Genomic DNA, 57,375 nt, shown 5'->3' with positions numbered 1-57,375 from the left:
AGCCCGGCGATCAGCCGCAGCAGCGTCGACTTTCCGCAGCCCGAGGGGCCCACAAGCGCGGTCATCTGCCCGCCCGCGAGGGTGATATCGACCGGCGCCACAGCCTCCACAGGGCGGCCCGCCGCCGTAAAGCGCTTGGCCACCCCGGCAAGCACGATATCGGGGCGCGCGGTCATCCCCCCGCACGCGCCCGCAAGCTGGCGCGGCGCGGCCTAGCCATGGACCTCTTCCAAGATCGAACGGTCCCAGAGATCAGGCGAGACCGGCTTGCCCAAAAGCTCCAGCGTTTCCACATTGGCGGCGACGGTCTCTTCGGTGAACCAGCCAAAGCCCTCGGCCTCGGTCAGGTCAGAGAACATCAGCGGCACCTGCCGCTCGGCCTGCAGCTTCTGTGTTGCAAGATCGAGCCCCGCGTCGGGGAACATCTCGACGGTCAGTGCCGCTGCGGCCTCGGGGTCGGCAAGGTAATCCTGCCAGCCCATGACCTCGCCCTTCATCAGCGCCACAAGCTGGTCGCGGCGGTTGGCAAGGCTGTCCTCGGTGGCGATATAGGTCTGCGAATGCACCGCATAGCCGTGATCGGCGAGCAGCATGGTGACGCTCTCGACGCCCTGCATCTCCATCGCCACGGGCAGGTCGGTGGCCCAGCACAGCAGGCAATCCACCTGCCCCTGCACCAGCGGCGCGGCGTCATATTGCGTCGGCACCACTTCGATCCCGGCGATATCCACGCCGTTGATCGTGCAGAGCGCCTCGAGCACCGGGGTATTGGCCAGCGCCATGCCGATCTTTTTGCCGACCAGATCGGCGGGGCTGTTCACCGGGTTGTCGGGCAGCGAGGCGATGGCGAACGGGTTCTTCTGCATGGCGACGCCGATGATCTTGAAGGGCGCGCCTTGGTTCACCGCAGCGACGGTGTAGTCGGCCGCCGAGATGCCGACCAGCGCCGTGCCCGCCACCACCGGCGGCTCGACCGGCGCATTGGGCCCGCCCGGCAGCAGCGAGACCTCGAGCCCCGCGTCGCTCCAATAGCCGTTCTTCTGCGCGATGTAGCTGCCGCCGAATTGCACCGAATGCAGCCACGACAATTGCAGGGCGACGGCGTCCTGAGCCCGCGCCCGCTGCGGCGTCAGCAGTGCGGCCCCGGCGGTGGACAGGGCGCCTCCAAGAAACAGGCGGCGTGTGGGTGTCAGAAATTGCATGGGACCCTCCCGGTTTGAAATGAGACTAGGCTAATCATGGGGTGAGGCAATGCCGGCGGTGCCTTGCGCTTGTGCCTGCGGGCTGCGGCGCAGGAAGAATGCCCCCGGCAGGGCGGCGAGCAGGCTGATCAGGCCAAAGGCGATGCTCGCCGCCAGCCCGGCCTCGGCGCTCAGACCGGCTAATGGAAACAGCGCCGCCGCCGCGCCCTCGCGCCAGCCCCAGCCGGCGACAGAGGCGGGCAGCAGCATCGCCGTCAGGATCAGCGGCACGATCAGCGCGGCTTGGCCCGCGGGCAGCAGGCTGCCGCTGGCCCGCGCGGCGGTGACAAAGGCGGCGACGGTCAGAGCGGCGATCGCCAGCGACAGCGCCACTTGCGTGCGCCATTGGCCAAGCAGCGCGATGCGGGCGGCGGCGCGCCAGCCCTGCGCGCGGCCCCGCCTCCGGCTGGCCAGCAGCACAAGCGCGCCCAGCATCAAGACCAGCACCGCGCCGGGCAGCCAAAGGCTTGGCGCAAACCCGAGGGCCGAGGGGGCTCCAGCGCCCGCCAGCATCAGGACCAGCCCGGTGAGGGCGACGAACCCCATGCCCGCCTGCCCCGCCGCGCGCTCCAGCACCACCGCCTGCGCGGCGCGGCTCAGCGGGCCGTTCTGGCGGCTGCGCGCGGCCCGTGCCGCATCGCCAAGCACGCCTCCGGGCAGGGTCTGATTGACGAATTGCGCCATGTAATACTCGCGCGCGGCCTCGCCCCGCGGCATCTGCAGCCCCAAGGCCGCGGCGGTCCGCCGCCAGCGCAGCGCCGACAGCAGCGTCACCGCGTTGAGCAGCGCCAGCGTGGCCAGCCCCCAGCCCGGCGAAAGCTCTGCCAGCCGCCGCAGCGCCTCGCGCCCGTCGGCGAGCCACAGGCAGAGCCCGATCAGCCCAAGCGGCAGCAGAAGACGCAGCGCGCTCATGACCCGTCCGCCCGCATCTGCGGCCCCGCCGCGCTGGTGGCGCGCAGGAACATGTCGCGGACGTCGCGCATGGGCAGGGCGTCCTGCGCCGGGTCGGGCTGCAGCCCTGCGGCCCATCCCCAACCGTCGAAGAGGCGCAGCGCCTCGGGCGGGCCAATGAGATGCAGGGGCACGTCCTTGCCCCCCGCCTGCGCCACGAACTCGGCGGGCTGGTGATCGCCCAGCACGAGGATCAGCGGCGGCTCGGCGCGCGGCAGCGCCGCCCATGACAGCACATTGCGCAGCGCATAATCGAGCGAGCGGCCAAAGTGATCGCGGATGCGGTCCGGATCGGCCCAGACCTCCTTTGGGCTCGGGCCAGAGGTGGCCTCGGCGTCAAAGATGCTGCCATCGCCCACCGCCTGCCAAGGCACCATCTGCGGCACCGGCGTCCAGGGCGCATGGCTGGAGATCAGCGCAATCTCGGCCATCAGCGGGGCGCCTTGATCGGCGGCGATCCGGTCGAACTCCGCCAGCGTGTATTGATCGGGCATGGTCACCCAGTTGAACGGCAGCCCGCGATAGCCAAGCTCGGCGGCGGCGCGGATCTCCTGAAACCCCATGGCCGGACCTTCGGGCCAATCCATGACAATCGCCGGGGCCACGGCCATGGTGTGATACCCGGCGCGGCTGGCGAGGGTGAAAAGGCTCTGCCGGGCGCTTGCCAGCAGGGCGCGGTAGCGGCGCTGGTCGCTGACCTCCACGCCCGCCGCCAGCGTCGCATGGGCCAGCCAGCTTTGCCCGCCCTGCACCGGCGAGCGCAGCCAGCCCGAGCGCATCGCCAGCCCCGCCTGCGCCAGCGTCGCCTCTCCGGCCTGCAGCGTCGCCGTATGGCGCGGCGCATAGAGCGGGTTGTCGAAGGCCGCGCGCCCGTAGCTTTCGACAAAGACGATGACCACCGGGCGGCCCTCGAGTTTCGACAGCAGGCCATCGCGTCCGGCCCATGGATCGGTGGCGGCGGCGCGCTCGAACTCGGCCAGCGCGGTGCGGGCGCGGGCAAAATCGCGGATGTGCTCGGCCCCGAGCCGCGCGGTGAAGGCGCTGCCGGGCGGACGCCAGCCCTGCCAGCCGTTGAGCGCGGTGCGGATCTCGGCGGCGCAGAGCAGCGCGAAAACCAGCGCGATGCCGCCCGCCGTCACCCGCAAGGCGCGCGGCAGGCGGCTGCCGCAGCGCGCCCAGAGACGCAGCGCGCGGTAGAGCAAAACCATCGCCCCGCCCAGCAGCAGCGCCAGCGCCGCGCCGACCACAAGCGCGCCCGCAAGCCCGGCGCTGCCGCGCAGCAGATGCGCCGCCGCGGGCAGAAGATGCATGTCCGCCAGCGGATCGAAGCCGCGGCCAAAGGCGGTATAGGCGGAAAGATCGGCCAGTTTGAGCGCCGTCATCAGGGTGAGCGCCACGCTCGCGAGGATCGCCAGCGGACGGGCGCGCGGCCCAAGCGCCAGCATCCCCAGCAGCAGCACCGGCAGCTCCAGCGGCACCATCCTCAGCGCGGGCCAGCGCAGCGCGCCGGGGTGGTTGGGCAGGATCAGCAGCAGATCGACCAGCACCGCCGAGACGAGCAGCGCCAGCCAGAGCCGCAGCGGTCTTCCCGCCCCGGCCCCGCTCACCGCCGCCTCGCCAGCCAGAGCACATCCAGCGCGAAGGACCACGCCAGCAGCCCCAGCGCCAGCAGCGCCGCGAGTTCGGACCAAGGCGGCACCGCGACGGGCGCGAGCAATCCCGCCAGCACCGCGATCTGCACCACGCAGACCAGCTTGCGCCGGAAGCGTTGCGGCAAGGGCGCGTCGAGCCACGGCCAGAGCAGGCTGGCGCTGACGAAGAGATAGCGCAGCCCGCCCAGCAGCAGCACCCAGCCGCCCGCCGCGCCGCTGCGCCATGCCACCGCCGCCAGCAGCAGGGCAAAGACGCTGTCGACCTCCATGTCGAACCGCGCGCCCCAAGGTCCGGCCAGCCCGCTGCGCCGCGCCAGCGGGCCATCGACCCCATCGAGCGCCAGCGTGATCAGCGCGAGGCAGAAGAACCCCCAGCCAGAGGCGCCCTCGGTCAGCGCGGGTTGCACCAAGGGCAGCAGCATCAACGCCGCCAGCGCCAGCCGCCCGAGGGTGAACGCATTGGCATAGCCGAGGCGCGGCGCGGGCCAGTGGCGCAGCAGGAAATGGCCCGAGACCCCCGCCCCCAGCCCGAAGCCCAGCACCGGCAGCAGCATCAAAGCCCCGGCCAGCCACCACGACAGCCCGCAAAGCGCCAGCGCAAACCCCGAGGCCAGCAGCGCGAGGGACGCAAATGGCGTCCTTGCAGCGGCGAGAGCCGTGGCGCGTTGCACAGGGGGCGGCGGCAGATCCATCCCAAATGAAGTGCTGCCGCGCCCGCGCCTGTCAAGCACCGCGCTTTACGTAAGGGCATGTTGTCACTAGGCTGTGAGAGCACAGAACCGGGAGGTCGGCGCATGGCCAGCGTGGCTCAGACAGAGGTTTTCCCCCGTTATTCCCGCGCGGCGCGGCTGCTGCACTGGCTGACGGTGCTGCTTGTGCTCACCACCATCCCCGCGGGGCTGGTCATGGTGCAGGAGGGGCTGCCGCGGGCGCTGCAGAATACGCTCTTTCTCTATCACAAGAACATTGGCCCGATCATTCTGGCTCTGGTCGTGCTGCGGCTGGTGGTGCGGCTGATCTCAAGGCCGCCGCCGCTTCCGGCCAGCGTCCCGGCGCTGCAGGCGCTGGTGGCGAGCGTGGTGCATTGGCTGCTTTATCTGACGCTGGTGGCGCTGGTGATCTCTGGCATCGTGCGGGTGCAGGCGGGCGGCTTTCCGATGGAGGTTTGGGACCCGCTGCTTGGCGGCATGGTCGGCAAGGATGAGGCGCTGGCCAAATCCGCCAGCGGCTTTCACGATCTGGCCAAGACGGTGCTGATCGGGCTGATCGCGGTGCACGCCGGGGCTGCCGCGCTGCATGGGCTGGTGAAGCGGGACGGGGTGTTCAGCCGCATGTGGCCGCCCGCCTGAGGCCCTGCGCATCACCAGAAAAAAGGACCGCCACAAAAAAGGACCGGCGCGCACGCCGGTCCCATTTCGCAATCCTACGGCACTTACTCCGCGGGCTTATACGCGGCATCCGGCTGCGGTGGCGGCGTCGGATCGGCGCCGTACAGCTCGCCCGGCAGTTCCGAAGGCATGGCGTGATCCGCCTCTTCGTCGTCGCGGTAGCGCTGGTTGTGGCGATAGACCATCAGCGTGTCCCAGCGCAGCGCCTTGAACAGGCCGATCAGGATGAACAGGCACACCACCGCAAACGGAAAGCCCGCCACCACCGCCGCCGCCTGCAGCGCGTTGAGCCCGCCCGCCAGCAGCAGCACCGAGGCCACGGCGCCTTCGGTGATCGCCCAGAACACCCGCTGCACCCGCGGCGGATCGGTGTCACCGCCCGCGGTCAGCATGTCGATCACGAAAGAGCCGGAGTCCGAGGAGGTCACGAACCACAGCACGATCAGGATCATCGCAAAGCCCGACATCAGCCCCGAGGCGGGGAAGTAATCGAGCAGCGCGAACATCGCGTCGCCATAGGCGTTCTTGGTGGCCTCGACCAGCGCCGGATCGCCGCCCAGCGAGATGTTCAGCGCGGTGCCGCCAAAGGCGCAGAACCAGAAGAACATGATCGAGGTCGGCAGCAGCATCACCCCCAGCACGAACTCGCGGATGGTGCGGCCCTTGGAGATGCGCGCCACGAAGACGCCAACGAACGGCGACCACGAAATCCACCACGCCCAATAGAAGATGGTCCAGGAATTCTGCCACGAGCCATCGGCCTGCCATGCCTCGGTCCAGCTGGCCCAACTGACGAAGCGGGCGACGTAATCGCCGTAGCTCTGCACGAAGAGATCAAAGATGAACACCGTCGGGCCGACGATCAGCATGAAGATCAGGAAGACGAAGCTGAGGCCGATGTTGAGGTTCGACAATCGCTTGATGCCGCCGTCGAGGCCCGCCACCACCGAGATCGTCGCCGCGAGGGTGATCAGCGCGATGATGATGATCTGAGTGACCACGCTGTCGCCGATGCCAAAGACCTCGCCAAGGCCCGAGTTGATCTGCATCGCGCCAAGACCCAGCGAGGTGACGATGCCGAACATCGTGCCAAACACCGCAAGGATATCGACTGCGCTGCCCCAGGGGCCAAAGATCTTCTCGCCGAGGATCGGATAGAGCGCCGAGCGGATGGTCAGCGGCAGCCCTTTGCGGAAGTGGAAATAGGCCAGCGCCAGCGCGATCACCGCGTAGATCGCCCAGCCGTGGAAGCCCCAGTGCAGGAATGAGATCACCATCGCCTGCCGCGCGGCCTCTTGGGTTTCCGCATCGCCGGTGGGCGGCGCGAAGTAATGATAGAGCGGCTCGGCCACGCCCCAGTAGATCAGGCCGATGCCGATGCCCGCCGAGAACAGCATCGACGTCCATGAGATCAGCCCGTAGGCGGGTTTGTCGTTCATCCGGCCAAGGCGGATGTCGGCGAAGGGGCCGAAGGCGAGGTAGATCGTGGCGAGCACGAAGATATTGACCTCGATGATCAGCGCCCAGCCCAGCGTGTCGGCAAACCAGTTCTGGATGCCGGTAAAGACGCTGTTGGCCTGTTCGCTGAAGGTCGCCCCGAAGAGGATAAATCCGATGATGAGCAGCGCCGAGACTGCAAAGACGGTCTTGTGCACCCTCGGGAAGATGAACAGCCGTTCCTGCGGCATCTTATCGTGCATCTGGCTCTCCTGAATGGTCACGTTGGCTTGAAGCTTGCGAGAGCAGATAGCGCCCAAGCGCCGATCGGCCAGTCTTTGCCGATGCGGCGAGGGGGGTGTCAGCCGGATTTCAGAGCCGTTTTGCGCATCGCTTTGGCGATCATCTCCGCCGTCTCGCCGCCCATTTCGCTGGCGTTCACCAGCCCCTGCACGAAGGGATGACGCCGGAGCAGCGCCGGCAGCGCGACGCAATGGATGCGCCCCGCGCAGGGCGCGGAAAGGGGCAGCACGAAGGCGTCAAAGCGCAGCGGCTTGGACAGAAGGTCCGCGCGCGCCAGCGACGGAAACCCGAGGTCCGCCAGCGTCATGGCGCGCTGGCCGCGCGCGTCGATGAGCATCTCGAACAGGCTCTCCTGCCCGCCGCGCCGCACCGAAACACCCTGTGCGCAGGCGGTGATCTGGCTGTCATCGCCGGTCGTTTCACCAAGCCGCAGCACTTCGAGCACCCCCGCCTCGCGCAGCGCCAGCAGGCGCTTGATCGACGGGTGCGGCACGCAGGCATAGCAATCGGTGAACAGCGGTTTCAGAGTGGCGTGAAACGCCGCGACCTCGGCATCGCTGAACCTTGGGATGAGCTCTTCGAACAGCTCATGCGCCCGCAGCAGCGCGCTGCGCCACGGCGTCGGGGCCTTGCTGGCGACGGTCTCTTCGGCCTCTACAAGATTGGCGCGGGCCCAATCGAAGGGATCCGCCGCGAGGCGCTTGGCGAAATAGCCGTGGCAAAACGCGTCGCAGGGCACGTCAGGCCCGCCGAGACCCGCCAGCCACGCCGGATCCGCCGCCTGCAGGTCCGCAACGAAGGCCCGATAGGCGCGGTCGAGCAGAGCGCCCTGCTCCACGCCAGAGACCTCCACGCCAGAGACCTCCGCGCAGAGGGCCGCCAAACGGGGAAGCTCGGGCAGCGGCAGGTCGTACCAGTAATCCGCCTCGGGCAGCAGCCCCTTGCGGGACATGAGGCTGAGCAGAAACGGCTCCCGCCCCTCTTGCGCGACATAGCGCATGCGCCCGCCCTCTTCGCAAAAGCGCCCGCGCGCCGAGGCGATGGTCACCGCCACATCAATGGCCGACAGCGAGGTGCCCAGCACGCCGATCCGCTGCTGCGGCAGCCGGGTCAGCTTCTCGGCGGGCCAAGGCGAATGCAGCACCGCCCCGCCCGCGCACGTCCGGTCCGGCCAGCGGTGCCCGGTGGCCAGCACCGCATCCGCATAAACCGCCTTCGACGCGCTGCCCGGACTGCGCCACGCCAGTTCGACGCCCGCCGCGCGCGGCGCGATGTCGGTGACCGTGTGGTGCAGGTGAAGCTCGATCCGGTGCCCCTGCCGCCGCCCAAGCGCGATCACATCCGACATCTGCGCGGTGAAATAGGCCCCAAGCGCAAGGCGGGGATAGAAGGCCTCGTCGCTGATCTCGGCCGCGCGCACCCCCAAGCGCGCCAGATCCGAGGTGTCGAGCCCGCGCAGCCAGTCGTTGAGCGAGGTCAGAACCGGCGGCAACTCGCGGCTGGCGATGTTCGACAGCATGACCGGCGCGTTCATATCGGAGTTATAGGGCATCCCCGGCCCGGCGGCGCTGCCCTTCTCAAAGATGTCCACATGTAGCCGAGACGGTGCCTGCCGCAGCAAAGCGGCAAGCGTGTAGACCCCGGTCGGACCGGCACCGACGATCGCGACGCGATGGGCGGCGGGCGGGCGGGGGCGCGGCGGCCTCACGGGCCGATTGCCACGCGATCTCAGGGGGATGGGTTTCTCATAGGCCATGCGCGTTCTCCGCCAAATGGAAGGTGGATGGGGGGCACCAGAGGCAACTCGGAACAGACCCGCGGGCGGGTGGGAACACGCGCCGCCTATTGCGCGGCGCTGGTCTTTGCTGAGCAGGCGCAGCGGAACTGCGGATCAAACGCCCCCTCCGCCGAGAACAGCAGCCGCTGCGCGCGTCCCTCGAGGCTGCGGGTCAGCGCGAGCCCCTCCGCCTCGGGTGTGAGGCGGGTGCTGCCCTTGGTGAAAAGCTCGGGGTCGGCGCGCCGCAGCGCCACAAGCTCTTTCAGCAGCGCGGTCTTGCGCCAGCCAAACACCGAGATCGGCGCGGCGGGGTCGAGCGGCGTGCGGTTGTCCGGGTCGGTCAGATCGAAACTGCCCTTTTCGCTGCCCTGATAGATGTCCGGCACGCCCGGCATGAAGACGCGCAGGGCAAGCTGCGTCAGCGACAGCCCCTCGCCCATCGCCACGAGCTTGCGCAGCGCCTCGGGCGGATCCGCCCGCCACTGCGCCAAAAGCGCCCGCCCGAACTCTGCCGCCTGCGCCTCGGCGTCCTCGTCGGGGTCGTGCCAGTCGGTGAGTTCCTTGGCCTCGCGCAGCGCCTTCTCGAGATGCTCCGCCAGCCGGTCCTCAAGGTCCGCGCGGTCCGGATCCCAAAGCGCGATGGCCGATTGCAGGATGTACCAGCGCACCGAGCCGTCGGGAGGGTTCGGCCCTTTCAATCGGTCGGCCTGCGCCCAGAGAACGGCGGCTTCCTCCGGCAGATGGGTCAGCGCGATGAGCCGCGCGCGCGCATCCTCGCCGCGTTTGGTGTCATGGCTCGATCCCAGCGTCAGCGCCTGCGGCCAGAGGCGGGCGCGCTCGGTGCAATACGCCTCGAACTCCGCCGGGGTCAGCGGCGGCGCATCGGGCTCGGATCCCACCTCGGCCTCGGCGAGACAGCGGGTGTGGCGGTAAAAGGCGGTGTCTTCCTGCGCCTTGGCGACCACCGCGCCGGTCACCTGCTGAAAGCGCCGGACGAAGGCGCGGCCAGCGGGGCCCTTCGGGGCGGCGAGCCGCGCGTGCAGCCGGTCCAGCATCTGGCGGTCGGGCAGCACGGCAGCGGCCTCTTCGGCGGTCTTGGTCAGCAGCTGCAGATCCTCGGCACTCGGGCCGTCGCTGTCGATGTAACTGCGGTAGCGCGGGAAGGCGACGAGCAGCGCGCGCAGCGCCTCTTTGATCTGCTCGGGCTTGACCAACGCGGCATCCTCCTCGGCGTCGGTCTCGTTCAGCGCCTGCAGCGCGATGCGGGTCAGTTCCGACAGTTCCGCTGCCAGATCCTCCGACAGGATCTGGTGCCGCGCGGCGCGGCAGGCCGCCGCATAATCACCCTTGGCCCCGGTCGCCCCGCGCCACATCCGGTCGAGCCGGTCCATCCCTTCGGCGTCCAGCAGCAGCCGGGTGATCCGGTCGTTGGCCTCATAGCCGGTGGTGCCGGTGACCGGCCAATGCTGCAGCCGTTCCTCGCCGGTGAGGATTTTCTCGATCCAGATCGGCAGTTTTGGCCCCACCTCCTGCCGCAGGCGCCGCAGGTATTCGGCCGGATCGGCGAGCCCGTCCACATGGTCGATCCGCAGCCCATGCGCCAAGCCCTCGCGCAGCAGCGAAAGCGGCAGGGCGCTCATCGCCTCGAAGACCTCGGGCAGCTCGATCCGCATGCCAATAAGGCTGGTGATATTGAAAAACCGCCGGTGGGTCAGGCGTTTGCGCTCGCGCACCCAATGGCGCAGATGCCAGTGCTGGCGCTGCAGCACTTCCGCAGGATCGCCGCTTTCGGCACTGCCGGGGGCGAGCGGCAGCCAGCCGCCCTCCCATGTGATGCGCTGCCCGCCAGCGTCGATCTTAAAGGCCCCCTGCTGCAGCATCTCGTCTTTCGGCTGCGGCAGCAGCGGCAGGATCAGCCCCTCGGCCCAGTCGACGTCGAAATACTTGGCAAAGCGGCTCTCGGCGCCATGGGTCAGCGCATCCACAAGCCATGGGTTCTCGGTGCTCAGCACCGTGTGATTGGGCACGAGGTCGAGCACGATGTCGAGGTCCTGCGCCTGCGCCGCCGTCACGAGGCGCTCATAGCCGGAGCGCCCGCCAAGCTCCGGGTCGATCTCGGCGGGGTTAGCCACGTCATAGCCATGGGTCGAGCCGCTCTGCGCCGTGAAGATCGGCGAGAGGTAAAGATGGCTCACCCCCAGATCGGCGATATAGGGCAGAAGCTGCGCGGCGCGCCCAAAGTCGACACCCTGACGAAGTTGCAGCCGGTAGGTCGCGATAAGAGGTCTCACGCGGTGATCTCCACTTCGATGGCAAAGGGATCAAGGGTCGGATCGCCAAGCCGAAACTCGGCGCGCGGCAGCCCCTGCGCGCCGGTGGCGGGCTCTCCCAGCGACAGCAGCATGCGGATCTCGCCCGCCACGAAGGGCCAGCGCACCGCGTAGGCCCGCGCGCCAAGCCGCGTGACCGCGCCCAGCCCAAGCTTGCCCGAGGTGAGCAGCGGCACGATCTTGCGCGCGCGCAACTCCAGCAGATCGCGGGTCAGATCGCGCCACGCCGCCGCCCGCGCCGGGTCTGACGCGGGATAGGGGCGCGAGGCCTCCAGCGCCTCCGGGCCGGTGGGGTCGGGCATTCCCGACAGGTCATAGCCGATGCGGGTCAACTCGGCGCCGCGGCCCTTGCGCACCGCCGCGCGCCCGGCCTCGTCGGGGGGATCGCAGAAGAACAGAAATGGTGCCGCACTGCCCTCTTCCTCGCCCATGAACAGCATCGGCACGAAGGGCATCAGCAAAAGCGCCGCATGCAGCACCCGCGCCGGGCCGTCGCCGATCAGCGAGATCAGCCGCTCGCCAAGCGCGCGGTTGCCGATCTGGTCATGGGTCTGATTGGCGTTGACGAAAGCGGTCCACGGCAGATGCGCGGCGGGCGCACCGCGCGGTTCTTCGGGGTGGGGCTGGCCCTCGTCCACCTGCCCGCGGCTCAGCGCCTTGGCGACATCGTCAAACGGATCCTCGGCAAAGCGGCTGTAATAGCCATGGGTCTCGCCGGTGACCGCCACATGCATCGCATTGTGCCAATCGTCGTTCCATTCGGCGTCGAACCCGGCCTCGCGCAGATGCGGCAGGTTGCGCTCGTCCTCGCAGATGAGGTGGACCGGGCGCCCGAGGTCCAAAGCGTGGATCTCGGCGGCAAGCTGGCGCATGAAACGCTGGTCCTGCCCGTCGCGGATTTCATGCACCGCGTCGAAGCGAAACCCGTCGAGCCGGTACTCCCGCAGCCAGCCCAAGGCGGCGTCACGGAAAAACGCCTGCACCTCGGCCCGCTCAAAGGCGATGCCATCGCCCCAAGGCGTCGGGCGCTGGTTGAAGAACTCGGGCGCGTAGCTGGGGAGCAGATTTCCGAAGGGGCCGAAGTGGTTCATCACCAGATCGAGGATCACCATCATGCCAAGGCTTTGGGCCCGCGCCACCAGATCGCGCAGATCGTCGGGCGTGCCATAGGCCGGATGCGGCGCGCGGATCAGCACGCCGTCATAGCCCCAGCCGCGGCGTCCGGCGAATTGCGAGACCGGCATGATCTCGATGGCGGTGATGCCAAGGCTGGCAAGCTCCGGCAGGCGTCGGGCGGCGGCGGCGAAAGTGCCCTCGGGGGTGAAGGCCCCCACGTGCAACTCAAAGATCACCGCCTCTTCGAGCGGCCGCCCCTGCCACGGCGTGCCCCAGTCGTAGCGCGCGGGATCGACGGTGAGCGATGGCCCCTCGACGCCGCCAAGCTGGGCGCGCGCCGCCGGGTCCGGCACATCCCGCCCGTCGATCCTGAAGAGATAGGCCATGCCAGCCCGCGCCGGCACCCGCACGCTCCAGACCCCCGCCTCGCTGCGCATGGCGATCTCGCGGCCCTCAAGCAGCAGTTGCACGCGCCGCGCCTTGGGTGCCCAGAGGCCGAAGGACCACAGGCCATCCCCGTCCGCATGAGCGCCCCACCGCGGCTGCATGGTCAGACCCCTCCCGCGCCCGCAGCGCCGCCGCGATCGCGCAGCACCGCCACCGATTGCGCCCCCACGGTGATCTCGGGTCCGGGGCGCTCTGCGCAGGTGATCCCGTCGCGTCCATTCTCGTCACGTCCGGTGTCGAGGATAAGCTCCCACGCCCCCTCGGGCAGGGTGAACGTGCAGGCCTCGCCGCCGTTGATCAGGATCAGCAGATCCGGGCAGTCTTCCTGATGGTGCCGCAGCCCCATGGCGAAAAGCCCGCCGTCCTGCCAATCACGCTCGGACATCTCGCGCCCCTCGGGATGCAGCCAGATGCTCTCGGTCGCCTCGGGGCGCGGCCAGAACCCATAGGGCGCCAGATGCCCGCGCCATTCACGGCGCAGCGCGGTCAGCGCCGAGACCGCCTCGACCAGCCCCGGACGCGCCCCCTCCCAGTTGATCCACGTGGTCTCATTGTCCTGACAATAGGCGTTGTTGTTGCCGCTTTGGGTCTGGCCCATCTCATCGCCCGCCAGCAGCATCGGCACCCCATGCGACAGGAACAGTGTTGCCAGCATGCCCTTCACCCGCCGCGTGCGCGCGGCAATGATGCCGGGATCGTCGGTGGCGCCCTCATGGCCCATATTGTCCGACAGATTGTGGTTGTGGCCGTCGCGGCCATCCTCGCCGTTCGCCTCATTGTGCTTGTCGTTGTACGAGACCGTATCCCAAAGGGTGAACCCGTCATGGGCGGCGATGAAGTTGACCGAAGAGGTGGCCGGGCGGTGCGAGTGGTTGAACTGCACCGGGCTGCCCATCAGCCGCTCCGAGAGGCCGCCAAGCTTGCCCGGCTCGCGCTTCCAGAAGCCGCGCACGTCGTCGCGGAACTTGTCGTTCCACTCGCGGAACGGCCACGGGAAGCCGCCCACCTGATAGCCGCCCTCGCCCACGTCCCAAGGCTCGGCGATCAGCTTGATCTGGCTCAGCACCGGGTCTTGCCGGATGGCGTTGAAGAAGGCGCCCTCGCGCTCGAACCCATCGGGCTCGCGCGCCAGCGTCGAGGCCAGATCAAAGCGGAAGCCGTCGACGTGAAAGGCCTCGACCCAATAGCGCAGGCTGTCCATCACCATACGCAGCACCATCGGATGCGCGACGTTGAGCGTGTTGCCGGTGCCGGTGGTGTCAAAGCCGTGGCGGCGGTTCTCGGGCGACAGCAGGTAGTAGCTGGCGTTGTCGATGCCCTTGAACGACAGGGTCGGGCCAAGCTCGTTGCCCTCGGCGGTGTGGTTGTAGACCACATCGAGGATCACCTCGATCCCGGCGGCGTGGAAGCGTTTCACCGCGGCGCGCACCTCACGCACGTCCTCGGTGGCCAGATAGGTGCGGTTCGGCGCAAAGAACCCCAGCGTGTTGTAGCCCCAGTAGTTGCGCAGCCCCTTCTCGATCAGATGCCGGTCCTGCACCATGGCGTGGATCGGCAGCAGTTCGATGGTGGTGACGCCAAGCTTTTGCAAATGCTCGATGATCGGGTCAGAGGCGAGCGCGCGGAAGGTGCCCCGGTCGGCCTGCACCACGCCGGGATGGCGCATGGTCAGGCCTTTCACATGCGCCTCATAGATCACCGTGTCGCGCCAGCGCACCTGCGGCGCGGCATCCGCCTCCCAGTCGAACACCGGGTCGGCAACCACGGCCTTGGGCATGAAAGGCGCGCTGTCTCGGGTGTCGAGATCGAGATCCGAGCCGCCCACCGGATAAGCAAACAGCGCATCGTCCCATGTCAGCTGACCGCGCATCGCCATGGCGTAAGGGTCGAGCAACAGCTTGTGCGGGTTGAAGCGATGGCCGCTTTCCGGCTCGAACGGCCCATGCACCCGGTAGCCATAGGCCTGCCCCGGCCCGAGGTCGGGACAATAGCCAAAGAAGATGCCGCCCTCGGCGCGGGGCAGCTCCAGCCGGGTCAGCTCCTGCGCGCCAGCCTCGTCGAACAGGCACAGCTCGACGTTTTCCGCATGGTCGGAGAAGAGCGCGAAGTTGGTGCCCTCGCCGTCGAAGCGGGCCCCAAGCTGGTCCGGTCGGGACCGGGCTGGGTCGATAGAGACGTCACGCGGATCGATCATGTCAGCCTTCCAAGCTGGTGAGAGCGGTCATCCGGGGCACCCGCTGGATCGGGGCCCTTGGTGTGGTCTTGCGCAGGGCGGCGTTGCGCCGGTCCATCATCTCGGCGGTGATCAGCAGCGTGCCCTCGGGGGTTCTGCGGAAGAAACGCGCATCCTCTTCGGCGTCATAGCCCGCGCGGAACCCATCCGGCAGCCGCACGCTAGAGCCGACGATGGCGTTCCTGATCTGGCAGCGCCTGCCGATCTTGCTGCCGGGCAGGAACACCGTGCCCTCGGCGATGCTGTCGATACAGTCGGTCTGCGCGCGCTGCATGGTCTTGGGCAGCGCCACCGGCGGCACCTCGGCGGCGAAATCAAGCTGCGCGCGCCGGTAGGCGTCGAGCGAGCCCACATCGCGCCAATAGGCGCTCTGGCCGTCGCTACCGTCGGGCAGCCGGTAGACCGACAGCGCCGCCTCGCGCAGCGCCAGCGGCAGGATGTCCTGCCCGAAGTCATGCCGCGTGGTCGGGCGACCGGGCGCCTCGCGCAGCACTTGCTTGAGCCAGATCCAGTCGAACACATAGATGCCGGTCGAGGCCAGCGCCCGCTCGGTGTCGCCCTGCATCGGCAGCGGGTCGGCGGGCTTTTCGGCAAAGCCAAAGACCTCGCCATCCGCATCGCGATCGAAGATGCCAAAGCCGCGCGCCTGCGACAGCGGCACCGGCGTCGCCGCGACGGTGACCGGCAGGCCGTGCCCGCGGTGATGGGCGAGCAGCTGCTCAAGGTCGATGTCGAGCACATGATCGCCCGACAGCACCATGACGTCGCGCGGCGCATAGGCGTCGAGCGCGGTGATATTGCAGCGCAGCGCGTCGGCGGTGCCGCGATAGCCATAGGGGCTCAGAAATTCGCCGTCGCGTACCGAAATGCCTTTGGCAAAGCCATGCGCCCAATGCCGGTTGAGGTGCTGGCACAGGTCATTGGGGCGGTATTGCGTGGCAACGAACAGGCTTTCGAATTGCGCCCGCTCGGCTGCCGCCAGAATGAAATCGACGATCCGCCCCTCGCCGGATCCAAAGCTGAGGGCCGGTTTGCACTGCGCACTGGTGAGCTCAAAGAGGCGCGCACCGCGACCGCCCGCCAGCAGGAAGGGAAGGCACCGGGCGGTGCTCGGCAAGCTTTTGGAAATCCGCATGAACCATGGCCCTGTCAGGATGCTGAAATGCCCTGCGAAAGATGCGGTCCGCATCTCGCCGCAGCGGTGGTCGCAGTGGTGGTCGAAATGATCAGGCCGGCCGGATGATCCGCAGCAGGAACCCCCCGGCCCGGCTTTGGTTCCTGAAAATATCGGGCGCTTTTGTCGAATTCCGAAGGCCGGATATATCCGCCGCGGTTTTATTCAGAAGACGCTTCATTCCCGCACAAATGCAACGCCGGGATGCCTATTTGGAAAGCAGTCTATATGCGGGGGCCTATTCCGCCGTGGCGAGCGCTTTAATAAGGCAGCGCGGCCCGGATCAGCAGCGCCACCGCACCGACGCAGGCGACCCCGGCCAGCCAGAGCGCAAGGAACCACAAGAGCCGCTTGCCCAGCATCAGTGATAGCCCTCGGAGGGGTCGATCTTGCCGCGGAACACCCAATAGGCATAGGCGGTATAGGCAAGGATGATCGGGATAAGGATCACCGTGCCGACCAAGGCAAAGCCAAGGCTGCTGTCGGGGGCCGCGGCCGCGGCGATGGTCAGCGAGGGCGGCACGATCATCGGGTAAAAGCTGATGCCGATGCCGATGAAGCCCAGCACGAAGAACCCCAGCGCCGAGAAGAACGGCAAATGATCGCCGCCGCCGCGCAGCCCTTTCCACAGCCCCGCCGCGCAGAGCAGCACAAGCACCGGCACCACCACCACAAAGGCGAGCGAGCCGCCGCTGAACCAGCGCTGGAAATAGACCTCGTCCTGCAGCGGGGTGAAGACCGACACCAGCCCGAGGAATACCAGCGTCGCCAGTCCCAAAGGCTGCGCGATGCGGCGCATCTTGTCGTGGATGTCACCCTCGAGCTTCATCACCAGCCATGTGGCCCCCAGCAGCGCATAGCCCGTGGCCACCGCCAGCCCGGTCAGAAGCGAGAAGGCCGACAGCCAGTCCCACCAGCCGCCCGCATAGCCGCGGTTCACCACCTTGATGCCCTGCACCAGCCCGCCAAGCGCCATGCCCTGCGAGAAGGCCGCCACCAGCGAGCCGCCGAAGAAGGCGAAATCCCACAGCCGCTTCCAGCGCTTGGTACGCCAGCGGTACTCGAAGGCCACGCCGCGAAAGATCAGCGCCAGCAGCATCAGGATGATCGGCACGTAAAGCGCCGGCATGACCACCGCATAGGCCAAGGGAAAGACCGCAAACAGCCCGCCGCCGCCCAGCACCAGCCATGTCTCGTTGCCGTCCCATATGGGCGCCACCGAGTTCATCATCACGTCGCGGTCCTGCTCGGTCTTGGCCAGCGGAAACAGGATGCCGACGCCAAGATCGAACCCGTCGAGGATCACATAGACCAGCACCGCAAAGGCGATGATCCCGGCCCAGATGAAGGAAAGCTCCAGTCCGAACATGTCAGTCGCTCCTCTGGTCACGGGGCTGCGCGGGGCCCGGCATGATCCCCGCCGTGCGGATCGGCCCGTCGCGCAGGCCAAGCCGCGGCGTGTCGGGCGCTTTGCGCATCATCCGCAGCAGGTAAAAGGTGCCCGCCCCGAAGACGAAAAAATACACCACGACAAAGCCGATGAGCGAGGTGGTCAGCGCCGGCAGGTCGAGCGGCGAATGGCTGTCGGAGGTGCGCAGCAAGCCATAGACCGTCCACGGCTGCCGCCCGACCTCGGTGGTGATCCAGCCCGCCAGCACCGCGACAAACCCCGTCGGCCCCAGCGCGACCGACGCGCGCAGCAGCCACGGGTCGTGGTAAAGCCAGCCGCGCCAGCGCGCCCAGAGGCCCCAAAGCCCGAGGCCAAGGAAGGCAAAGCCAAGCGCCACCATCACCCGGAACGACCAGAACACGATCCAGACGGGGGGCTGATCCTCGATGGGAAATTCCGACAGCGCGGGGATCTGCCCCTCCCAGCTGTGGGTGAGGATCAGCGAGCCCAGATGCGGGATCTCCAGCGCGTAATCCAGCTCTTGGTTTTCCTGATCGGGGATCGCGAAGAGCACCAGCGGCACGCCGCCCTCATGGCTTTCGAAATGCCCCTCCATGGCGGCGATCTTGGCGGGCTGATGTTCCAGCGTGTTGAGCCCGTGCTGGTCGCCCGCGAAAATCTGGATCGGCGCGACGATCACCAGCATCCACATGGCCATGGACAGGCTCTTTTTCGACACCGGATGCCCCGGCGTCTTCAGCAGTTGCCACGCCGAGGCCCCGCCCACCACAAGCGCCGTGGTCAGATAGGCCGCCAGCACCATATGCACCAGCCGGTAGGGGAAGGAGGGGTTGAAGACGATCTGCCACCAATCCTCGGGCACGAACTGGCCGTTCTCGGCGATCGAGAACCCGGCGGGCGTGTGCATCCAGCTGTTCACCGCAAGGATCCATGTGGCCGAGATCAGCGTGCCGAAGGCCACCATAAAGGTCGCAAGCATGTGCAGCCCGTCGCCCACCCGCTGCCGCCCGAACAGCATTATGCCCAGAAACCCCGCCTCGAGGAAGAAGGCGGTCAGCACCTCATAGGCCATCATCGGCCCGACCACCGGCCCGGCCTTGTCGGAAAACACCGACCAATTGGTGCCGAACTGATACGACATGACGATGCCCGAGACGACGCCCATGCCAAAGGCGACCGCGAAAATCTTCTTCCAGTAATTGAACAGCGACAGGTAGCGCCCGTCTCGCGTCCACAGCCACGCGCCGTTGAGCACGGCAAGATAACTGGCCAGCCCGATCGAGAAGGCGGGGAAGATGATGTGGAACGACACCGTAAAGGCGAATTGAATCCGGGCGAGGACTTCTGCGGACACTTCTGCGGTCATGGGCACTTCCGTCGAAGGTGTGGCTTTTATCTGAGCTAGCCCCGCCCGCGTGGATGGCAATCAGCGCGCCAAGGAGCGCATCTGTTCAATGGCTTCAAGAGATCGCGCTGCGGGGCTCTGCTCTTGCTGTGGGATTACTGCGGGGATTACGCGGCAGCCCCCGCTTTGGATCACTTTTCCGCCGAGAGTTCTGCCGCAGCCCGGGCGCGGCAAAACGCGCGTTGCGCGGGCTTGCCATCGCGCAGAACATAGACACAAAGTGCATCTTCAGAAGACGGAACCAAAGCCCGCCCTCGGGCTTTCAACATACGGTGCCCGGAGCAACCGGGCCAATCTGAACGAGGAAAAGCGCATGTTCGGCAGCTTGTTCTTAAACGTGGCGCAATGGCACGAAGCGGCCATGGCCGGGACCGAGGTGATGATCTCGGCAGCCACCGTCGTCCAGCTTCGGACCATGCAGATGGCGACCGGCGCCATGGCCCCCGCCGAAGCCGCGCGGATGATCGTCGAGAAACCGTCGGCCTTCGCCAGCGCCAGCGAAAACTACCTGCGCGCTCTGGCTTCGAACCGGGGCTATGCGGCGGCAACCCTTGCCGGGCTCGCGCCCTACCAAAGCGCCACCAGCGCCAACGCCAAGCGCCTTTCGGGTCTCGACGCGCAGGAAGCCTAAGTCACGGGCTCAGCGGGAATTTCACGCTCCACGTCAGACCCTCGCTCGAGTAGTCCGCCTCGATCTCGCCGCTGAGCGTGGATTGCAGCATCGCGCCGGTCAGCGTCGAGCCAAAGCCCTTGCGCGAGGGCGGCAAAACCGCCGGGCCGCCGCGCTCGCGCCAGACGATCTGCAACTCGGTGCCGTCCGGGGAAACCTGCCACGCGATCGTCAGCTTGCCCGCCTCATTCGACAGCGCGCCATATTTCACCGCGTTCGTGGTCAGCTCGTGGAACGCCAGCGCCAGCGATTGGGCCGCCGAGGCCGGGATCACCACATCCGGCGCGCCGCGCAGAATGATCCGCGTGCCGATCAGCTCGGCAAAATGCGGCAGTTGCGAGCGGACCAGCGCCTCAAGTTCGATGTCCTGCCAGCTGCGCCGCACCAGAAGATCCTGCGCCGCCGACATGCTCTCGAGACGGCTCTGGAACACCGGCAGGAAATCATCGGGCCGCGAGCGCGCCGTCTGCCGCGAGATCGCCAAGATCAGCGAGACGAGATTCTTGCTCCGGTGGTTGAGCTCATGCAGCAGCGCGTCGATGGTCTCCTGCGCCTTGCGCGCCTCGGTGACATCCTCGACGATGGCGGCCAGCCCGGACACACGGCCCGCAGAGCGGATCGGAAAGAAATGCTCTTTCCAATAGCGCCGCTCGGAGGGCCGGGCCGGGGTGCAGCCCGAGATCTCCACATCGCGCTTGGCGACGCCGCTGTTCAGGATCTCTTGCAGCAGGCTGGTTACGCCGTCGATATCGACCACCTCGGGCAGCAGTTCCTTGGGGGTCTTGCCGATGTGCACTTCGGGCGCCAGACCGTTCATCTCGGCCAGCAGCGGGTTGATCTTCACGAACCTCAGATCGCGGTCCCAGATGCCGATGCCCACGGGCGCGTCGTTGAACAGCGCGTCGATCACATCCGCCTCTTCCATGCGCCCGTCGCCGCGCGCCGCCGGAGCCGCGCCTTGGCCTGCGGAAAAGGTCGAGGCATCGACCACATCGGTCACATCCGTCTCGACCCCCGAAAGCTTGACCGCAGCCCCCGTCGCATCGCGGACCACCACGCCCCGATCCAGCACAAAGCGCAGCCGTCCATCGGGGCGCACGATGCGGAACCTGTGCTCAAAACGCTCGGCCTTGGCGCAGACCTCCGCCATCTCTTGGCGGATGCGGGCGCGGTCCTCGGGGTGCACCGAGGTGAAGAACCCCTCGCCGCGATCCGGGGCCTGCGTCAGCCCATAGAGCGCCAGCAGGCCCTTGCTCCACAGCAGCCGGTCGCCGGAAAGATGCCACTCATAGCTGCCCGTCCCCGGGATGACCTCGTCAATATCCAGCACGGTTTGTTCCAAAGTGCCCCCTCGGCTGTTCTCCAGAACTCCATCTGTGGTCGCGGCGGTGCCAAATAAAGGCCAGCGCGAAATTTGACCCTAGCTGCAATCATGTGGGGTAAAAAGGACGGAGTTGCGTCAACCCGCAATTTCACGCGAGCGTTAAAAGCGCTGCCCGCGAATGCACCGAACAGACCCGAACACAGACCGGGCGCGGCCCGGCACCGGCGGTCGGTTTGAGTGTTTCCAGTCTCTGCAAAGCCTACTAGGGTCAGCCGCGGATGGAGGGACCCGATGACCAAGCTGCTGAGCCTCAACGATTTTGAAACCCCGGCCCGGCGGCGCCTGCCGCGGCCGCTCTTTGGCTATATCTCCGGCGGCACCGAGACCACCGCCGCCCGCGCCGACAATCGCGCGGTGTTTTCGGAACACCGTCTGGTGCCCCGCGTGCTGCGCGGCGTCGAGGGGCGCAGCCTGACCCATCCGCTCTTTGGCCGCGACTGGCAGGCGCCTTTTGGCATCGCGCCCATGGGGATCGTCGCGCTGATGGCGCGCGACGGCGATGTGGCCATGGCCCGCGCCGCGCAGGCTGAGGGCATCCCCTATTGTCTCAGCGGCTCGTCCCTCACCCCGCTCGAGCGGGTGCGCGAGGCCAATCCCGACGGCTGGTTTCAGGCCTATCTGCCGGGCGAGGATGACCGCATCCGCGCGCTGATCGAACGGGTGCGCAAGGCGGGCCACGAGACGCTCGTGCTCACCGCCGACACCGCCGTTCTGGCCAACCGCGAGAACAACATCCGCTCGGGCTTTTCCACGCCGCTGCGCGTCTCGCCGCGGCTGCTGTGGGATTTCGGCCTGCGCCCGCGCTGGGTGTTCGGCACCTTCCTGCGCGGCCTGATGACCCACGGCATGCCGCATTTCGAAAACTCCTTTGCCGAGCGCGGCGCGCCGATCGTCTCGCAGCGTGCGGCGCGCGATCACGGGCGCAAGGACCATCTGAACTGGCAGCATGTGGCGCTGATCCGCGATCTGTGGAAGGGGCGGCTGGTGATCAAAGGGCTGCTCTCGCCGCTCGATGTGGCCGAGGCACGCAAGCTGGGCTGCGATGGCGTCATCCTGTCGAACCACGGCGGGCGGCAGCTTGATTACGCGATCAGCGGCGTGCGCGCGCTGTCGGTATCGCGTGAGGAAGCTGGCAGCATGGCACTGATGGTCGACGGCGGCATCCGGCGCGGCACCGATGTGGTCAAGGCGCTGGCGCTGGGGGCGGATTTCGTCTGGGTCGGGCGGCCCATGCTTTATGCCGCGGTGATCGGCGGCGAGGCCGGCGTGACCAAGGCGATCGGCATTCTCAAGCACGAGCTGCACCGCGACATCGGCCTGCTGGGGCTGATGAGCCCCACCGAGGTGTCGGCGGCGCATCTCGAAACCCCACCGCCGCCGCGCGGGTGAGGCGCGGCCAGAGGGGTGTCGCACGGGGGCTTTGGGCGCTGCAAACACAGCTTCTGATTTTTCGTTGCCGCTGTGGAAACAATCAGAAGTAAACTGCACGCCAAACAGGCAAGGATATTTACAGACTCATAAGGATTGTGCTTTGCTCCTCAAATGAGCCCTGCAGGGGCGCAAGATTTAGATTTCTGCGGTTTCTTTTCGCGCGGCCAATTTCCGGCCAGCCCATGGGACACCGTTCATTAAAGGCGCGGCCCTGCACCGTAAGTTACTGATTACAAATAATTTTTGTGAGGAACTATGAAGTATCTTGTTGCTGGTGTCGCCGCCGTGTCGCTGTTGTCGGCCTGTGGCGGAGGTGGAAGCGGTTCAAGCAGTTCCACCGATCTCTCTGATTTCGTTTCATTCATCGAAAATGGCTCTGCCGACGGCACCTATGCGGCCAGCGGCATGGGCATATCGACCCATTACGTCACCAATGCCGACGGAACGGTGACCTCGGTCGAAACGCCGGTCTCGGACCGCGAGGTCGACGCCTCGCTGACCTTCGAGGATGGCGAGCTGGACGCGGTCAGCGTCGAAACCCCCGATGGCACGCTCACCTTCTCGCGCAGCGCGGGGGACACTTTCATCCTGCAAGAGGGCGCGATCACCGCGGTCAGCCCCGACGGCGACAGGGTGATGGTTGCCGCCGATCCGTTCCAGCAGCGCTATGAGTACCAAAGCTACGGCACATGGCAGACCGGGCTGACCGGCACCACGCGGCTGGCGGGCGCAGGCTCGATCGGCGCGCGCACCAGTGCCAGCCAGATGCCCAGCAGCGGCACCGCCAGCTACTATGGCGACAGCACCGGGCAGGTGTTCACCGATGGCGCGGTGGCAGTGACCACCTCTTATATCGCCGTGGACACCGATTTCGACACCGTCGAGGTCTATAGCTCGGAAACCATCACCGCCGATCCGATCACCGGGGTGATCACCGGGTCGCGGCCCGATCTGGACTTCTACGCAGAGGGCAGCGTTTCCGGCACCGGCTTTGCCGCAACCATGGACACGGGCACGCTGACCGGCACGGTCGACGGGCAGTTCTATGGCCCGGATGCGGCTGAGGTGGGGGGCACCTTCTCGGGGACCTCCGCCGACAGCACCTATATCGGCGCGTTCGGCGCCATCCAGTGAGTGTGGCCCGCATAGGCCCCCGTGCGGCGGCGCGCCGCACGGTCCTGCCCCGCGTCGCCACGCTTGCGCTTCTGGCGCTGCTTGGCGGCGGGCTTGTGGCTGGCACGGCGCGGGCGCAGGACATGGCCCCCGCCGCCACCCCAGAAGCCACCCCCGCCCCCGCGCAGATCGAGGCGAGTTTCCAGCAGGCGATGACCACCCGCGACCCCGAGGCGGCGGTGCGGCTGCTGCGCCGCATCCTCGCGCAGGATCCGGGGCTGGTGCGGGTGCGTCTTGAACTGGCGCGCGCGCTCTTCGAGGCCGGGCAATATGCCCGCTCGCGTGAACAATTCCGCATCGTGCTCTCCAGCCCCGACCTGCCGCCGCAGGTGCGCGACAACGTGCTGCGCTTCATGCGGGCGATCGACGAAAAGCGCGGCTGGCGCGCCGAATACAGCATCGGACTGCGCGCGCCGCGCGGTGCCGGGCGCAGCTATGACACCGACAAGTTCGATTTCGACCTCGGCGACGGCCCCCTGCCCTTCGTGATGAACCGCCCCGATCCGCCGCTGACCGGGCTGGCGCTGAGCGGCGCGGCGCGGCGGCAATGGCCGCTGGCCACGCGCATGGGCGGCGCCACGCTCACCGCCTATCTGCGCGGCGCGGGCGAGATTTACGAGACCGAGGGCGACATCTTCGACGAGGCCAGCGCCGAGCTGGCCGCCGGTCTGCAGTTCACCTGGCCGCGCAGCACCGCCTATCTCGAACTGCTGGCGGGCACCGATTACGACGCGTGGGAGATGACCGAAGAACGCCTCGGGCTTGGCGCCGGGATCAGCTGGCGCAGCGCCTCGGGCCTGACCACCGCGCTCGAGGCCGAGCTGATGGACGTCACGCTTGGCGGCTTCGAGGGCGAGGATGTCACCCGCGCCAGCGCCAGCGCCACGGTGATCAAGCCGCTTGGCGGGCGGGCGCAGATCGCCGCCAGCCTCTCGCTGCAGCATCAGGCGGCGTGGCGCGACGATCTTTCCTATGATTACGCCGAACTGCGCCTCGGCGGGCGCACCGAGGTCGGCGGCGGCTTTCTGCTGGAGCCGTCGGTCTATGCGCTGGCCTTCGAGCAGGTGGCGGCGGGCGCGGGCTTTTCCGAGACCCGCTCCGAACGCGAATACGGGCTGGAGCTGCGCATCGACAAGACCGACACATTCGTCTTTGGCCGCCTCACCCCCTATGTCGAGATCGCGGCGGCGCGGCGCAACAGTTCGATCGACGCATACAGCTATCGCGAGTTGCGCATCGGGGCGGGGCTGAGCAGCGCGTTCTGATCCCCGCTGCTCCCCCTGCCCCGTTGATCCCCCCTGCCCCGCCGCAGGTCACTCGCCCGCGACGCTTTTGCCCGCCTGCGAGCGCAGCCAGCCGCCCATGCCGCGCAGCCGTTCCTCGGCGACGGTCCCAAAGCCGATGGCATGCAGATAATCGCGCACCAGCCCGCTGCCCGGCTCCACCGCCACCGCCACCCCTGCGGCCTCCAGCGCCTCGGCGTAGGCGGCACCGCTGTCGCGCAGCGGATCATGCTCGGCCAGCGCGATATAGGCCGGCGGCAGCCCGGCGTGCGAGGACGCCAGAAGCGGCGCAAGCTGCGGGTCGCGGGTGCGCTGCCGGATGTCGGGGCAATATTGCTCCTGCGCCGCCATCAGCTGGTCGAGCGTCCACAGCGGCCCCTCGCGGTTGACCTGCGCCGAGGGCCGCGTGATGTCGAAATCGCAGATCGGATAGATCAGCAATTGCGCCGCCAGCGGCACGCCCGCGTCGCGGCAGCGCAGCGCGGTGACCGCCGCGAGGTTGCCGCCCGCGCCATCGCCGCCGATCGCCAGCTTGGCCGGGTCGATGCCCAGCATCTCGTGCTGCGCCTTGGCCCAGGCGACCACCGCGCCGATCTGCTGCAGCGCCGCCGGATAGGGCGCCTCGGGGGCCAGCGCGTAATCGGCCGAGATCACCAGATAGCCCGACAGCGCCGCCAGCCGGGCGGTGATGTTCCAATGGGTCTCGGGGCTGCCCTGCCGCCATGCGCCGCCATGCAGATAGATCAGCGCCGGCAGCGGCTCGGGCCCCTCGGGGCGGAACAGGCGCACGCGCACCGGCTCGGCCTCGCTGTCGATCCAATGCTCCTCGTCGGTCTCGACCCCCTCGGGGCTGGGCAGCCGCAGCGAACGCGAGACCGACTCGAAATGCAGCCGCCGCGTCGCCGCATCGCCATCGGTCGGAAGGCTCGCCCATGTGGCCTCCCATGTCTCGCGGAAGCGGTAGATGTCGGGATGGATCACCCGCGTCTCGGCAATGGGCTTGGCCGAGGCTTCCTCGACCGACAGCCCCGGTTTCATCACGAAGCGCAGCATCATGTCGCCCACATGGCGGCGCAGCTGCTGCTGGCCCTTGGGGGTGAAAAGATCATCGCCGAACAGGCTCGCGAAGGTCGCCCGGTTCGACACGTTGAACACCGCCAGCGCCGAGATATGCCAATGCAGCTCCAGCGCGGTCAGCCCGCGGCGGAACAGCCCGGCGGCGCAGCCGCGCTGATAGATCTCGTCCAAGAGCCGGATCGCCGAGATATTCTGCCCCGCCATATCGCCATCGCTTTGCATGTGGCGCGCGTCATGGATGTTCTCGACCATCACCAGCCGGACGAAATCGCGGTCTTCGGCGTGGTGGTCAAAGGTGAACTCCGCCAGCCGCCGCAGCGCCTCCACCGGGTGCAGGCTGGCCAGTTCCAGCTCGTCCTCGGCGCCGCGCATCCGCGAATAGGCCTCTTGCAGCACCGCCCGGTACAGCCCCTCCTTGTCGCCGAAGTAATAGTAGATCATCCGCTTCGAGGTCTCGGTGCGCGCCGCGATGTCGTCGATCTTTGCCCCGGTCAGCCCGTGGGCGACAAAGGCCTCGCGCGCCACTTTGAGGATATTGGCGCGCACCGCCTCGGGGTTCTGCTTCCAGTTGCGCCGCGCCCGGCTGTCACCGTTCGGTCCGGGCTCGCGTTTCTTCACGCTGACGTCCTCCATCAAATGTTCTCCAATCAAATACTGCGACCGCAGACTCGGGCTCCCTGTCCGAGCCGGGCCCTTATGGGACCCGAAGATGCCGCTCTCCGCGCGCAGGCGGGCCCGTCGAAGGGCGGCAGGCAATCGGCTGCGGTGACGTCTGGTGGTCCGGTTAAATGGTCCGGGGCACGCTGAAATTAAGGTTATGAACGGGTTCGTACAAAGTAAGATCGGTCAAACGGGTTTGGTCCAGAAGACCTCCGCCGCCCTCTTTTCGCCCCATAAACGCGGGCGAGTCACAGCGGGCGCGGACTGCTGTGATGCCACCAGATTTGCGCGGTGGCTACCCTAAAGTATATCGAAAATCGGCGCCGACAACGAGAGCGTTGCGCGATTGTGACCGCCGCGAACAAAGCGCGACAGGGTTTTTGCCCCGAAATGTCCCGGGCTGCCCGCGGCTTGGGCAGCGCGCCGAAAGCCTCCCCTCAGCCGTGCCGCCCGGTGTCTTCGGCGGCGAGCGCATCCGGTCGGCAGGTCTGCGCCTTGCAAAAAGCAACACCGTGATGCGCGACCACACGTAAAGAGCACCCCAATAACTTGTGCCTCGCCGAAAGCTGCCTAAGCTCTCAGATGTGGTTAATGACATGTGTGGTTATTGAAAGGTGTAACATGCTCGCGTCTCAGCTTTCTCGCTTGGCAACGGAATACACTTTTGAGCGCGCGAAGCCGTTCAGCGGATCATCCTTCGGCGACTTCGTTCGGCATGACATCGCGATTGAGGCCAAAAAGCTTCTTACGTTCTGGCCCTTTGATCTGAAGGTTACCGCCAGCGTCGGCAGAGGCGTTTGGGCGTCCGTACCGTGGCTTGGCTTTTTTGACCCGCTGATCACCGAGAGCGCCACAAAAGGGTTCTACGTGGTCTATTTGATCAATCCCGACGCGCAGACATTCACGCTGTCGATGAACCAAGGCACGACGTCGATCTACAATGACTTTGGCCAAGCCCGTGGGCGCGAAGTACTCAAGCGAAGAGCGCGAGACATGGCTGATCGTGTGCCGGAGTTCGCAAAGCAATTCTCGGAAGCGCCGATTGACCTGGGCTCTGACGCTGATCTGCCGGCCGGTTATGAAGCAGGGCATGCGTTCGGCAAAACGTATCAGGCCTTCTCTTGCACGGATGACGAGATCAGGCAGGACCTTCATCAAATGCTCCTCGCCTACGAAACGCTTGTAAACCGCGGCGGCACGACGCCGAGCGAAGCAATGCAAGAAGAAGCAGGAGGAAAAACGATCGAGGAAACCCGGCGTTACATCCTCTCGCGGCGGATCGAACGCTCATCGAAAGTCCGCAAAGACGTCCTCAAGTCCAAACCGCCTCTCTGCGAGTGCTGCGGCCTCGACCCAAAGCTAGATTACGGCTTCAAAGGCCCAGCCCAAGAGATGCCGCTTGATGTGCATCATGCAGCACCTTTACGGGGCCTCGCCGAAGGAGAAACCCGCCGCTACCGCGTGCCAGAAGATTTCATGGTTCTCTGCCCGACATGCCACCGGATGATTCACAAGCTGGATGATCCATCCGACCTGGCGAAGCTGAAACAAAAGCTGCGCTTTAAGATTGCACGCGAAGTGGCGTACTTCACAGCCTAGGGGAGTTGGAGAGCCCCCTCCCCTCAGCCGTGCCGCCCGGTGTCTTCGGCGACGGCGAGGCTTTCGTTGCCCGACAGCGCCCAGCGGGTCAGCGGGCGGGCCAGCGCGATCAGCACCAGCCCCGCCACCGCGCTGCCGGTGAACAGCCCGTTGAACAGCCCCGGCAGCTCCGAGGGCGTCTCGGTGTCCATGCCCGCCGCCAGCAGCCCGGCGATCAGATTGCCGAGCGAAGCGGCGAGGAACCAAAAGCCCATCATCTGGCTGGTGAACCGCTCCGGCGCCAGCCGCGAGAAGGTCGACAGGCCCACCGGGCTCAGCAGCAGCTCGGCGCAGGTGTGGATGAAGAAGGTGCCGATCAGGAACAGCGCCGAGACCTGCACCCCGGTCATCGCCACTTTCGCCGCGGGCACCAGCAGCCAGAAGCCGAGGCCCACCAGCACCAGCGCCAGCCCAAACTTCACAAAGACCGAGATCTCCCAGCCGCGGTCCTGCGCCCGCGTCCAGAACCATGCAAAGAGCGGCGTCAGCAGGATGATGAACGCCGGGTTGAGGTTCTGGAACCACGAGGCCGGCACTTCAAAGCCCATCAGGTCGCGCCGGGTCAGCTCGGCGGCGAAGATCGACAGCGACGAACCCGCCTGCTCGAAGCGCGACCAGAAGAGCGCGGCGGCGACAAACAGGATCGCCAGCACGATCATCCGCTTCTTCTCGTCCCCCGACAGCTCGCCCGCGATGTAGATGTTGAGAAAAAAGCCCACCGCCACCGTCACGATCAGCACGCCGGTGGCCTGCGCCACGCCCTCGGCGCTGCGCACGTCCAGCACCCCGGCGGCGATCAGCGCGCCAAGGATCAGCACCACCGCCGCCGACAGCCCAAGGCTCACCAGACGGTCGCGCCCCGCCCCCGCCGGGTCTTTCTGCGGCGGGCGCGCGCCCTTGCCGCGCAGCGAGCCGCGCCCGGCGTGCAGGAAGTTCAGCAGCCCCAGCAGCATCGCCACCGCCGCCGCGCCAAAACCGTAGTGCCAGCCCCAGACCTCGCCCAGATAGCCCGCGACAAAGCCGCCGAGGATCGCGCCGATGTTGATGCCCATGTAGAAGAACGAGAACCCGGCGTCGCGCCCGCCCACATCGTCCTTGGGGTAAAGCTCGCCGACCATGGTCGAGATATTGGGCTTCAGCAGCCCGGTCCCCAGCGCGATGCAGACCAGCCCGGCGAGGAATATCCACGCGGTAGAGCCCGAGATCGCCAGCAGGATATGCCCAAGGATGATCACCAGCCCGCCCACGGTGATCGCCCGCCGCGCGCCCCAGAACCGGTCGGCGATCCAGCCGCCGGGCAGCGCGAGGATATAGACCGCCGCCGAGTAGATGCCGTAGATCGCCACCGCCTCGGAGGTCTGCATCCCCATGCCGCCGGTCTCAACGGCGTCGATGAGGTAGAGCACGAGAATGGCGCGCATGCCGTAGAAGCTGAACCGCTCCCACATCTCGACGAGGAAAAGCGCGGGCAGCCCGGCGGGGTATCTGGCAAATCTGGACATGGAAAAGGCCTGAACCGGAAACAATGGCGCGAGACTAGCGCCCAAAATGCCACAGGGCGAGTAATTTGGCCATTTCTCGCGCGTGACGAGCGGCAGCCTGCCGACCGCGCCCCGCGCTGCCAGAGCCCGCCAGAGGACCGCTCAAGAAGGGCTCCCCAGAAGATGGCGTGCCACACTTCCCGGAAATATCCCCTAGGCGGCCAATTTTCGCCCCATTTCCCCCATTGGTTGTGAGCTGTCAGTGTGAGGGGTTGGACGATGATCAGTTCGCAGGTTACCGGGTTCACCGCGGCAGAGCAGCCGCTTGAGAGTGGCACCAATGTCGTGGCGCTGCGCGGCGCGCTGGCGCCGCAGTTCCAGCCCGAGCCCGACATCGACACAAGCCCCGACCTCGACACCCCCCGCGAAACCCTCAGCAGCCCCGGCCTGCTGGTGGTCGATCTCGACGGCACCTTGGTGCACACCGACACGCTGTTCGAAAGCTTCTGGTCCGCGCTTGGCCGCGACTGGCGCGGCGCGCTCGGCGCCGCCCGCGCGCTGCTGCAGGGCCGCGCCGCGGTCAAGCACAGCCTCGCCCAAGCCGCCGCTCTCGAGGCCGAGCATCTGCCCTATGACCGCGCGGTGCTGGCCTATATCGAGGCATGGCGCGCCGAGGGCGGCCGCGCGGTGCTGGTCACCGCCGCCGACCAAAGCATCGCCGATGCGGTCGCCGCCCATACCGGGCTGTTCGACGAGGCGCATGGCTCGGACGGGCAGACCAACCTCAAGGGCGCGCGCAAGGCCGCCTTCATCACCGCGCGCTGGGGTGCCAGCCGCTTTGCCTATATGGGCGATGCCAGCGCCGACCTGCCGATCTGGCAGCACGCCAGCCGCGCCATCACCGTGAACGCCCCCGCCGCGCTGCGCCGCCGCTCTGAACGTGTGGCGCAGCACACCGAACATATGCGCACCCGCGGCTTCGCGCTGCGCCCCTATCTCGATGCCCTGCGCCCGCATCAATGGCTGAAGAACCTGCTGGTCTTCCTGCCGATGCTGGCGGCGCATCAGATCTCCGCCGGCAGCCTCGGCCATGCGCTGGCCGCCTTCGCGTCGTTCTGCCTCGTCGCCAGCGCGGTCTATGTGCTCAACGACCTGCTCGACCTCAACTCCGACCGCGCCCACCCGCGCAAGCGCGCCCGGCCCTTCGCCTCGGGCCGCCTGCCGATCGCCCATGGTCCGGCGATGCTGCTGGCGCTTGGCGGCGGCGGGCTGGGGATCGCCATGGCCATGGGCCCGCAGATGCTGGCGGTGATGACCGGCTATATGACCCTGACCACCGCCTATTCGCTCTATCTCAAACGTGCGGCGGTGATAGATATCCTCGCGCTCGCAGGGCTTTACACCATGCGCATGGTGGCGGGCGCCGTGGCGCTCGGGATCGAGCTTTCCGCATGGCTCGCCGCCTTCTCGCTGTTCTTCTTCTTCGCGCTGGCGGCGGTGAAGCGACAGGCGGAACTCGTCGACCACAAGGCGCGCGGCAAGTCCGCCCCCGCCGGGCGCGGCTACAGCACCGAGGATCTGCCGATCATCACCATGGTGGGGCTTGGCTCGGGCTATCTGTCGGTGCTGGTGATGGCGCTTTACGTGACCTCGCCCGCGGTGCTGGCACTCTACTCGATGCCGCAGGCGCTTTGGGGGATCTGCGCGGTGCTGCTCTATTGGGTGACGCGCATGGTGCTGCTCACCCAGCGCGGCCAGATGCATGATGATCCGGTGGTCTTTGCCGCCCGCGACCGCGTCAGCCATCTTTCGGCGCTGGCGATCCTCGGCTTCGGCCTCTGGGCGGCGCTTGGCGAGACGCTCTGGGCCGCCCTGACGTGACCCGGCTGAGCCTGCCCACGCTGGTGCTGCGCTATGCGGGCTTTGCCCTGCTGGCGATGGCGGCCAACCTCGGCACGCAGCGCGCGGTGCTCGCCTCTGGCGACCCCGAGCAGCTGCTGCTGCCCGCCATCGCGCTTGGCACGCTGATCGGGCTGGCGGTGAAATACGCGCTCGACAAGCGCTGGATCTTCCACGACCGCGGCACCACGCCCGTGCCCCGGCAATTCGCCCTCTACAGCCTGATGGGCCTTGCCACCACGGCGCTGTTCTGGGGCACGGAAACCGCCTTCTGGCTGCTCTGGCACAGCGATGCGGCACGCGAGCTTGGCGCCGCGCTGGGGCTGACCGTGGGCTATGTGGTGAAATACCGTCTCGACCGGCGCTTCGTCTTTGCCGTAGCAATGACGGGTGAGGACAGCAACGAGACCCCGCGAGAGGGGCAGGAGCAGGCGGCGTGAAACTGACCGGTTGGGGGCGCTTTGCCCCGCGCGACACCGCGCTGGAGGCCCCGCGCGATGCTCAGGCATTGCGCGCCCTGCTCGCCCGACCCACAGCCACCGAAACAGCAGCCACCGACAAAGCACAGGGCGGCGCCATCGCCCGCGGCAACGGCCGCGCCTATGGCGATGCAGCGGTCGGCGCGCAGACCACGCTGTCGACCCGGCACCTCAATCGCATGATCGCCTTCGATGCGCAGAGCGGCCAGCTGGTGGCCGAGGCCGGGGTGCTGCTGTCGGATGTGATCGACGCTTTCCTGCCGCGCGGCTGGTTTCCCATGGTCACCCCCGGCACGCGCTTTGTCACCTTGGGCGGCATGGCGGCGGCGGATGTGCACGGCAAGAACCACCATCTGGACGGCAGCTTCCGCGCCTGCGTCGACTGGCTCGACCTGATGGGCCCCGATGGCGAGATCCGCCGCTGCAGCCGCACCGAGAATGCCGAACTGTTTGACTGGACGCTGGGCGGCATGGGGCTCACTGGGGTGATCCTGCGCCTCGCGCTGCGGCTGCGCGCGGTCGAGAGCGGCTGGATCGGCCAGACCACCCTGCCCTGCCCCAACCTCGATGCGGTGCTGCGCGGCTTCGAAGAGCATGAGAGCGCCCCCTATTCCGTGGCATGGATCGACTGCCTTGCCAGCGGCGGCGCGCTTGGCCGCTCGCTGCTGACGCTGGGCCACCATCTGCCGCGCGCCAAGCTTGAGGCCGCGCAGGCCGCCGACCCCTTCGCCAGCGCCAAACGCGGCGCCCACAAGCTGCCCTTCGATCTGCCGGGCTTTGCGCTCAACCGCCACAGCGTGCGCGGCTTCAACGCGCTCTACTACCGGCGGGGCTGCGCCGCCGCGGGCGCGGGCGTCACCGACTGGCAAAGCTATTTCTACCCGCTCGACGCGATCCTCGGCTGGAACCGCATCTATGGCCGCCGCGGCTTTGTGCAGTTCCAATGCGTGCTGCCCGACGCCAGCGCCCGCGCCGGGCTTGCCGCGCTGCTGAGCGCCACCGCCGAGACCGGCTGCGCCTCCTTCCTTGCGGTGCTGAAACGCTTTGGCGCGCAGGACGGCGCGTTTTCCTTTCCCATGCAGGGCTACACGCTGGCAATGGATTTCCCCGCCAGCCGCCGCGCGCTGGCACTGCTGGACCGGCTCGACGCCATCACCCTCGACCACGGCGGGCGCTTCTATCTGGCCAAGGATGCCCGGATGCGCGCCGAGACCCTGCACCGCGCCGATCCGCGCGCCGCCGATCTCGCCGCGCTGCGCGCCCGCGCAGGCATGGCCGCTCCGCTGCAATCGGCCCTTTCGCAAAGGCTTTCGCTATGACCTCTCTTCCCCCCGTCCTGATCCTCGGCGCGCGCTCGGACATCGGTCTGGCGGTGGCGCATCGCTTCGCCGCCGCGGGCCATCCGCTGCAACTGGCCGCGCGCCACGCCGACACGCTCGAGCCCGAGCGCGCCGATCTTGCCCTGCGCCACGGGGTGAGCGTGACCCTGCATGAGTTCGACGCGCTCGACACGGGCGGGCATGGCGCTTTTGTCGAGGCGCTGCCGCAGCTGCCCGGCATCGCCGTTTGCGCCGTCGGGCTGATGGGCACGCAAGAGCACAGCGCCGCCGAGCCCGAGGCCGCCATCGCGGTGCTGCGCAGCAATTTCGAAGGCCCCGCCATCATCCTCGCGCATCTCGCCAACCGCTTCGAGGCGCGCGGCTCCGGCACGCTGGTCGGCATCAGCTCGGTCGCGGGCGAGCGCGGGCGGGCGACGAATTACGTCTATGGCGCGGGCAAGGCCGGGTTCACCGCCTTCCTGTCGGGGCTGCGCAACCGCCTCGCCGGGCGCGGTGTGCAGGTGCTGACGGTGCTGCCGGGCTTTGTCGCCACCCGCATGACCGAGGGCATGGATCTGCCGCAAAAGCTCACCGCCGCCCCCGAGGAAGTGGCCGAGGCGATCTTCCGCGGCTGCAGCAAGGGCCGCGACGTGATCTATGTGCGCCCGATCTGGCGGGTGATCATGGCGGTCATCCGCGCCATCCCCGAGCGGGTGTTCAAGAAGCTGAGCCTCTGACCCCCCTGCCCTGCCCGCTTTAAGCCTCTCCAGCCGATCCAAAGCCTCGACCCAAGGACCCGCCCGATGCAAGACAGCTCCCCCGCCCTCGCCGAGACCGCCCTTCCCGGTGCCCGCGTCCCCGGCGAGCCGGTGCTCTTCCGCCTCAGTGCCATGAGCCGCGCGGTGCTGATGGCGATGCTGTTTGCGATGCTGCTCTTTGCCACGGCGCAGCATATGGGCGGGCTGTTCGGCAAGGACCCTCTGTTCCTCGATTTCAACGTTTTCTACATGGTCGGCGAGTATGTCTGGCAGGGCCGGGTTGCCGAGACCTATGATTTTGGCCTTTTCGCACCGGCGCAGGACGCGGTGAACGGGCCCGATCAGGGTTTCATGCCATGGACCTATCCGGCGCAGATGGACCTCTTCGTCGCGCTGCTGGCGCTGCTGCCGCGCTGGCTTGCTTATTTCGCCTTTGCCGCCGGGTCGCTGGCCGGATTCCTCTGGGTGCTGAAAAGGCTCGCCGGGGTGCATTTCGACGCCGCGCTGGTGCTGGTGCTGCCAGCGCTGATGGTGACGCTGCTGACCGGGCAGAACGGCATGATGACCGCCGCGCTGGTGGGCAGCTACGCGCTGCTGGCGCTGCGCGGCACCGGTTCTGGCTCTGGCACCGGTTCTGGATCGGCGGGCGTGCCGCTGGGGCTGATGGCGATCAAGCCGCATCTCGCCGTTGGCCTCGCCTTGCACGCGCTGATGACAAGACGCTGGAAGGTTCTTGCGGTCTCGGTGGCCGTCACCCTCGCCGCGGTCGCCGCCGCCACGCTGGCCTTCGGCCCCGGCATCTGGGCCGTGGTGGCGCAGAGCGCGCGGGACTCCGGCGCCTATCTGGCCGAGGGGCGCTATCCGCTGTTCCGCATGAGTTCGGTCTACGCCGGGTTGCGCAACTCCGGCGCCTCCGCCGATCTCGCCTTCGCCGCGCAGGCCAGCGTGGCGACGCTGGCGCTCGGGCTGGTGGCGGCGCTGGCGCTGCGCCGCTGGCAACCGCGGCGGCTGCTCGGCGTGGCGCTGCTGTCGAGCTATGCGGTGAGCCCCTACAACTACGACTACGACCTCTGCGCGCTGGGGATGGCGCTGGCGCTGCTGCTGCCCGACGCCGCACGTTTCGCCGGGGGCACCGGGAAGATCGCCCTCGCGGTCTGCTGCTGGAGCGCCTGCGGCCTCGCGGTTTTCGGCGCGTCGGTGCCCGGCCGGTTCGACAGCCTGATGGCCGCGCTGTCGATGCGCGGAGAGTTCCCCTCGATCGCCACGCTCGGCTATCTCGGGGCGTTCGGGCTGCTGCTTTGCTACGCCGTGAAGGGTGAGCGGGCCGCGCGCGCGGGGACATATTGATTTAACATAATACATGAAAGACGCCCGCTGTCCCCGCGGGGACAGTCACGGATTGAGCGCCCATGCCGGAGCATGAAGGGGCTCTGCCCCCGTCCGCCAAAGGCGGACTCCCCCGGGATATTTATGCCAAGAGGAAGGGCCGATGCCCTAGGTGTCCCCGCCGCTTCGTCTAGATGAAAATATCCCGGGGGAGGCCGCTGTGCGGCCGGGGGCGGAGCCCCCGTTTTCACCCCTGTCCCCGCGGGGACAGAGCGCTGAGCCCTGGGCCAGACCTGGGCCGCGCCGGGTCTCGAACTGGGTCTTGCACTGGGTTTTGCGCGGCACCACACAGGCACAAAAAAACCCCTGTCCCCACGGGGACAGGGGCGATGCCCTGCTGGCCATGACGCGCCGCGTCAGTCGTCGAGCGCCGCCATGAAGGCTGCCACCGCCGCCTCCAGCCGGTGCCGGTCGATGCTCGAGAAGTCCCGCTCCATCGCCAGCTCCACCTTGCCGTCGCGCGCCGCGCAGCGGACTGTCCCCGCGGGGACAGTGCAGCGCAGCGTCGTCTTGGCGGCGGCATTGGCGCTGGACCCTTTCGGCTTCGGTGCCGCCTTGGGCGCGGATTTCACCGCGTCGGTCAGCCGCGCCATCTCGTAATCCGACGAGACCTCGCCCTGCCCCGCCAGCATGGTTTTCAGCCCCGCCGAGAAACCCGGCTCGTCACCCATGCGCTTCACCAGATCGAGACCCAGCTGCCGCGAGATCGCCTCGGGGTGGCGCAGCTCGCCGCCGAGCTCTTCGAGCAGCGTGGCGAAATGGCGGATATAGCTGCGCTTCTGCCGCCCGGCGGAGGCGTAGAGCAGGGTGATCGCCTCTTCGATATCATCGGTGTCGGTGGCCGGATCGCGCGCGAAGCTCAGCGCCAGCTGCGCCATTTCGGCAAAGGAGATGCCGCGGCGCACGAGGTTCTCATCGACCATCTTGCGGTAGAGCCCCACCAGCGCCTCGCCCGAGGCGACCAACCCGGCGGGGATGCGGGCGTAGGCCTCGTCGCCGGTTTCCGCATAAAGCTCGCGGAAGGCCGACAGACGCCGGAAGCCCTGCACCAGTTCGAAGTGATCGCCCACCGGCTCCACCCGGATCGGGTTCGACAGGCCGACCTCGCGGATCGAGGACTTGAGTTCCTCGATCTCGGGGTCCGGCCCGGCGGCGCGGTCGCGGGTGAGCTTGGTGGTCAGCACCGCGTCGATCGGCACGAGGTCGGTGATCAGCCCTGCCCGCTTCAGCCGCACATAGTCATGCGCCAGCCGGTCGTTCTCTTCGCGGATCGCGCGCTCGGCCTCGGCGCGGTCGCGCAGCGCTTCGGCGTTCTCGCTGATCGCCGCCGCCATCGGGCCGCGCCGTGTCCCCGCGGGGACAGCGGGCCGCGCCGACTCGTCACTCGCGGTCTTGCGCCCGCCGCCGGTGTAGACCCCATCGGGCGTTTCAGGAAAGTCGATGTCGAAACCGCGTCGCTTGCTCATGCCTCATCCTCCAGCTTGTCCCACGCGGTCAGCACGTGGCTGCGGAACTCCTCATAGGCGCGGTCGAAAGAGGCGCGCGCCCGGCGCCATGTCTCGCGGGTCATCTCGCGATAGTCGATTTCATAGATCGAGCTGAGGAAGCGGCCGGATTGCTCGACGGCGCGGGTCATCTCGATCGGGTGTTCGGTCATCCTCTCATCCCAGACCTTCTGGAAAGCTTGCCGCATCGCGCGGTGCAGGTCATTGCCGCTCTCGTAGCGGGTCAGCAGGAAGCGCACGTCGAGGAACGCCTTGGGCAGGGTGAGTGTCCCCGCGGGGACAACGCCTTCGAAGCCCGACAGATCGCCGAGCGCTTCGCTGAGCTGGCCGATGAAGGAGGTGGTGGAATCATATTCCCAATAGCCCGGCCCCGAGGGGATATAGAGCATGTCGGCAGCGAAGACCGCGTTCATGCTTTGGTACCCGATGGCGGGCGGGCAGTCGAAGATCACCAGATCGTAGGCATCGGGCGGCAGGCTGTCGAGGTAGCGGCTGACCGCGGCAAAGAACGACCACTCGGGGTTGAGGTGCCGGTACTGCGCCGAGGCGAACTCGACAAAGGCCGCATTGGCGCAGGAGGGGATGATGTCGATCGTCGGCCAGGAGGTCGGCTTGATGAAATCGGCGGCGCGCAGGTCGCGCAGCCCCATGGAGGTGATCGCCTCGGGCAGCCGCCGCTCGGGCAGGGACGAGCCGCTTTCCGCGCCGCGGGTGGCGGCGTTCATCCGCTCGGTCTCGCGGATCAGGTCGCGGGCCATGATGCCCCAGACGGTGTATTCCTCGGTGATGTCCGACAGGCCCATGGAGTGGCTGAGCGTCGCCTGCGGATCGAAGTCGACGCAGAGCACCCGGTAGCCATCAAGCGCGGCGGCATGGGCGAAATGCAGCGCCACGGTGGATTTGCCCGCGCCGCCCTTGAAGTTCGAGATGGCGACGCGGAAGGCACGCTTGTTCGCGGGGCGGGGCGGCATCAGACTCTTGCGGTTGACCTTCAGCTTGCGGCGGATCTCGTTGATCTCTTCGAGCGAGTACCAGCGCTGGCGGCCATCCTCTTCGACCAGCCCCTGCGGCAGATGCGGGTCGGCGGCCATGCGGCCGCGCAGGGTGGATTGGTTCACCTGCAGGATCAGTTCGGCCACCTCCCAGCTGGAGAACCGGCGCAGGGTCTTTTCCATCTCGGGCGAGAAGGTCTGCTGCCGGATCCATCCCTGCATCTTCAGCGACTGCGCCTGCAGCCGCGCAAGGTCTTCATGTGTAAACATCCTGCCTCCTGTCCCCGCGGGGACACCTTCATGTTGTCGCGCCACTGCGGACGCTTTGCCTGCTGTCCCCGTGGGGACACTCTTATCTCTGTCCCCGTGGGGACAAATCGGACCTGTCCCCGTGGGGACACTTGCGATCTGTCCCCGCGGGGACAGGGTCGGCTGCGCCGGTCCGGGAGGGGTGTTGCGCCTGGTGTCCCCGCGGGGACAGTTTGGCGAAACCTCTGGACGCTAATTTCCGATGGGCTGGAATTTACGCCGAATTTGCATTCAAGGCAAAAGCTAATACTCTCTTATAAGGCATTCGCGGAAATCGTGGTTTTGCCTGTGTCCCCAGCGCCGCGGACCCTTGCAGCAAAGGGAGTCCGATTCGGCCTCGGCCCCGCGACTCACCCGGAGTCAGGGTCGGATAATGGGGGACACTTTCTGCGGCTCCCCCACATATTGGGGGACATTTTTGGCGAAATAGGGGACTCCCTGCGTGTCCCCCTATACCAGACTACCGATATTTTCATTCGAAAATGGGTTTGGGTCTGGAGCCAAAACGGACCCCGGCTTGACAGAATCGAGAAAGCGGACGCAAATGGCACAAGCTCGGGAAAGAGCGTTGCGTTTTCACCCAGACCACCGCACGCTGTTCCCGGCAAAGACGCAACGGGCCGAAAGAGCCCGCATACTCGAGGCACCGCACAGAGGCGGCAGGAAACACGAGGGCAGGGACATGCTTGCCACGAAAGCGGCCGGGCGCAACGCCGCCGCGATGAAATACGACCTGCTCACCGTCATGGGAGCCTATGCGCTGGCGCAGGACAAGGGCCGCCAGCGTCTGGTCCTGCGGCTGATGACGCTGGTGACCGCGCGCTACAATTGGGCCCGCGACGAACTGGCCGTGGGCCAGCGCGAGATCGCCCGGCTGTGGCTGGTGGACGAGCGCACGGTGAAACGCGAGATGGCCAAGCTGCGCGCCATGGGCTGGCTCAAGGTGAAGCGGCAGGGCGCGCGCGGACGGGTCAGCGAATATTCCCTCGCCATCGAGCGCATCCTCGAAGACAGCCGCACGCGCTGGGGCGACGTGGGCCCCGATCTGGAACAGCGGCTCAGCGGCAGCGAGCCGGCGGATGAGAAAGTGGTGCCTCTCCCGGTGAAGGGAAAAATTCCCGCGCCCAATCTGGCGGATGAAAGCGAGTGGGGTCTGGCCCGCGCGGTGCTGCATGGCGAGGACCCGGCGCTTTATGCCGCGTGGTTCGCCGCGCTGGAGCGGCGCGAGAGGGCAGGGGGGCGGCTGGTGCTGATCGCGCCCTCGCGGTTCCACGCCAGCTATGTCTCGGGACATCTGGGCGCGCGCCTGCTGAGCGCCTGCCGTGCCGTCGATGGCGGCGTGGATGAGGTGCAGGTGGTCACCTGAGGCTTAGCACTCTCGCGGCGGTTTGAGCCTGCGCAAACTTCTGCCGACCCAAGGCTCTGAGTTGACGTAGGCGCGGGTTCCGCGCACTCTGTCCCCATTCATTTTTCGGCCAATTTCGGTCGCATTTATTTCACTACCGCTTTTGACCGATTCATTTTTGTAGATTTCGGAGGCACGTTCATGCCCGCTGCCCTGTCGCAGAGTTCCGTCTTTTCCTTCCCCGACTTCAGCCCCACCGCCACGTTGAGCCTTGGCCTCACCGAAGCCGAGGCGCTGAGTATCGGTGCCGGTTTTGCTGTCGCCTCGAACCCGCATCCCTCGGGCGATGCCTATCTGCAGGCAACCGGCGCAAGCGCGCAGGCGGGGGGCGTTTTTGACGGTGTTGCAGGGCTTTACGATCTGACAGTGGCCTATTTCGACGAGACCGACGGGGTCTCGATGATGGAAGTGCTGGTCAATGGCACGGTGGTCGCGAGCTTTGACTGGGACAGCACCACCGGCGATGCCATCGTCACCGCCGCCTCCAAGGCCGACTATACGGTCACCGGGCTGGTGCTGGCACCGGGCGATGTGATCGAACTGCGCGGCGCGCGGGACGGCGGCGAGCCGCTGCGCACCGACTATGTGGAGATCTCTGCCGCCGCCGCCCCATCGCTTGGCGAGAGCTTTGTGATCGAGGCCGAGGATCTGCAGATCGTCTCGGGTTTTAGCGTGCGATCGAACGGCGCGGCCTCGGGGCGCGAGATGCTGCAGCACACCAGCGGCGACGAGGCGCGCGCCAGCTACAGCGTGCAGCAGTCCGGCAGTTTCGATCTGACCATCGGCTATTTCGACGAGACCGATGGCGTCTCGTGGCTGCAGGTGCTGGTCAATGGCGCGGAAGTGGCGAGCTTTGACTGGGACGGGACCGGCGGGGCCAGCATCGCCAGCCGCGCGAGCCTTGTGGAAGAGGTGATCGAAGGGCTGGCGCTGGAGGCGGGCGACACCATTGAACTGGTGGGGCAGGGCGATGGCGGCGAGCCGCTGCGCGTCGATTATCTGCAGTTCACCAGTGTCGAGCCGGGATCCAGCGGCCCCCGCGCTCCGGCGACGCTCGATCTGTGGTACATGCGCGACGGCGAGGTCTATGTGGCGCTGAACGATGGCAGCGGCGGTTTCACCGAACTGGCCACCGGGGTCACGCCGGATGGCACGCTGCGCGCGGTGGACATGGATGGCGACGGCGATCTCGACTTTCTCGACGTGGCGGTTGTCGATCCCTTCCCGCTGCCCGAGGCCAGCTCTCCGGCGGATGAGTTCATCTTTGAGGTGGTGACCACCGTCTATGAGAACGACGGCAGCGGCGGCTTTACCGAGACCACCAGCGACAGCACCAGCTTCGTTGCGGGGCTTTACGGCTATCCCGCTTCGGTGGTCGACCGGCTGTGGGAGATCCTGCTGACCGGCGACGCCGGGGATATCGACGGCGATGGCGATGTGGATTTTGCCGCGGTGTCGTTCATCGCGGGCAGGATCATGATCTTTGACAACGCCGGGGACGACACGTTCAACCTGATCGAACTGCCGGTGCCGGACGAGATCTATGACCTCAGCCAAGGCGGCAATTTCGCTGGGCTCGCCGATATGAACGGTGACGGCAAGCTCGACCTGCTGCTCAACGTCGCGTGGGAGTTCAGCAATACGCTGGTGATGATCAACGACGGTGCGGGCGGCTTCGATCCGGTGGGGCGCTATGGTGGGAGCGACGATGGCAACAGCACCGAGATCCCTGCCGACCTCGACGGCGATGGCGATCTGGATGTGCTCTATGTGGCGATCAGCGATGGCGGCGGCATCTACACCTATATCAACGATGGCACCGGCGCGCGGGACGCGGCGGCGTTCGCCCCCACGTTCCCGGATGGCGAGCTCAACGGCGTCGGCTTTCTGCAGATCGGTGACTATGACGGTGACGGCAAGCTCGAGATGGTCGGCGCGAGCATCGAAGACGTCTCTGAGGGGCTCGATGCAGGGCTGCGGGTGTTCGAGTTCCCGCTCGAGGAAGGCGAGCTGTCGATCGAGGTGGCCTCGCTCGATCCCAGCCTTGCGGGTGAGTTGACCGCGCAGGGTGATTTCGACGGCGATGGCGACATTGACCTGATCCTCGTCGCCAAGGCGAGCGCCGACACGTTTGTGCTGATCAACGACGGGACGGCCAGTTTCACCGCCGTGCCCACCGGGCTCGATGCGTTCTCGAGCAGTTACCCAATTTTGTACGCAGGCGAGCTTGGAGATCTTCTCGTCGCCTGACGCGGAATGCGGGGACCCTGGTCGCGGAACTGGGGACCACGCGGGGACGGGGGCACCGCACCCCCGGGAAACCGGTCGCGCAGCGCGCGGCCGGTCTTCTTTTGCGGCCTCGGGAGAGGCTGGCGCGTTGACCGCGGCAGGTTTGCGTCCATATACTACCCAGTAGCATAAGAGGGCCCCAGCATGAGCGTCAAAGCCTCTATCTCTCTCACCGAAGCGCAAGATGCCTATGTGCGCAGCCTCGTGCAGGTCGGGCGGTTTCCGTCGGTCAGCGCGGCGCTGCAACATGGGGTCGAGCTGATGCGGCAGGAAAGCGAACAGGCCGAGGCGCTGCGGCAGTTGCTGGATGCGCGGCGCGCCGGGGCTTTCGTGGCGCTGGACGAGGGGCGCGCGGGGACCGAGGCGATGATCGCCCGCAAGCGGGCCGAGCGTGGCCTATAGGGTTCTGCGGGCGGCGGCGGTCGCGCGTGATCTGGAGCTGATTTTCGATTTCATCGCAGGCAGCGCCGAGGCGCTTGGCGAGCCTGTGGAGGCGGCGTTCGAGATCGCCGAGCGGCGGCTGGCGGCGATCCTTGCGGCGATGGAAGGCTTGGGGCAGGCACCGCATCAGGGCACCCGGCGGCCCGAGTTGGGCACGGCGCTGCGCCATGTCACCAAAGAGCGGGCGATCTTTTATTTCGATGTGGATGATGCGGCCGAAGAGATCCGCGTGCTGGCGGTGTTCTTTGGCGGGCAGGACCACGATACGCGCATCCTGCTGCGGCTTTTGGGGCGGGGCTGAGCCGTTTTCTTGCGGCGCTTTGGTGAGCCGCTTTGGTGGGGGGCTCCGCGCAGCGCCGGGCCGCGCGGAGCGAGAGGGCGTCAGGCTTTGCGGCCAAGGCCCAGCAGTTGGTAAAGCAGCAGCGCGGTCAGCGTCGAGGTGCCGATGCCGCCCAGCGAGAACTGCCCGATGTGCAGGGTGAAATCCCCGGCGCCGAAGATCAGCGCGACACCGGCGGTGAAGAGGTTGCGCGGGTCCGAGAAGTCCACTTTGTTCTCGATCCAGATGCGCGCCATGGCCGAGGCGATGAGCCCGAAGACCGCCACCGAAAGCCCCGCCAGAACCGGCGCGGGGATGGTCTGCAAGAGCGCGCCGAACTTTGGCGAGAGGCCGAGCAGGATCGCGGCGAAAGCGGCGATCACAAAGACCAGCGTGGAATAGACCTTGGTCATCGCCATGACACCGATGTTCTCGGCGTAGGTGGTCACCCCGGTGCCGCCGCCCGAGCCCGCGACCATGGTCGCCAGACCGTCGGCCAGAAAACCGCGCCCGATGTAAGGGTCCATATCCTTGCCGGTGATCGCGCCGAGCGCCTTGATGTGCCCGAGGTTCTCGGCGACCAGCACGATCGCCACCGGGGCGATGAGGGTGATGGCCGACCAGTGGAATTCGGGCGTCTGGAACTTCGGCAGACCGAACCAAGCGGCTCCGGCGACCGCAGAAAAGTCGATCGGCGTCATCAGGCCCATGAGGTTGCCCAGCACCAGCACCAGCGCATAGCCAAAGAGCAGCGCCAGCAGCACCGACAGCCGCCGGGTGCGGGAATGGCCGTAGCAAGAGACCATCGCCATACACAGCACCGTCAGCAGCGCCACGCTGAGGTGCGAGGGTGTGGGCGAGCCGAAGGCGTTCAGCTGGTCCACCGCCACCGGCGCGAGGTTGAGGCCGATGGCGATGCCGATGGTGCCGGTGACCACGGGCGGCATCAGCCGCTCGACCCAGCCATAGCCGACCGCCATGACGATCAGCCCGATCAGCGCGTAGAGCGCGCCGCAGGCGATGATCCCGCCAAGCGCATGAGCGATGGTCGCGCCCTCCTGTCCGGTCACCGCCAGCACCACCGCGATGAAGGCGAAGGACGAGCCGAGGTAGCTGGGCACCCGCCCGGCGGTGATGATGAAGAACAGCAACGTGCCGATGCCCGAGAAGAACACCGCCACATTGGGATCGAACCCCATGAGGATCGGCGCGACGATGGTCGAGCCGGACATGGCCAGCAGGTGCTGAATGCCCATCGGCACCGAGGCCGCGCCGGGCAGCCTCTCGTCGGGCATCACCTCCGCGCCGGTGGTGCTGCGCCATTTGGGGAAATACGACATCTCTCTCTCCTCGGAAGCCTCGCGTTGGGCGCGGCCATAGCGCCTTTTGCGGGCAAAAGGGAATGGTCGATGCCCGTAGGGCTGTCTTGCGCCAAGCGGCGCTCATGAGGTGTGTGGCACGGTGGGGGAGGGGGGGCTCAGGCGGCGCGGAATCACCCAGTCATTGACCGCAGTCATTGCGCGGCCTTTCGGGGGGCGTAGCCTGCGTGGGCAGCTGCGTCAGGGGCGCGAGGCCGCCGCCGCGCATCGTGGCATCGTGCAGCCAAGGGAGGAGAGCGCCATGAGTGAGCCATCGACCCACCCCAGACGCCTGAAAAGTCCTGACCTGAAAAGTCCTGAGCTGAAACTCCCCGCCGCGCTGCTGATTGCCGCGCTGCCCTGCGCCGCAGCGGCGCAATTCGTGCCATCCGAGGAGTCGATCACCGAGCTCTACCACGGCAAGACCTATTCACCCTACGCGCAGCGCGCCTTTCCAAGTCAGGTGTTCTGGGGCGACACGCATCTGCACACCGCGCTCTCGGTCGATGCGGGGCTGTTTGGCAATACGCTGGGGCTGGAGCCTGCCTATCGCTTTACCCGCGGCGAAGAGGTCACTTCGGCCACCGGGCTGCCGGTGAAGCTGGGTCGTCCGCTCGATTGGGTGGTCATCGCCGATCATTCCGACATGATGGGCTTTTCCATCGACCTCGCCGCCGGGGCGCCGAACATCCTTGCGGTGCCCGAGGGGCAGGCGTGGTACGACGGGCTGCAGGCGGGCGGACAGGAGGCCGCCGATGCGGCGCTCGATCTCATCACCACCTTCGCGCAGGCCGAGCTGCCCGAGCAGTTCCTCGAGGATTACGCGCCGGGCTCGAAGGTCTATAACACCGTCTGGGGCGACGTCATCGAGGCCGCCGAGCGGTTCAACGATCCGGGCAATTTCACCGCCTTCATCGGCTATGAGTGGACCTCGCTCGACAGCGGCAACAACCTGCATCGCAACGTGATTTTCCGCGACGGCGGGGCCAAGGCCTCGCAGGTGGTGCCGATGGTCACCCAGCCGCCCTATGGCAGCACAGATCCGCTCGACCTCTATCAGTACCTCGAGGATTACGAGGCCAAGACCGGCGGCTCGGTGCTGGCGCTGTCGCACAATGGCAACCTGTCGAACGGCATCATGTTCCCCTTCGAGCAGCAGTTCACCGGCAAGGCGATTGACGAGAATTACGTCGAGAAGCGCGCCAAATGGGAGCCGCTCTATGAGGCGACGCAGATCAAGGGCGACGGCGAGGCGCATCCGCTGCTCAGCCCCGATGACGCCTTCGCCGACTATGAGACATGGGACGTGGGCAACCTCGATCTCAGCGCGGCCAAGACCGACGAGATGCTCAAATACGAGTATGCCCGCGAGGCGCTGAAGATGGGGCTGCAGCTGGAAGAGAAATTCGGCACCAACCCCTATAAGTTCGGCATGGTCGGCTCCACCGACTCGCACACCTCGCTGCCCGCCATCGAAGAAGAGAACTTCTTTGGCAAGGCGGCCTCGGCCGAGCCCTCGCCGACACGGATGGAGCATCCTTTCGCCAAATCCGACAAGGGCACCTTCGAGGGCTACCAGCTGGTGGCCTCGGGGCTGGCGGCGGTCTGGGCCAAGGAGAACACCCGCGAGGCGATCTTTGACGCGATGGAGCGCAAGGAGGTCTATGCCACCACCGGCCCGCGCATGATGCTGCGCTTCTTCGGCGGCTGGGAGTTCACCGAGGACGACCTGCGCTCGCGCCAGCCGGCCTTTATCGGCTACGAGAAGGGCGTGCCCATGGGCGGCGATCTGCGCGCCGCGCCCGAGGGGGCCGAGGCGCCGACCTTCATGGTCTATGCGCTGCGCGATCCGATTGGCGCCAATCTCGACCGCATCCAGATCGTCAAAGGCTGGATGGATGCCGCGGGGGAGAGCCATGAAAAGGTTTTCGACGTGGCGTGGTCGGACGGGCGCGAGATGGATGCGAACGGGATGCTGCCCGCGGTGGGCAATACCGTCGATATCGCCGCGGCCACTTGGTACAACACCATTGGTGCGTCAGAGCTTGCCACGGTCTGGACCGACCCCGAGTTCGATCCGGCGCAAAAGGCGTTCTACTACGCGCGCGTGCTGGAGATCCCGACGCCGCGCTGGGTGGTCTATGACGCGCAGCGCTTTGGCGTGGAGATCCCCGAGGCCGCCGAGACCACCGGACAGGAACGCGCCTACGGCTCGCCGATCTGGTACACGCCGTAACTTCAGGCTCCCGACCCCCGGTCCGGAGGTTTCGGTCCGGGGGTTTTCTGGGGCGTCCCGTGTCAGCCGCGGGCGCCCCTTTTTCTGTGCGGGTTTAGGCGCGGGTTTATGTGCGGCGTCGGCTCAGCGCAGCGACAGATCCAGCAGCCCGCCGCCGAACAGCCGGTCGCGCGAATGCTCGAGGTGGATGCGCATCTCGGCGCGGGCGCGCTCGGGGTCCTGCGCGCGGATCGCCTCATAGATGCGGGTGTGTTCGGCCAGCACCTCTTCGAGCCCCTTGCGCCCGTCGTTCATCAGCGACTCGCCGTGCAGCTTCATCCCGACGTTCACATGGTCGCGCAGGGCGCGGAAGGTGGCCTCGAAATACTGGTTGTTCGAGGCGCGGGCGATGCTGCCATGGAACATGAAATCCGCGTCCTCGCGGTGCTGCAGCGATCCGGTGGCGGCGCGCAGCAGGTCCAGCGCCTTTTCGATCTCGCCCAGAAGCTCGGCGTTGCGGCGCTCGGCGGCCAGCGCGGCGGCCTCGGTTTCGAGATTGATGCGGAACTCATAGCAGCGCTGGATGTCGGCCAGCGTCTCGACCTTGGAAAAGCCCAGCGGAGCCGGGGAGACATTGGCGCGCACGAAGCTGCCCGCGCCCTGACGCGAGACCACCATGCCCTCTTCGCGCAGCTTTTCCAGCGCGGTCCGCAGCACCGGGCGCGAGACGCCGAATTCCTCGGCCAGCTGCATCTCGGCGGGGAGCTTTTCGTTGGCGGGATACTCGCCGTTGACGATCCGCGCGTGCAGCGAATGATACACCTTGTCCGCAAGGGGCATTCGCGTCTTCGTTTTGCCTGTCGCCATCAGCCCTGCCTCGTCCTGAGCGTAAAGGGATTAGTCGCTTGCCAGCATTTTTACAAGTTTGACCAACGTGTCGGGGGCGCCGAAGCCGCCGGATTTGGTCACTAGCGTGAATTTATGGCCGCTGGCGGGGCGCGAGACCGGCACACCGGGCAGAGCCTCGCCCAAGACGTCCAGTTGTCCGATCCCCAGATCCGCCAGCAGCGCCGCGGCGCTCTCACCGCCGCAGGCAAACAGCGTGGCGGGCTGCAGATGCGCCTGCGCCGCGGCGATGGTGCGGGCAAAGGCGGCGCCCGCCTCGGCACCGGGGATCACCGTCTCGCCCGGCGTCATGCGGATCACCAGCAGCGGCGCCTCGGCGGGGCCGGGCAGCGCGGGGCTGGCACCATTGGGCGCGTTCAGCAGCGGCACGTCTTGCAGCGCCTCGAGCTGCGCGCCGGTCACCGGATCGCGCGAGCCGATGGCCAGCAGGGCAGGGCGGGTGAGCGGCAGCGACGCGGAAGCGGCGGGTGTAGGCGCGTCGGGGTGTGGCCAGAGCCGGGTCGCCAGCGCCTCGGCCAGACCTGCGGCCCCGACCAGAACGGCCCCCTCCAGCGTGTCGGGCAACTGCGCGTCCAGATCCTCGGCGCTGCGGGTGTCGGGCACGGCGACGGTGCGGCCAAGGCGCGGGGCGATGGGAATGGGCGTGTCCACCCCCGCGCCGGTGACCGCGCCGCCAAGGCAGTGCCGCCCGAGCTTGGGGATCGCCGGGTTGACCACCAGCGGCGCGCCGGGGGCCGCCAGCTGTGCCAGTTCCGCGCCGATATGGCCCTTGAGGCGGCTGTCGATCTTCTTGAAAAGAATGCCGTCTTGGCCCGACAGCGCGCCCGCCACCTGCCGCGCGATTTGGATCGCCTCGGCCTCCGGCCCGTCGCGGGTGCCGGTGGCCACGGCGATCACCTCGGCCTCGGAGGCCAGCGCCTCGGGCAGATCGGCCGGGCGGCAGGCGACCCGCACCCGCGCGCCACGCGCCGCGAAAGTGGCGGCGCTGTCGAGCGCGCCGGTCAGGTCGTCGGCGACGATATGCACCCGTTTGCGCATCTCTCCTCCCTCGATGCCCTTGACCCCGCGCCGGTCAGTAGGCGCGGCGGTAAATCTCCTCGATCTCTCCGACCGACAGATCGCGCGGGTTCCAGTCGAGCAGGCGGCGGATCGCATGCGCCTCAACGGCCATGGACCCCAGATCATCCTCGGCCACCCCATGCGCGCGCAGCCGCATGTCGAGCCCAAGCGCGGCGCAGAAGGCGGTGGCGCCCTCGCGGATCGCGGCTTCGCTGCCCGCCTCGAACCCCAGCGCCTTGGCGATCAGCGCGGTCTTTTCCGGCTGCGCCTCGGCGTTTGCCGCAAGAACATGCGGGAAGATCAGCGCGTTGGCGATCCCGTGCGGCAGTTTGTAGCGGGTGCCAAGCGGGTAGCTGAGCGCGTGGCCCGCGGTGGTGTTGACCGGCCCAAGGCAGATGCCGCCATAAAAGGCCGCCAGCGACAGGCCGGCGCGGGCCTCGGTGTCACCGCCGTTCTCGACGGCGCGGCGCAGGTAGCGGCCCACCAGTTCGATCCCCTGCAGCGCATAGCCGTCGATCAGCGGATGCGCGCGTTTCGAGGTGAACGCCTCGGCGCAATGGGCCATGGCGTCGACGCCGGTGGCGGCGGTCACATGCGCGGGCACGCTCATGGTCAGATCGGGGTCGATGATCGCCAGATCGGCCAGCATATGCGGGCTTTCGGTGGCGATCTTGCTGTTGGTGGCGGGGTCGGTGACCAGCGCGCGGGTGCCAACCTCGGATCCGGTGCCCGCGGTGGTGGGGATCTGCACGAGGCCAACCTTGCGCGCGGGGGCGCGGTTGGGGCCGCTGATCTCGGCAAGGCCAAGCGGCTGGCCGACCATCACCGCCACCAGCTTGGCCAGATCCATCGCAGAGCCGCCGCCGAAGCCGATCACCAGATCGGCGCCGCCCGCCGCCGCGACCGCCGCGGCAAGGTTGTCGCTGTCGGGCTCGGGCACCACGGTGCCGAAGCAGCCAACCTCGCCCAGACCAAGCACCGAGAGCCGCGCGGCGTTGACCGGATCGGCCACCACGAAAGGCGCTTTATAGCCCGAGGCGGCCACCCAGTCGGCGAGCTTTTCCAGCGTGCCGCTGCCGTAGTGGATCAGCGCGGGACGGCGCAGTTCAATCGGGGTGGTCAGGTCATGCATGGCGGGGTCCTCCTCTGGGTGCGCGGTCGCGCCCTTGATCGTTTGGGGCGCGGCTGTGGTCGTCGTGGCGCGCCCATGTTCTTGCGTGTGGTCTTGCGTGTCCGAGTCGCCGCTGGCGCGGGGCCGCAGGCTCGCTTGGGCTCAGAACTGGCGTAAGTTTTACAAGTTGTCAAATAGTAACTTTGGCGGGATCGCGGGCGCGGCGCCTATCCCAAAAGAGCGATCGGTCGCGGAAATGTGAGATAATCAGCGGTTATATCGCGTTTTTACTGTGTGTTTGGGGTCGGGTGACAGCCTGAGATACCCGCCGCCATGGGCGTTTCTGCAGAATTTTTCAGTTTATGAATTGACATGTTGTCATCTCGCCTGCATTTTGCCCGACAAGTTCCGGCCATGTTGCAGGCGGGTTGCGACGCGGCCCCGCGACCAGGGCCCGCTGTCCAAGGGAGGAGTGGCAGATGATCCTACGCGAGCAAAAGGCAGATCTCTGGATCGGCAGCGGCCTGCTGCTGTTCTGCGGCTTCGCCGGCTGGCGCGCCACCTACATCAAGCAGGGCTTCAACTCGAGCGCCGCCGGACCGAGCTTTGTGCCGTGGCTGGTGATCGGCCTCGTTTCGGTGCTGTCGGTGCTGCTGATCGTGCGGGCGCTGCGTGCCGAGCATGACCCCGAGACCGACATCACCATGCCCGGCAAGCGCACGCTGGCCGCCATGGCGGGCTTTACCCTGCTGATGATCTGCTACGCCGTGGCCTTCATGCCGGTGGGCTATCTGCCCTCGACGCTGGTTGCCTTCATCGTCGGGCTGATCCTGCTGGGCGAGCGCAATTGGCTGCTCGTGGTGCTGTTTCCCGTCGGCATGACGCTGGCGATCTACTTCGGGTTCACCGAACTGCTGTCGGTCTGGCTGCCCTAGGCGCGACCGACCAAACACAACCATACTGAAGGGAGGAAGACTTCATGCTCAAGACAACACTCATCGGGGCCGCTCTGGCCACGGCAACTGCGGGTGCGGCGCTGGCCGCGGATTTCCCCAAGCGCCCGGTTCAGGTCGTGGTGCCCTATTCCGCGGGCGGCTCGACCGACCTGTCGATGCGCGTGGTGGCCGATGCTTTCGAGCGTCTGAAAGACGGCCAGATGGTGGTGCGCAACCAGCCCGGCGGCGGCGGCGCGATCGGCTCTTCGGCGGCGATCCACGCCCGCGCTGACGGCTACACCCTTGGCGCAGGCGCGCAGGGTCCGCTGGTGATCAAGCCGCTGATCGGCGGCACCGACTATCAGCTCGACGACGTGGAATTCATCGGTCTTTATGCCCGCTCGCTGCAGGTCATGGTGGCCTGCGCCGATGCGCCCTTCGCCGATTACGACGCCTTTATCGAGTACGCCAAATCGGGCAAGCCGCAGGTCGGCAACTCGGGCGCTGGCGGCGCGAACCAGATCTCGGCCGAAGCCTTTGCCGATGCCGCGGGCATCAGCATCGAGTCGGTGCCGTTCAACGGCTCGTCCGAGGCGCGCACCGCCTGTATCGGCGGCCATATCGACGCGATGGTGGCCTCGCCCGCCGAAGCCAAGGCGGCCTCGGAGTCGGGCCAGATGACCCCGCTCTTCGTGATGGAAGACGAGCGCATCGACCTCTTCCCCGACACGCCCACCGCGGTTGAAAAGGGTGTCGATTTCACCTGGTCGTCGTGGAAAGGCCTGATCGGCCCGAAGGGCATGGACGAGGAAACCCTCGCGTGGCTGCGCGGCGCGGTTCAGGAGCTGGCCAATGATGAGGAGTTCAAAAAGACCCTCACCGACATGGGCGAGTTCGTGACCTATGAGGATGGCGAGGCCTTCGAGGCCCGTGCCCGCAAGGACATGGAAACCACCCGCGCCGTGCTTGAGAAACTCGACATGCTCGGCATGAACAACTGACGCGGCGCCGGGCGCGCCCCGGCACCCGTCCCCGGACCGGGGCATGCTGTGCCCCGGTCCCTGCCTTTCCCAGCCGCCGGCAGCGGCCTATCCACTCAGCCGCCGGCAGCGGCGGACCCACTCAGCTGCAGGGTTGTCATGGACACAATCGCCTTTCTCGCACCTCTCTTCGAGCCGCAGGTCCTGCTGACCATCGCGCTTGGAACCTTCGGCGGTCTGGTCATCGGCGCGCTGCCGGGGCTCACCGCGACGATGGGGGTGGCGCTGCTGATCCCGCTCACCTTCGGCATGACGCCGGTGATGGGTCTCAACATGCTGATCGGCATCTATATCGGCGGCATCTACGGCGGCTGCGTCTCGTCGATCCTGCTGCGCACCCCGGGCACCCCGGCCTCGGCGGCGACGGTGCTGGATGGCTATCCGATGGCGCAAAAGGGCGCGGCGGGCCGGGCGCTTGGTATGGCGACCATCGCCTCGACCATCGGCGGGCTGATCGCGGCGGTGGTGCTGGCGACGCTGGCGCCGCAACTGGCGGGCATCGCGCTGAAGTTCGGCGCGGCGGAATATTTCGCGCTGGCCCTCTTTGGCCTGACGATCATCGCCTCGCTGTCGGGCGATCTGCTGAAGGGCGCGATCTCGGGGCTGCTGGGCATCCTGATCTCGACCGTCGGCGCCGATCCGATCTCGGGCGTCATGCGCTACACCTTCGACATTCAGGGCTTTGCCTCGGGCTTTGCCTTCACCCCGGCGCTGATCGGCCTGTTCGCGCTCTCGGAAGTCTTCACCCAGATGGAGCGGATCGCCGTGGGCGAAGAGCCGATCAAGAGCGCCACCGGCCGCTGGCCGACCCGCGCCGAGATGTCCGAGAGCAAGGGCGCGCTGATCCGCGGCTCGCTCATCGGCACGCTGATCGGCATCGTGCCGGGCACCGGCTCGGGCACCGCCTCGTGGATTTCCTACAATGAGACGCGCCGCGCCTCGAACACCCCCGAGAAATTCGGCACCGGCTACGCCCCCGGCATCGCCGCCACGGAATCGGCCAACAACGCGGTCTGCGCCGCGGCGCTGATCCCGCTGCTGGCGCTTGGCATCCCCGGAGACGTGGTGACCGCCGTGCTGATGGGCGGGCTGCTGATCCAAGGGCTCGCGCCGGGACCGATGCTGTTCCAGACCAACCCTGATGTGGTGGTCGGCATGTTCGGCGGCACCTTCATCGCCACCATCTTCATGTTCATCTTCGGCATGGCGCTGATCCCGGTCTTCAGCCGCATCCTGATGATCCCGCGCCGTCTGCTGGCGATGTCGATCGTGGTGTTCTGCTTCATCGGCGCCTTCTCGATCAACCTCAACCCGGTCGACCTTTACACGATGGTGGGCTTTGGCGTGCTGGGCTGGGGGATGCAGAAATTCGGCTTCAGCCAGGCGGCGCTCTGTATCGCGCTGATCCTCGGGCCGCTGCTGGAATCCAACCTGCGCCGCGGTCTGCTGCAGAACGACGACAACGTGCTGTCGTTCATCTCGACGCCGATCACCCTGCTGTTCCTCGGGCTCACTGTCCTTTCGGCGGCATGGCCCTTCATCTCGCGCGCGATCGTTCGCAAGCGTGCCGCGCAACACCAATAATCAGGAGAACGCATGAGTTCGCAAAAAGAAGCCTTCGTCGCGCTGGTCACCTGCTTCAACGACGATGAGACGATCAATTACGAGGCCACCCGCGCGCAGGTGCGCCGTCAGGTCGCCGCTGGCAACAACATCATGTGCGCGGGCACCAACGGCGATTTCTCGGCGCTGACCTTCGACGAGAAGGTGAAGCTGACCGAGGAGGTCGTCGCCGAGGTGGATGGCCGCGCCAAGGTCATCGTCAACGCCGGGATGCCCGCGACCTTCGAGACCGTGGCGCTGTCGAAAGAGTTCGACCGCATCGGCGTCGATGGGATCGCGGTGATCACGCCGTTTTTCATCGCCTGCACCCAAGACGGTCTGATCCGCCATTTCACCACCGTCGCCGATGCGGTGAGCACGCCGGTCTATCTTTACGACATCCCCGCGCGCACCCAGAACCACATCGAGCCCGAGACCGCGCGGGCGCTGGCCAAGCACCCCAATATCGCGGGTATCAAGGACAGTGGCGGCGCGCAGGAAACGCTCGAGCAGTATATGGCCGTGGGCCGCGAGGAAGAGGCGTTCGACGTCTATTCCGGCCCCGACCATCTGGTGCATTGGGCGTTCCAGAACGGCGCCAAGGGCGCGATCTCTGGCCTTGGCAACGTCATGCCCGAGGTGCTGGCGCGGATCGTCACTTGCTTCAACGCCGGCGACGAGGCGGGCGCGGCGGCGGCGCAGGAGACCTATGGCAGCTTCCGCACCGATCTTTACAAGCTGGGCTATCCGCCTGCGCTTGTGAAGCGCGCGCTGTGGGTGATGGACCCTTCCGTCGGTGCCTCGCGCCAGCCCGCGCTGCTGCCCGACCCCGAGCAGGACAAGCAGATCGAAGCGATCCTGCGCAAATACGAGCTGATCTGATGGCTGGCCCTAAACCCGTTGTCGTCACCACCTCGCCGGGCTTTGGCAAGCATGGCCGGGTGCCCGAGCTGATCGCGGCGCGCGGCTGGGAGTTCATCCGATGCACCGACACCAGCAAGCCCGACGGCGGCCTGTCCGAGCATATCGCCCGCGCCGACGCGCTGGTGGTGGGCCTTGTGCCGGTGAGCGCCGAGACGCTGGCGCAGGGCCAGAACCTGCGCGCTGTGGTCAAACATGGCGTGGGCGTCGACAATATCGATATCCCCGCCTGCACCGCCGCGGGCCTGCCGGTCTGCAACACGCCCGCCGCCAATGCCGACGCGGTGGCCGAGCTTGCGGTGGGGCTGATGTTCTCGATGGCGCGCTGGATCCCGCAGGGCCACGGCTCGGTCACCTCTGGTGGCTGGGAGCGGCGCATCGGCACGCAGCTGGGCGGCAAGACCCTCGGCATCGTCGGCCTTGGCAATATCGGCAAGCGGCTGGCAAAGCTGGCGCTGGGTCTGGGGATGACGGTGGTGGCCACCGACAAATACCCCGATGAGGGTTTTGCCGCAGAGCATGGCGTCAGCTTCCTGCCGCTCGAGGATCTGCTGGCGCGGGCCGATTATGTCTCGCTGCATGTCTTTGGCGGCGAGGGCAATGCCGCGCTGATCAATGCCGAAACGCTGACGCTGATGAAACCGGATGCCAAGCTGATCAACCTCGCCCGCGGCGAAGTGGTCGATCTTGACGCGGTGGCCGCGGCGCTGGAGGCCGGAACGCTCGGCGGAGTGGCGATCGACGCCTATGTCTCCGAGCCGCCGGATGTGTCGCACCCGGTGTTCGCGCATCCGAACGCGGTCTTCACGCCGCACTCCGGGGCCGATACCAAGGAGGCGCTGGAAAACGTCGGCCTGATGGTGATCGAAAGCCTCGATGCGCTGTTTGCCGGGGACATGCCGCCGCGCTGTCTCAACACCAAGGAACTGGCCGCCCGCTGACGCGGCCTGCCCCGAACACTCGCTGGAGGGACGTTATGTCCGACAAACCGATTGTCATCACCATGGGCGACCCTTCCGGGGTTGGCGCCGAGGTCACCGTCAAGGCCATGGCCGGGCTCTCACCGGCAGAGCGCGCCCGCTACGCCGTGATTGGGGACGAGGACACGCTGCAGCGCGCGATCCGCGCCTGCGATCTCGATCTGGCGCTGCGCCCGCAGGGCAGCGGCCCCGAGGCGGCGCTGCAGGTCATCCATGTGCCCGTGGACGGGCTGCCCGGCAGCTTCGGCGTGCTGTCGGAGGCCTGCGGCGAGGCCTCGTTCCAATACATCAACAAGGCGGTCGAGCTGACGAGCTCGGGCGCGGCCTCCTGCATCGTCACCGCGCCGATCAACAAGGCGGCGCTGAACGCCGCGGGCCATCACTACGACGGGCACACGGGCATGCTGGCGCATCTCACCGGCTGCAAATCAAGCTGGATGCTGCTGGCCTCGCCGACGCTCAACGTGCTGCACGTCTCGACGCATGTGTCGCTGAAGGATGCGATCACCCGCGCCACGCCCGAGCGGGTGCTGGAGACGATCCGCGTCGGCCACAATCACCTGCGCCGCATGGGGCTGGAAAACCCGCGCATCGCGGTCGCCGGGATCAACCCGCATTGCGGCGAGGGTGGGCTTTTTGGCAGCGAGGACGACAAGCAGATCGCCCCCGGCGTCGAGATGGCCAAGGCCGAAGGCATCAACGTGCAGGGGCCGATCTCGGCCGATACGGTCTATCACCGCGCCAACACCGGGGCCTTCGATCTGGTGATCGCGCAGTATCACGATCAGGGCCACATCCCGATCAAGCTGATCGCCTTCGACACGGCGGTGAACGTCTCGCTGGGGCTGCCGATCGACCGGTGCTCGGTGGACCATGGCACCGCCTTCGACATCGCGGGCAGTGGCAAGGCCAACCACGTCAACATGCTCGCCGCGCTGGATTACGCGGGCAAACTGGCCGCCGCCAAGCGCAAGCTCGCCGCCTGATCTTGTGTGCAAGGTCCGTCGCTGCGCCCGTCACCGGATGGGCGCGGCGGCGGATCAGCGCTTTGCGCCGACGATCCGCAGCCAGCGAAAGATCAGCATCAGCGCAAAGGTGGTGACGATCAGCCCGATCAGATCCCCCAGCGCATAGACCGCCAGCACCGCGAAGGAATGATTGGGCAGCATGTAGCCCGAGAACACCAGCGACTGGCCCACCGAATTGATCACCGAGGCCAGCGTGCCCGCCAGCAGCAGCCACTTCCAGTGGATCTCGCGCTGTTGCCGGGCATAGAGCCGGTATCCCGCCCGCGCCAGCGCCTCGAAGGCAAGCAGCGCCGAGGCCGCGCCGATGGCGATCGACAGCAGGATCACCGGGTCGGTGGCGCTGCTGATGTCCGCCGGGGTGAACAGCGCTTCGGACAGGAAGGCGCCGATGCACAGCGGCACAAAGGCGATGCGCCCCATCAGCCATGTGGACAGCACGCGCACCCCATGCGGCAGATAGACGAGGCTGGCAAAGGCGGTGATGTCCGGCAGCACGCGCGATTGCAGCGGTGTGATCAGCACCGCCGTAAGCCCGTGGGCAAGGATGTAGGCCAAGGCCACAACCGCAATGTTCAGAAGTTTCGTCACGTCCGGGTCTCAGAGGGTAAGCGCGCAGGATGCCAAGGCTCGGTTCACCCTCGGTAAGGCATCGAAAGGTAACGCGCAATTCTCTTCGACGTGGCCGTCGGGACAGGCCGCCTTTGCGCGATTGCGCGGGGCGCGGTCTGAGGAGCTAGGCCAGTCCCTCAGAGCGGTCCCTTAAAGCAGCCTTTTAGGGCAGCCCGCTAGGGCAGCGGCAGGGGCGAGCCCACCAGATCGCTGCGCACCACGTAGGATTTCGCCTTGGTGTCTGCGGCGCGTTCCAGAAACCCGCGTTCCAGCAGCGTGCGGATGGCGCGGTAAAAGGTCGCCTGCGCGGCGGGACGCACCAGCGCATGCTCGCGGATCTGCTCGGAGCTGATGACATCGCCCGGACGCTCGCACAGCCCATGTGCGGCCAGCAGCACGTCGCGCTCGAAGCGGCTGAGGTCCTCGAGGCCGACATCGCGCTCGAGTTGCCGAAGCATTTCACGCAGTTGCAGAATTGAGCTGAGCTTGTCCATGGCGCCATTGTTCCTACAGCCCGCGCGCGACGTCAACAAATGTCACGGTCGGGCCAGAACTGAATTTATCAAAATGATAATCTCTTGGCGAGCCTGCCCACCCATGCTACCGGTAGAACGCGGCGTCATTTAGTCAGTGTTTTGTTAAATGGTTTCCGGAGTGGGAAGCGCCGCACCCTATTTCAGGACCTTTCGCCTTGGTGGCTGTTTGGCACCAAGGCGTTTTGTCTTTTTGGGGGGCGTCTTGCGCGCCCCCCAATGCCCGCAGCGGTTACATAATGCGCATTATCCGTGCCGTGGCGTGTAGCGGCAAAGCTAAAATGTCACCCATGAACAATTCAGGAATGTCACTCT

The 57,375-nt window shown here is 67.1% G+C and carries 47 protein-coding genes (1 of these 47 only partly in view); 22 read left to right on the top strand and 25 right to left on the bottom strand.

Annotated elements, in window-relative coordinates; genetic code table 11:
• The 5 genes in view from G0A00_RS20470 to G0A00_RS20450 are tightly spaced (at most 36 nt apart) and all read right to left on the bottom strand, a layout consistent with a single transcriptional unit that may run on beyond the window.
• On the bottom strand, positions 1-176 hold the 5' end (the start) of the coding sequence (locus G0A00_RS20470; RefSeq protein WP_164214264.1) for an ABC transporter ATP-binding protein. 616 nt of this gene lie to the left of the window's left edge; only the first 176 of its 792 coding nucleotides appear in the window; it begins with the start codon at positions 174-176; its stop codon lies beyond the left edge, outside the window.
• A 36-nt stretch (positions 177-212) separates the two neighbouring features.
• Positions 213-1,202, bottom strand: coding sequence for an ABC transporter substrate-binding protein (locus G0A00_RS20465; protein WP_164214263.1), 990 nt, complete (start codon positions 1,200-1,202; stop codon positions 213-215).
• A gap of 30 nt (positions 1,203-1,232) precedes the next feature.
• Positions 1,233-2,153: a lysylphosphatidylglycerol synthase transmembrane domain-containing protein gene (locus G0A00_RS20460; RefSeq protein ID WP_164214262.1), complete on the bottom strand. Its 921-nt coding sequence runs from the start codon at positions 2,151-2,153 to the stop codon at positions 1,233-1,235.
• A complete protein-coding gene (locus tag G0A00_RS20455; protein WP_368667729.1) occupies positions 2,150-3,799 on the bottom strand; it encodes a sulfatase-like hydrolase/transferase in 1,650 nt (549 codons plus the stop codon). Before G0A00_RS20455 ends, G0A00_RS20460 begins: the two co-directional genes overlap by 4 nt.
• Positions 3,796-4,536, bottom strand: a complete 741-nt coding sequence (locus tag G0A00_RS20450; protein WP_235956756.1) for a CDP-alcohol phosphatidyltransferase family protein — start codon at positions 4,534-4,536, stop codon at positions 3,796-3,798. Before G0A00_RS20450 ends, G0A00_RS20455 begins: the two co-directional genes overlap by 4 nt.
• Positions 4,537-4,638: 102 nt before the next feature.
• Between G0A00_RS20450 and G0A00_RS20445 the strand changes: the two genes are divergently transcribed.
• Positions 4,639-5,193, top strand: coding sequence for a cytochrome b (locus G0A00_RS20445; RefSeq protein WP_164214261.1), 555 nt, complete (start codon positions 4,639-4,641; stop codon positions 5,191-5,193).
• Positions 5,194-5,276: 83 nt separating this feature from the next.
• Here G0A00_RS20445 and G0A00_RS20440 read toward each other — a convergent pair whose 3' ends face one another.
• The 9 genes from G0A00_RS20440 to G0A00_RS20405 form a co-directional block, all read right to left on the bottom strand.
• Positions 5,277-6,932, bottom strand: a complete 1,656-nt coding sequence (locus G0A00_RS20440) for a BCCT family transporter (RefSeq protein WP_164214260.1) — start codon at positions 6,930-6,932, stop codon at positions 5,277-5,279.
• Between the two features lie 98 nt (positions 6,933-7,030).
• Positions 7,031-8,680 (bottom strand): FAD/NAD(P)-binding protein, encoded by a 1,650-nt coding sequence (locus G0A00_RS20435; RefSeq protein ID WP_164214259.1) that lies wholly within the window; start codon positions 8,678-8,680, stop codon positions 7,031-7,033.
• A gap of 134 nt (positions 8,681-8,814) precedes the next feature.
• On the bottom strand, positions 8,815-11,040 hold the full coding sequence (treY, locus tag G0A00_RS20430; RefSeq protein WP_164214258.1) for a malto-oligosyltrehalose synthase: 2,226 nt from the start codon (positions 11,038-11,040) through the stop codon (positions 8,815-8,817).
• Complete coding sequence (treZ, locus tag G0A00_RS20425; protein WP_164214257.1) at positions 11,037-12,743, bottom strand: malto-oligosyltrehalose trehalohydrolase; 1,707 nt, start codon at positions 12,741-12,743, stop codon at positions 11,037-11,039. Before treZ ends, treY begins: the two co-directional genes overlap by 4 nt.
• A 2-nt stretch (positions 12,744-12,745) precedes the next feature.
• A complete protein-coding gene (gene glgX, locus G0A00_RS20420) occupies positions 12,746-14,836 on the bottom strand; it encodes a glycogen debranching protein GlgX (RefSeq protein ID WP_164214256.1) in 2,091 nt (696 codons plus the stop codon).
• A 1-nt stretch (position 14,837) separates the two neighbouring features.
• Positions 14,838-16,010 (bottom strand): sugar phosphate nucleotidyltransferase, encoded by a 1,173-nt coding sequence (locus tag G0A00_RS20415; RefSeq protein WP_164214255.1) that lies wholly within the window; start codon positions 16,008-16,010, stop codon positions 14,838-14,840.
• A 299-nt stretch (positions 16,011-16,309) separates the two neighbouring features.
• Positions 16,310-16,411, bottom strand: a complete 102-nt coding sequence (locus tag G0A00_RS26425; RefSeq protein WP_224906600.1) for a DUF2474 domain-containing protein — start codon at positions 16,409-16,411, stop codon at positions 16,310-16,312.
• Positions 16,411-17,418 carry a cytochrome d ubiquinol oxidase subunit II gene (cydB, locus tag G0A00_RS20410; RefSeq protein WP_164214254.1) on the bottom strand — a complete coding sequence of 336 codons (1,008 nt, stop codon included), beginning with the start codon at positions 17,416-17,418 and terminating at the stop codon, positions 16,411-16,413. Before cydB ends, G0A00_RS26425 begins: the two co-directional genes overlap by 1 nt.
• A gap of 1 nt (position 17,419) precedes the next feature.
• Entirely contained in the window at positions 17,420-18,826 is a 1,407-nt protein-coding gene (locus G0A00_RS20405) for a cytochrome ubiquinol oxidase subunit I (protein WP_164214253.1), read from the bottom strand.
• A 352-nt stretch (positions 18,827-19,178) separates the two neighbouring features.
• Between G0A00_RS20405 and G0A00_RS20400 the strand changes: the two genes are divergently transcribed.
• On the top strand, positions 19,179-19,496 hold the full coding sequence (locus G0A00_RS20400) for a hypothetical protein (protein WP_066112021.1): 318 nt from the start codon (positions 19,179-19,181) through the stop codon (positions 19,494-19,496).
• A gap of 1 nt (position 19,497) precedes the next feature.
• Here the strand turns inward: G0A00_RS20400 and G0A00_RS20395 are convergent, their stop codons facing one another.
• Positions 19,498-20,865, bottom strand: a complete 1,368-nt coding sequence (locus tag G0A00_RS20395) for a PAS domain-containing protein (RefSeq protein ID WP_164214252.1) — start codon at positions 20,863-20,865, stop codon at positions 19,498-19,500.
• A 285-nt stretch (positions 20,866-21,150) separates the two neighbouring features.
• Between G0A00_RS20395 and G0A00_RS20390 the strand changes: the two genes are divergently transcribed.
• The 3 genes from G0A00_RS20390 (at position 21,151) to G0A00_RS20380 (ending at position 24,788) form a co-directional block, all read left to right on the top strand.
• On the top strand, positions 21,151-22,308 hold the full coding sequence (locus tag G0A00_RS20390) for an alpha-hydroxy acid oxidase (RefSeq protein ID WP_164214251.1): 1,158 nt from the start codon (positions 21,151-21,153) through the stop codon (positions 22,306-22,308).
• A 297-nt stretch (positions 22,309-22,605) separates the two neighbouring features.
• Positions 22,606-23,484, top strand: a complete 879-nt coding sequence (locus G0A00_RS20385) for a transferrin-binding protein-like solute binding protein (RefSeq protein ID WP_164214250.1) — start codon at positions 22,606-22,608, stop codon at positions 23,482-23,484.
• A complete protein-coding gene (locus tag G0A00_RS20380; RefSeq protein WP_164214249.1) occupies positions 23,481-24,788 on the top strand; it encodes a tetratricopeptide repeat protein in 1,308 nt (435 codons plus the stop codon). The genes G0A00_RS20385 and G0A00_RS20380 overlap by 4 nt, the downstream gene beginning before the upstream one ends.
• Before the next feature lie 48 nt (positions 24,789-24,836).
• Here G0A00_RS20380 and G0A00_RS20375 read toward each other — a convergent pair whose 3' ends face one another.
• The gene (locus tag G0A00_RS20375) at positions 24,837-26,516 is read right to left on the bottom strand and encodes an alpha/beta hydrolase fold domain-containing protein (RefSeq protein ID WP_164214248.1); all 1,680 of its coding nucleotides are present in this window, start codon (positions 26,514-26,516) and stop codon (positions 24,837-24,839) included.
• A 648-nt stretch (positions 26,517-27,164) separates the two neighbouring features.
• Here G0A00_RS20375 and G0A00_RS20370 point away from each other — a divergent pair.
• Positions 27,165-28,142 carry a DUF3578 domain-containing protein gene (locus tag G0A00_RS20370; RefSeq protein WP_164214247.1) on the top strand — a complete coding sequence of 326 codons (978 nt, stop codon included), beginning with the start codon at positions 27,165-27,167 and terminating at the stop codon, positions 28,140-28,142.
• Between the two features lie 23 nt (positions 28,143-28,165).
• Here the strand turns inward: G0A00_RS20370 and G0A00_RS20365 are convergent, their stop codons facing one another.
• Positions 28,166-29,683 (bottom strand): peptide MFS transporter, encoded by a 1,518-nt coding sequence (locus G0A00_RS20365; protein WP_164214246.1) that lies wholly within the window; start codon positions 29,681-29,683, stop codon positions 28,166-28,168.
• Positions 29,684-29,941: 258 nt separating this feature from the next.
• Here G0A00_RS20365 and G0A00_RS20360 point away from each other — a divergent pair, with 258 nt between their 5' ends.
• The 5 genes from G0A00_RS20360 to G0A00_RS20340 all read left to right on the top strand — a co-directional run bounded on the left by G0A00_RS20360 (position 29,942) and on the right by G0A00_RS20340 (position 35,464).
• On the top strand, positions 29,942-31,543 hold the full coding sequence (locus G0A00_RS20360) for a UbiA family prenyltransferase (protein ID WP_164214245.1): 1,602 nt from the start codon (positions 29,942-29,944) through the stop codon (positions 31,541-31,543).
• Complete coding sequence (locus G0A00_RS20355) at positions 31,540-32,001, top strand: GtrA family protein (RefSeq protein ID WP_368667728.1); 462 nt, start codon at positions 31,540-31,542, stop codon at positions 31,999-32,001. The genes G0A00_RS20360 and G0A00_RS20355 overlap by 4 nt, the downstream gene beginning before the upstream one ends.
• A complete protein-coding gene (locus G0A00_RS20350; protein WP_368667727.1) occupies positions 31,998-33,359 on the top strand; it encodes an FAD-binding protein in 1,362 nt (453 codons plus the stop codon). The genes G0A00_RS20355 and G0A00_RS20350 overlap by 4 nt, the downstream gene beginning before the upstream one ends.
• Positions 33,356-34,096 (top strand): SDR family oxidoreductase, encoded by a 741-nt coding sequence (locus tag G0A00_RS20345; protein ID WP_164214244.1) that lies wholly within the window; start codon positions 33,356-33,358, stop codon positions 34,094-34,096. The genes G0A00_RS20350 and G0A00_RS20345 overlap by 4 nt, the downstream gene beginning before the upstream one ends.
• A gap of 66 nt (positions 34,097-34,162) precedes the next feature.
• Entirely contained in the window at positions 34,163-35,464 is a 1,302-nt protein-coding gene (locus G0A00_RS20340; RefSeq protein ID WP_164214243.1) for a glycosyltransferase family 87 protein, read from the top strand.
• A 395-nt stretch (positions 35,465-35,859) separates the two neighbouring features.
• Here G0A00_RS20340 and G0A00_RS20335 read toward each other — a convergent pair whose 3' ends face one another.
• Both G0A00_RS20335 and G0A00_RS20330 read right to left on the bottom strand, forming a co-directional pair.
• Complete coding sequence (locus G0A00_RS20335) at positions 35,860-36,969, bottom strand: ParB N-terminal domain-containing protein (RefSeq protein WP_164214242.1); 1,110 nt, start codon at positions 36,967-36,969, stop codon at positions 35,860-35,862.
• On the bottom strand, positions 36,966-38,270 hold the full coding sequence (locus tag G0A00_RS20330; protein ID WP_164214241.1) for an AAA family ATPase: 1,305 nt from the start codon (positions 38,268-38,270) through the stop codon (positions 36,966-36,968). Before G0A00_RS20330 ends, G0A00_RS20335 begins: the two co-directional genes overlap by 4 nt.
• A gap of 721 nt (positions 38,271-38,991) precedes the next feature.
• Between G0A00_RS20330 and G0A00_RS20325 the strand changes: the two genes are divergently transcribed.
• From G0A00_RS20325 to G0A00_RS20310, 4 genes are all read left to right on the top strand, one after another.
• Positions 38,992-39,675, top strand: coding sequence for a hypothetical protein (locus G0A00_RS20325; RefSeq protein WP_164214240.1), 684 nt, complete (start codon positions 38,992-38,994; stop codon positions 39,673-39,675).
• Between the two features lie 180 nt (positions 39,676-39,855).
• Positions 39,856-41,964, top strand: a complete 2,109-nt coding sequence (locus tag G0A00_RS20320) for an FG-GAP-like repeat-containing protein (protein ID WP_164214239.1) — start codon at positions 39,856-39,858, stop codon at positions 41,962-41,964.
• Positions 41,965-42,147: 183 nt separating this feature from the next.
• Entirely contained in the window at positions 42,148-42,405 is a 258-nt protein-coding gene (locus G0A00_RS20315; RefSeq protein ID WP_164214238.1) for a type II toxin-antitoxin system ParD family antitoxin, read from the top strand.
• On the top strand, positions 42,395-42,745 hold the full coding sequence (locus G0A00_RS20310; protein WP_164214237.1) for a type II toxin-antitoxin system RelE/ParE family toxin: 351 nt from the start codon (positions 42,395-42,397) through the stop codon (positions 42,743-42,745). Before G0A00_RS20315 ends, G0A00_RS20310 begins: the two co-directional genes overlap by 11 nt.
• An 80-nt stretch (positions 42,746-42,825) precedes the next feature.
• On the opposite strand, the gene G0A00_RS20305 is transcribed toward G0A00_RS20310, so the two are convergent.
• The gene (locus tag G0A00_RS20305; protein WP_164214236.1) at positions 42,826-44,103 is read right to left on the bottom strand and encodes a solute carrier family 23 protein; all 1,278 of its coding nucleotides are present in this window, start codon (positions 44,101-44,103) and stop codon (positions 42,826-42,828) included.
• Positions 44,104-44,383: 280 nt separating this feature from the next.
• On the opposite strand from G0A00_RS20305, the gene G0A00_RS20300 reads away from it, so the two are divergent.
• Positions 44,384-46,357 carry a DUF3604 domain-containing protein gene (locus G0A00_RS20300; protein ID WP_164214235.1) on the top strand — a complete coding sequence of 658 codons (1,974 nt, stop codon included), beginning with the start codon at positions 44,384-44,386 and terminating at the stop codon, positions 46,355-46,357.
• Between the two features lie 123 nt (positions 46,358-46,480).
• On the opposite strand, the gene G0A00_RS20295 is transcribed toward G0A00_RS20300, so the two are convergent.
• The 3 genes from G0A00_RS20295 to G0A00_RS20285 are packed head-to-tail and all read right to left on the bottom strand — an operon-like array spanning position 46,481 to position 49,433.
• Positions 46,481-47,176: a FadR/GntR family transcriptional regulator gene (locus G0A00_RS20295; RefSeq protein WP_164214234.1), complete on the bottom strand. Its 696-nt coding sequence runs from the start codon at positions 47,174-47,176 to the stop codon at positions 46,481-46,483.
• A 57-nt stretch (positions 47,177-47,233) separates the two neighbouring features.
• Positions 47,234-48,280 carry a four-carbon acid sugar kinase family protein gene (locus tag G0A00_RS20290; protein ID WP_164214233.1) on the bottom strand — a complete coding sequence of 349 codons (1,047 nt, stop codon included), beginning with the start codon at positions 48,278-48,280 and terminating at the stop codon, positions 47,234-47,236.
• Between the two features lie 34 nt (positions 48,281-48,314).
• Positions 48,315-49,433 (bottom strand): iron-containing alcohol dehydrogenase family protein, encoded by a 1,119-nt coding sequence (locus G0A00_RS20285; RefSeq protein ID WP_164214232.1) that lies wholly within the window; start codon positions 49,431-49,433, stop codon positions 48,315-48,317.
• Between the two features lie 458 nt (positions 49,434-49,891).
• Between G0A00_RS20285 and G0A00_RS20280 the strand changes: the two genes are divergently transcribed.
• The 6 genes from G0A00_RS20280 to pdxA all read left to right on the top strand — a co-directional run bounded on the left by G0A00_RS20280 (position 49,892) and on the right by pdxA (position 55,876).
• The gene (locus G0A00_RS20280; protein ID WP_066112113.1) at positions 49,892-50,347 is read left to right on the top strand and encodes a tripartite tricarboxylate transporter TctB family protein; all 456 of its coding nucleotides are present in this window, start codon (positions 49,892-49,894) and stop codon (positions 50,345-50,347) included.
• Positions 50,348-50,391: 44 nt separating this feature from the next.
• Positions 50,392-51,348 carry a tripartite tricarboxylate transporter substrate binding protein gene (locus tag G0A00_RS20275; RefSeq protein ID WP_164214231.1) on the top strand — a complete coding sequence of 319 codons (957 nt, stop codon included), beginning with the start codon at positions 50,392-50,394 and terminating at the stop codon, positions 51,346-51,348.
• A gap of 138 nt (positions 51,349-51,486) precedes the next feature.
• Positions 51,487-52,971: a tripartite tricarboxylate transporter permease gene (locus tag G0A00_RS20270; protein WP_066112119.1), complete on the top strand. Its 1,485-nt coding sequence runs from the start codon at positions 51,487-51,489 to the stop codon at positions 52,969-52,971.
• Positions 52,972-52,983: 12 nt separating this feature from the next.
• On the top strand, positions 52,984-53,871 hold the full coding sequence (locus G0A00_RS20265; RefSeq protein ID WP_164214230.1) for a dihydrodipicolinate synthase family protein: 888 nt from the start codon (positions 52,984-52,986) through the stop codon (positions 53,869-53,871).
• On the top strand, positions 53,871-54,851 hold the full coding sequence (locus tag G0A00_RS20260; protein ID WP_164214229.1) for a phosphoglycerate dehydrogenase: 981 nt from the start codon (positions 53,871-53,873) through the stop codon (positions 54,849-54,851). Before G0A00_RS20265 ends, G0A00_RS20260 begins: the two co-directional genes overlap by 1 nt.
• A 35-nt stretch (positions 54,852-54,886) precedes the next feature.
• A complete protein-coding gene (gene pdxA, locus G0A00_RS20255) occupies positions 54,887-55,876 on the top strand; it encodes a 4-hydroxythreonine-4-phosphate dehydrogenase PdxA (RefSeq protein ID WP_066112128.1) in 990 nt (329 codons plus the stop codon).
• A gap of 54 nt (positions 55,877-55,930) precedes the next feature.
• On the opposite strand, the gene G0A00_RS20250 is transcribed toward pdxA, so the two are convergent.
• Together G0A00_RS20250 and G0A00_RS20245 are read right to left on the bottom strand one after the other, a co-directional pair.
• Complete coding sequence (locus G0A00_RS20250) at positions 55,931-56,506, bottom strand: hypothetical protein (protein ID WP_164214228.1); 576 nt, start codon at positions 56,504-56,506, stop codon at positions 55,931-55,933.
• A gap of 197 nt (positions 56,507-56,703) precedes the next feature.
• Complete coding sequence (locus G0A00_RS20245; RefSeq protein WP_164214227.1) at positions 56,704-57,021, bottom strand: hypothetical protein; 318 nt, start codon at positions 57,019-57,021, stop codon at positions 56,704-56,706.
• Between the last annotated feature and the right edge of the window lie 354 nt (positions 57,022-57,375).

It is taken from the genome of Salipiger sp. PrR002 (assembly GCF_010500775.1).
Lineage (GTDB): Bacteria > Pseudomonadota > Alphaproteobacteria > Rhodobacterales > Rhodobacteraceae > Salipiger.
This window is presented reverse-complemented; position numbering and strand designations above follow the sequence as displayed.

What these genes read in the sequence shown, in the direction of transcription:
- G0A00_RS20335 (WP_164214242.1), bottom strand. Translation starts at nt 36,969, where the DNA reads ATGAGCAAGCGACGCGGTTTCGACATCGACTTTCCTGAAACGCCCGAT.
- treZ (WP_164214257.1), bottom strand. Translation starts at nt 12,743, where the DNA reads ATGCAGCCGCGGTGGGGCGCTCATGCGGACGGGGATGGCCTGTGGTCC.
- glgX (WP_164214256.1), bottom strand. Translation starts at nt 14,836, where the DNA reads ATGATCGATCCGCGTGACGTCTCTATCGACCCAGCCCGGTCCCGACCG.
- pdxA (WP_066112128.1), top strand. Translation starts at nt 54,887, where the DNA reads ATGTCCGACAAACCGATTGTCATCACCATGGGCGACCCTTCCGGGGTT.
- G0A00_RS20280 (WP_066112113.1), top strand. Translation starts at nt 49,892, where the DNA reads ATGATCCTACGCGAGCAAAAGGCAGATCTCTGGATCGGCAGCGGCCTG.
- G0A00_RS20295 (WP_164214234.1), bottom strand. Translation starts at nt 47,176, where the DNA reads ATGCCCCTTGCGGACAAGGTGTATCATTCGCTGCACGCGCGGATCGTC.
- G0A00_RS20275 (WP_164214231.1), top strand. Translation starts at nt 50,392, where the DNA reads ATGCTCAAGACAACACTCATCGGGGCCGCTCTGGCCACGGCAACTGCG.
- G0A00_RS20400 (WP_066112021.1), top strand. Translation starts at nt 19,179, where the DNA reads ATGTTCGGCAGCTTGTTCTTAAACGTGGCGCAATGGCACGAAGCGGCC.
- G0A00_RS20305 (WP_164214236.1), bottom strand. Translation starts at nt 44,103, where the DNA reads ATGTCGTATTTCCCCAAATGGCGCAGCACCACCGGCGCGGAGGTGATG.
- G0A00_RS20260 (WP_164214229.1), top strand. Translation starts at nt 53,871, where the DNA reads ATGGCTGGCCCTAAACCCGTTGTCGTCACCACCTCGCCGGGCTTTGGC.
- G0A00_RS20465 (WP_164214263.1), bottom strand. Translation starts at nt 1,202, where the DNA reads ATGCAATTTCTGACACCCACACGCCGCCTGTTTCTTGGAGGCGCCCTG.
- G0A00_RS20285 (WP_164214232.1), bottom strand. Translation starts at nt 49,433, where the DNA reads ATGCATGACCTGACCACCCCGATTGAACTGCGCCGTCCCGCGCTGATC.
- G0A00_RS20320 (WP_164214239.1), top strand. Translation starts at nt 39,856, where the DNA reads ATGCCCGCTGCCCTGTCGCAGAGTTCCGTCTTTTCCTTCCCCGACTTC.
- G0A00_RS20360 (WP_164214245.1), top strand. Translation starts at nt 29,942, where the DNA reads ATGATCAGTTCGCAGGTTACCGGGTTCACCGCGGCAGAGCAGCCGCTT.
- cydB (WP_164214254.1), bottom strand. Translation starts at nt 17,418, where the DNA reads ATGTTCGGACTGGAGCTTTCCTTCATCTGGGCCGGGATCATCGCCTTT.
- G0A00_RS20390 (WP_164214251.1), top strand. Translation starts at nt 21,151, where the DNA reads ATGACCAAGCTGCTGAGCCTCAACGATTTTGAAACCCCGGCCCGGCGG.
- G0A00_RS20405 (WP_164214253.1), bottom strand. Translation starts at nt 18,826, where the DNA reads ATGACCGCAGAAGTGTCCGCAGAAGTCCTCGCCCGGATTCAATTCGCC.
- G0A00_RS20365 (WP_164214246.1), bottom strand. Translation starts at nt 29,683, where the DNA reads ATGTCCAGATTTGCCAGATACCCCGCCGGGCTGCCCGCGCTTTTCCTC.
- G0A00_RS20300 (WP_164214235.1), top strand. Translation starts at nt 44,384, where the DNA reads ATGAGTGAGCCATCGACCCACCCCAGACGCCTGAAAAGTCCTGACCTG.
- G0A00_RS20290 (WP_164214233.1), bottom strand. Translation starts at nt 48,280, where the DNA reads ATGCGCAAACGGGTGCATATCGTCGCCGACGACCTGACCGGCGCGCTC.
- G0A00_RS20370 (WP_164214247.1), top strand. Translation starts at nt 27,165, where the DNA reads ATGCTCGCGTCTCAGCTTTCTCGCTTGGCAACGGAATACACTTTTGAG.
- G0A00_RS20270 (WP_066112119.1), top strand. Translation starts at nt 51,487, where the DNA reads ATGGACACAATCGCCTTTCTCGCACCTCTCTTCGAGCCGCAGGTCCTG.
- G0A00_RS26425 (WP_224906600.1), bottom strand. Translation starts at nt 16,411, where the DNA reads ATGCTGGGCAAGCGGCTCTTGTGGTTCCTTGCGCTCTGGCTGGCCGGG.
- G0A00_RS20245 (WP_164214227.1), bottom strand. Translation starts at nt 57,021, where the DNA reads ATGGACAAGCTCAGCTCAATTCTGCAACTGCGTGAAATGCTTCGGCAA.
- G0A00_RS20330 (WP_164214241.1), bottom strand. Translation starts at nt 38,270, where the DNA reads ATGTTTACACATGAAGACCTTGCGCGGCTGCAGGCGCAGTCGCTGAAG.
- G0A00_RS20340 (WP_164214243.1), top strand. Translation starts at nt 34,163, where the DNA reads ATGCAAGACAGCTCCCCCGCCCTCGCCGAGACCGCCCTTCCCGGTGCC.
- G0A00_RS20445 (WP_164214261.1), top strand. Translation starts at nt 4,639, where the DNA reads ATGGCCAGCGTGGCTCAGACAGAGGTTTTCCCCCGTTATTCCCGCGCG.
- G0A00_RS20315 (WP_164214238.1), top strand. Translation starts at nt 42,148, where the DNA reads ATGAGCGTCAAAGCCTCTATCTCTCTCACCGAAGCGCAAGATGCCTAT.
- G0A00_RS20325 (WP_164214240.1), top strand. Translation starts at nt 38,992, where the DNA reads ATGCTTGCCACGAAAGCGGCCGGGCGCAACGCCGCCGCGATGAAATAC.
- G0A00_RS20345 (WP_164214244.1), top strand. Translation starts at nt 33,356, where the DNA reads ATGACCTCTCTTCCCCCCGTCCTGATCCTCGGCGCGCGCTCGGACATC.
- G0A00_RS20460 (WP_164214262.1), bottom strand. Translation starts at nt 2,153, where the DNA reads ATGAGCGCGCTGCGTCTTCTGCTGCCGCTTGGGCTGATCGGGCTCTGC.
- G0A00_RS20375 (WP_164214248.1), bottom strand. Translation starts at nt 26,516, where the DNA reads ATGGAGGACGTCAGCGTGAAGAAACGCGAGCCCGGACCGAACGGTGAC.
- G0A00_RS20265 (WP_164214230.1), top strand. Translation starts at nt 52,984, where the DNA reads ATGAGTTCGCAAAAAGAAGCCTTCGTCGCGCTGGTCACCTGCTTCAAC.
- G0A00_RS20415 (WP_164214255.1), bottom strand. Translation starts at nt 16,010, where the DNA reads ATGCGGATTTCCAAAAGCTTGCCGAGCACCGCCCGGTGCCTTCCCTTC.
- G0A00_RS20450 (WP_235956756.1), bottom strand. Translation starts at nt 4,536, where the DNA reads ATGGATCTGCCGCCGCCCCCTGTGCAACGCGCCACGGCTCTCGCCGCT.
- G0A00_RS20440 (WP_164214260.1), bottom strand. Translation starts at nt 6,932, where the DNA reads ATGCACGATAAGATGCCGCAGGAACGGCTGTTCATCTTCCCGAGGGTG.
- G0A00_RS20385 (WP_164214250.1), top strand. Translation starts at nt 22,606, where the DNA reads ATGAAGTATCTTGTTGCTGGTGTCGCCGCCGTGTCGCTGTTGTCGGCC.